Source organism: Nostoc piscinale CENA21, from assembly GCF_001298445.1.
Taxonomy (GTDB): Bacteria; Cyanobacteriota; Cyanobacteriia; order Cyanobacteriales; family Nostocaceae; genus Nostoc_B; species Nostoc_B piscinale_A.
The window spans coordinates 2,996,693-3,054,363 of sequence record NZ_CP012036.1 but is presented as its reverse complement, the minus strand read 5'-3'; the positions used below and the strand labels follow the sequence as shown (position 1 = coordinate 3,054,363).

The window sequence follows — 57,671 nt, the reverse complement described above, 5'->3', positions numbered from 1 at the left end:
TATTGGTGCTGGCAGTGGTTGGATGTCTATATTTGCATTCTCGTTCAATGGAGGTTCATAAGCCCTTGTTCCTGCTGGTATCAATCTCCGTGGACTACCAAGAACCGGAGGAAGAAAGATAATTTTTTCTCTTGCGACTGCGGTATTTACTGATAAAATGCCCGTCATACCAACCGTAGTGGCGAAGATTGTTATCCCGATTTTTTGTAGTTTGAGGGAGATCATCTGCTTAAGTTCTGCTATGGGGAAATATTTCTCAATTATTTAACAACTGTTTTGGGGCTTCTTTTGCGAAAATTAAAGCTTTCTGTGCTAGTTGTTTATCAAACTCTACTCCTGGTGCTGTTAATAATGCTTCCCAATCAGCTTTGACTTTGAAATCATTTGGCCTTGAGGCTCTCAATCTTGCTAAAGTATCAAGAGCATCATGCCAAATTCCAGCTTCTGCATAGAGTTGCACACGCTCTTGCAAAGTAGCTTGTGCTAGTTTTTTCATCAGTGATGGGTTTTCAAAACGTTGTATATTACCTTGGACAACTTTGCTCAAAGCAGGATTCTGGGGATTACAGATAATTGAGAAATTCCATAGATACTTTTGGTTCATAACTAAAGTATTTGGTGGTAAATTAATTCCCACTATTCCTGCTTTAGTATTTGTTTGATATTTTTGCTGGTAAATTATTTGTCCATTGTCATCTTCATTTTGAATCACTAGTTCAAGATAAGCCGCAGTATTTTGCGGAATCAAGAAATATAAGGTGGGATTGCCGACGGTTGTTAATGCTGTATTGTACTTGGGAATTAAGGCTGTGAGTTTTTGGTTGTTGGCTATGCAACTTCCGCCTCTTGTGGCTGCTGGTACTCGGCGATTCGGCTTGCCTAAAGACGTTGGTAGATTTAATCTCAGGCGACTAGCAGACTGGACTGTTCTTTGAGGCTTTTGCTGATTACTTAGTAGAGGTTCTTTTTTTTGGCTGGGCTATGGCAATCTGAGTAGGAGAGAGAACAGTTAACCCAAAAGTAGCTGTGAGAAATATGAGCCAGATTTTTTGCAGCATGGTAACAGGCATCAAAATATACTCCTACTATTGCAGAATTTACATAAATTAAACTATATTCCCCCAAACCATTCATAACCTTCATCAATCCAATATCCTTTTCTGCTGCTGAGAGTACTAGTTAACGTGACGCGAGTTACCCATTTAGATTGTTTGTAACCGAGTTTGATGGGAGAGGCTAGACGTAATGGCGCACCGTTTTCTGGTGATAATGATTGACCATTTTTTTGGTAAGCCAGCAAGGTTTGAGGGTGTAATGTGGACGCTATGTCCCAGCTTTCGTAGTATGTATCAGCAGATTCAAAGTAGGCGTAACGCACTTGAGATTTTGGTTGGGCTAGTTTGATCAAATCACTCAAACGCACGCCACCCCACTGGACGATCGCCGCCCAACCTTCAACGCACACATGACGAATTACCATTGAGGTAAAGGGCAATTTTTGGATATCAGCCATGCTTAATTGCATTGGCTGATTGACTTCGCCATCAATAATTAGGCGAAATTTATCGGTGTCAATTTGAGGAGTACCATTAAAGCTATTGACTAACAGTGCATTTGGTTCAATCGCACTGATGGGAAATTCTGGAACTGGTGTTTGGGGTTTGAGTAATAATTCCCCGACTTTCAGGTTCAGTGGTTCTGTCAATTTACCCACTGACTCTGAGAGTAAACCTGTACCACAACTACTGAGGAGTAAACCCATACTGGACACTCCCGATAGTTGCAACAAGCGGCGGCGCGTCAATAGATGACGCGGTACTTTGAATTCTTCCATACCACCTCTTTTAAGTAAACATTGATTTAATCAGACGATAGCCCCCAACTTTTTGGGATAGCAGAAAATGACCAATGACAAAGATGATAACTATGGGTACGGTAATAAAGTGAATTACTCTTAAGGTCTGCCAATTGCCAAATAATCCAGATAACCAAGGCAGTTGGGCGGGTTTGTACATTGCCAAACCGGAGATAATTGCCAGAATTAATACTGGTACAATCCCGGTATAAATTAACCGATGCCAAGCATAGTTTTTGCGTTTAGGGTTCTGCCCTTTTTGTAAAACTTGCAAGTCACCTTGAGATACAAACCGCTTTTCCCAACGTCGCGTCCAAAATATATAAACGCCATAGACTAATAAATTCAGCGCAAACAACCACATCGCTGCAAAGTGCCAATTGCGTCCCCCGCCTAACCATCCTCCGAGTAAGAATGTCCGGGGAAATGTCCATGCACCTCGTCCACCAAACACAGGGTTAGCATTATAAATTTGCAAGCCACTGCCAATCATCACGATTAAACTGATGATGTTGAGACCATGAAAGATTTTAGCCGCCAACTCTTGTTTCGGCCCTGCCGGAGGTTTGCTACGTTTACCAGCTTTAGAAGCAGCCATAGAAAATCCTAATTTTTGTATTCAAATCTAAAATGTCTCAGGTGTTCTACTGCCTTATTTTTATTGTTGAAAAATTACTCACTAATACTTATATCAGGTTTATTTCGCAACTTTATGCGTTATTGAGACTGGTAATAAAATGATTACAAAACTATTTATCTATTTCCGATGAATATTGATGGTTCAAGGATTAATTTGTCGGCAGATGATTACTTGAAGGCTGCATAACCAAAAGTGGCGTTAAAAGTCCGACACCAAATTACTGCACTGGCAAAATCTGCAATCTTGATATTCTCGGATATATCATAGCGTTGACTACCAGAGGTTTTTTGTAACCGCCCCAAACTGACGTACTCTTTTTCAGTGATGCCGTAAATTTTAGGTTGCTGTTGCCGATGTAAAATGACTAACAAATCTGGGCCACTGTCGGTTTTGAAGTTTTGATCAAATTCTAAAAAGGTTTTACCATTTTCGGTAATGATGCGGGCATTACCCTGAGTGATATGTTCTCCTTTGACAAAATCACCAGATTTGACAACTGTAGTTGGGGTTGCAGTTGTGGGAGTTGCGGTTTCTGTGGCTTGAACGCTTTCCACTCCTGGGGTTGTCGAGTTTTCTGTCGGTTTTGTCCCTACCTGTGCTGCACAACCTACAATCGCCACAGTTGCCAAACTCAAAATTAGTAATTGTCTGTGCATAGCGCCAAAGCCTCCCAATACCCAATACTCATCGAAACATGAGCGCAGTCTGCATTAGTAGCTGCGCTCAATTTTTCGCTGATTGATGTTGCATTTTTTCATGTAGTCATGATTGCAACTTACCATGAAGTTACTATTAACTACACTGAAAGTAGCGGTAAACCCTGAAAATTTAGCAAGTTTTTATAAACTGCCTCAAAAATCTTATTTGCTTGTTAGAGATTTTACAGTGGCAGGCGGGGGAACATGGGAGCTAACCACAGTTGAATCTGCACATCCCAACCTAAGAGAATAGCGATCGCAGATGCGGCTACCAAAACACCACCAATTCTATGTAACATTTCACTGCGCGATCGCAACCCTAGCAAAGATTGACTGGCATAACGTCCAGCATAAGCGATCGCCAATAACGGTAAGGCTGCTCCCACGCCAAAAGCTAATAACAGTGCAAATGTCCCAACAATTTCATGCTTGCTGGCTGCCAAAATTAAAATACTCCCCAGTACAGGCCCAGCACAAGGAGTCCACAATAAACCAAGCTGAGTGCCTAACCAAAACTCTCCTGCCAATCCTACTCCTGTGGTTCTTTTAATTCTGCCCAATTGCAAATAACTCAGGAGCAAATAACTCCATTTGGGAAAGATTGCCAACACACCCAGGAGCAATAAGATAAATATGCCCACATAGCGCAGAGTATTAGCCAACCCAGCTAACCAACTGCTGGCAATTCCTAACACACTCCCAGCTGTGGCAAATCCACCCACTAAACCCGCTACTAAGGCCACAGGCCCATAACGATGGGTAGACAGCGATCGCCCCACTAACACAGGCAAAACCGGTAAAACACAAGGTGACAGTACCGTTAACGCTCCCGCCACAATTGCTAACCCGGCTGATAGGGAAGTGATTGCCATCTCAATCTATCCTAAAAGCTGACGGATCATTTGTTCTGTATCGGAATAAGCACCTTCACCGATGTGGTCGTAACGAATCACCCCTTGGCGATCGGCTAAAAACAAATGCGGCCAGTATTCATTTTTATAAGCATTCCAAGTTTGAAATTCGTTGTCTATTGGCACTGCATAGTTAATTTTGTGCTTTTTCAAAGCTTGTTTGACATTATTGACCACTTTTTCATAAGCAAACTCTGGTGTGTGGACACCGACGACTTTCAAGCCTTTGTCGGCATATTCTTGATGCCAACGGGTGACATAAGGCAAGGTACGCTGACAGTTAATGCAAGCAAATGTCCAAAACTGCACCAACACCACACTACCTTTAAGGTCAGCAGTGGTTAAGGGTGAGGAGTTTAGCCACTGAGAAATGCCTTGGAATTCCGGGAGCTTTTGGGCATTAGAAGGTGAGGCGGCGCTGGTATTTTCAGTCGGAGTAGTATTGGTAGCAGATTGAGTCGCAGTTGGTGTGGAAATAATGCTTTTCCCAGAACATCCAGACGCGATCGCCACTCCACCTGCTCCTATCGCTCCTAAACCAAGATAGGTAAGCAGTCGGCGGCGCTTGATGAAATGTCTATCCATAAAGCAATCCTTGTGGTTATGAAGATATAGTTGAATACTTTTTGGTTTCGGATGATTACGGAGATACCGAAACAACTTTTCGGAGAAATGGGTGCGTAGATAACGCACCCATGAATCAATTACTTTGGTAACTTTTATCTATGTTGACAAAGTTTTTTAACTTTAAAATTCAACGTATAAAAAATTACCAACTTTACATCTATGGTTTTCCAGAACGGTTACAAAAAGTTTTTCAGCAATGCTTGTATGCACAAGTGGCTTCAGGATACAAACTTCTTAATTAAAGATGTAAAAACTGTTGTTTTAGTCAATGTATCCTCAGCGACGCAAACATTAGGGTGTGCTGGTTGGTGCTGGTTTAGCTCCATCTTTCTTCATAGCGTCGCCTTCTTTTTTCATAGCGTCGCCTTCTTTTTTCATAGCGTCGCCTTCTTTCTTCATCGCGTCACCGTCTTTCTTCATAGCGTCGCCTTCTTTCTTCATCGCGTCGCCAGTATTAGAAGCAGGAGCAGCCGAAGGTGAACTACCAGGAGCAGCTTGATCATTAGCACCTGAGCAAGCAACTAAGCTACCCACCAGAGCAAGACTCGCAATCACACCAACAAATTTTAACTTCATCATCTTTTGGAACCCCTTAAAAGTCTTACTAAAGAAATAGACAAGGATCATCCTGTATAATCATACGGATGGAGCCAGATTTTGATAACAAATTAACTTTTTTTTTTAATTACTTTGCAAAAATTAATTTTACTTAACTATCTGACTTCATCTTTTGATTGAGAATTGTCTATTGATTAGTACACTAATATCGTCGGGGATTACGCAAAAAGTCAAGACTTCTAAATATATTTAGTATTTACACCCAAAGTTTTGGCTGTTGAGAATGGGTGTAAGGGTGTCAAAAGAGGTAGGGGAGCAAGGAGCAAGGGGTATGCTCTGAGACGGAGCTTGTACTCTCCTTAGATGAACGGTCTTTTAATTCAGTACTCTTAATTTAATCGGGTTTGTGGGAACTGCTGCACTCATCGTATCGTCACAGCTACCAACAAAAACCCGATTTTTGGGGTCAAGAGAACTTATAAATCAGTTTTGATTTTGATTTTACCAACGGCTCTACCAACTTTCTCCCATGTTCTCGCTGTTTCTACGTCTTGCCAATTAGTTCTTAAATGTTCGGCTTTCTCGTAACAGACCTGCGAAAGTATACTAAGCACACCAGATAAACTCATATTCTCAATCATTATCTCTATGTCGCTTTTGTCGTACATTTTTACAACTCCGAAGCAAAAATTTTTGAAACAGCTTTGATATAAGTCATCATCTACCAAATTTGGTAGTGATAATACCTGGAATTGCACTATCTCGTCATGCGGCAATGGTATGAATTAAAAATTACACGGAAGATAGGCAAGATATACTTCTGATGGATATAAGAAAAAGTGCTGAGTGCTGAGTGCTGAGTGGGGAGTGGGAAGCTAGTATTCTCAGGTGTTTCAAGCATAAATAACCTCTGCTTCGACTGCGTTCAGTAACCAGGGTGTAGGTATCCAAAACCCTTACACCCTTACACCCTTACACCCCTAAACTCTTACACCCAACCTCAACAAACATCACTCCTGACCTTGCAGAAGTTGGTACTGTCGCCATTTTTCTTGTTGACGGACTCGTTTTTCTTCCGTGAGTTGCTCAAAACAGTAGGGACAAGAAATACCCTCTTCATAGTGAGGAGAAGCTTTATCTTTGTCAGAAATTGGATGTCCACAACAAAAGCACAATTCATGGCTACCAATTTCTAAACTATGACTCACAGCTACTCGCTCATCAAAGACAAAGCATTCACCTTTCCATAAGCTTTCGGTGGCGGGAATTTCTTCTAAATATTTTAAAATGCCACCTTTAAGGTGATAAACTTCGCTAAATCCTTGAGCAAGCAGGAAGGATGAAGCTTTTTCGCAGCGAATTCCCCCCGTACAAAACAAAGCTACTTTTTTGTGTTGATTTGGGTCGAGGTGATGCTGGACATATTCTGGGAACTCCCGAAAGGATTGTGTGTGGGGGTTCTCTGCGCCTTGAAAAGTTCCAATTCTGACTTCATACTCGTTGCGCGTATCAATCACTGTCACTTCTGGGTCGGAAATTAATTTATTCCATTCAGCTGGAGTAACGTAAATACCTACTTGTTGATTGGGGTCAACTTCTGGCAAACCTAAAGTCACAATTTCTGACTTTAAGCGTACTTTCATCCGTTCAAAAGGTGGGGCTTGAGCGTAAGATTCTTTGTATTCTAAATCTGCTAAACGGCGATCGCTACTTAGATAGGCAAAAACAGCATCAATTCCTTGACTCGAACCGGCAATTGTGCCGTTGATACCTTCTGCTGCTAACAAAATTGTCCCTTTAATACCTTGTGCTAGACAGAAAGACAGTAAGGGTTCTTGTTTCTCGGCAAAGTCAGGCAAACTGACAAATTTATAAAATGCTGCAACAATTTGGGTATTTTCTTGGTTCATTCCTTTGGAAATGGAACAATTTTTAGGTACAATATTTAAAATAGCCAAATTAGACTACATTTTTAATTGTACGGGGGTTTAGCTCAGTTGGTAGAGCGCCTGCTTTGCAAGCAGGATGTCAGCGGTTCGAGTCCGCTAACCTCCATTTTTAATAATGGGTGTAAGGGTATAAGGGTGTAAGGGTGTGAACACCTACTCTCTACTCCCTACAAAATCCAATATTCCTTGATCACCGTCTAATCTAACTTCTACACCCACAGGTAAAGCCGCATTTTCTTCGCCGTGACCAAAGGGTAAATCTGAGACAATGGGAATCCCTAAATCACCCAAGCGATCGCGCAATACTTCCTCCACACTAAAGCTAGGTACATTGGTGGGAGGTTCGCAGCGGGTGAACCCTCCTAGAACTATCCCACGCACTTGAGATAAAACTCCACTCAACCGCCACTGGGTTAGCATCCGGTCAATTCGATATGGTGCTTCTGTAACATCTTCAAAAGCCAAAATCACACCTGTAAAATCGGGTTGCAATGGTGTACCTAAAAGATGAGTTGCAACTGTCAAATTACCCGGAAGCAAAATTCCCGATACTACTCCTCCACCCCATCCACAGCCTTTAAGTGAGTTTATTTGTTTTCCGGCTACCCAATTTAATAGTCGTTCTTTTGACCAGTCTGGTTCATTGGTAAATGTGGTCAACACAGGCGCGTGAACGCTAGAAATTCCCACATTAAACAAACTCCACAACAAAGCCGTAATATCTGAAAATCCAATTAGCCATTTTGGCGTTGTTGAGTTACTCTGCCAATCCCAACTTTCTAAAATGCGGGTGCTACCAAAACCACCTCTAGCACAGAGAATCCCACGGCAATCAGGGTCAGACCAAGCTGTGGCTAATTGATGACGGCGGATTTCGTCTTTATCTGCTAAATAGCCCCAACTTTGCTGAACATTCGGACTAATTTCTATCCGGTAACCACGCGATCGCCAAATTTCTATACTTTGATTAAAAGCATCAAATTCTCGCAAAGCACCACTAGGCGCTATCACGCGCAATAAATCTCCAGGTTTTAAGGGTGCAGGTACAATTGCTGATTTCATCAATAGATTTTTCAGGATTCAGAATTCAATAATTAATAGAACTCCAACTATATACTTTAGTCTTTGCAATGTACACTCATACCATTTCATAACAAAAACAGAGTCAATCGTTATTATCGACTCTGTTGCAGAGGATATTTTGATCAAACACACTTTAGAGGATTTCTAAGAAGTATTCAATGTTTATCTTTATGCCTTCTAGTTATCCTGCAAAATCAACGATAAATTAACTTTGAGGTGTAGTAGTAGGAGTAGGTGTACTGGTAGGACTAGGTGTGCTAGTAGGGCTAGGAGACGGGCTTTGCTGTGCAATTTCACCATTTGCTTGATTAGCATTTGGAAAATTGGAAAATAAAATCCCGCCAACAGCAGTACTTGCAAGCACCGCTACAACCATAGATGCTATACTCTTCATAACAATTTCCTTTTTGCAGAGATTTATGACACCTATTCTGATCAATCTGAAAAATTCTGCTATCTTGCTGAAGAAGTAAGCAGCAATTGATGGTTTAGTAACATTAGAGAGATGATAAATTCAGATTGATTGTGTATGTCAGAGCGATCGCTCTGCAAAACTAGATAAATTAGCAGAATTTTAAACTTTACATAAAGTAAAGATTTATTATTAAAATTTGGGAAAACTAAATACGGCAATACTGGCTTTTTTCGTACCTGAAATTTGTAACTATAGTTCAGGACGAAGCTGGGAAATATAATCCAAAAAATGCAAAGGATTGATTTTATGCTTGCTATACATAGCATGACAAATACTAATGAGCTTAATCTGCGGTTAGAGTCAACTTTGCAAGAATTACCTATGTGGGAAATTCAGGTTGAATTAGATTGTCCTGGAGATGAGTTAATTAGACTTTTTAGTCAAGAACCTTTACTTCCAGGCATTATTTTGACTAAAAACCAAGGTTTTCGAGGTATGATTTCGCGGCAAAAATTTTTTGAACACATGAGCCGTCCCTATAGTTTTGGATTATTTTCGCGCCGACCCATTGAAAATTTATATAACTTTCTTCAGCCAGATTTATTGATGATTTCTGGAGAAACGACAGTTGTAGAAGCAACTCAGAAAGCATTACAAAGATCCTTACATATTGCCTACGAGCCGATTTTAGTAGCAGCTACATCAGGAAAGTATGGTCTTATTGATTTCCATCAATTACTCTTAGCCTACTCTCAAATTTATGCTTTAACTTTAACTCATCTACAGTTTGCTGAGGAACAATCACAAATTGCTAAAGCTGGTTTTCAAGATTTGCAAAATAACTATACTCGTTTACTGCAAAATGAAAAAATGGCAGCATTAGGGCAATTAGTGGCTGGTATTGCTCACGAAATTAACAATCCTATTAACTTTATTGCAGGCAATCTTGTTCATGCTGTTGGTTACGCTCAAGACTTACTAGAATTAATTTGTTTGTATCAACAAAAATATCCAGATCCAGGCAAAAAAAATTAAACATAAGATTTCAGATATAGACTTAGAGTATGTTACATCTGATTTCCCAAATTTGTTGGCATCAATGAGGTTAGGCTGCGATCGCATTCAGCAAATTGTCCAATCTTTACGCAATTTCTCCCGTCTTGATGAAGCTGAGAAAAAAATAGTTGATATTCATGAAGGTATTGATAGTACGCTCCTAATTTTATCTAGTCGCCTCAAAGAAGAAGTTAATGGTCAAAGAATTAGCATTATCAAAGAATATGGAAAAATTCAGCCAATTGAGTGTTACGCTGGACTACTAAATCAGGTTTTTATGAATATTTTGTCTAATGCTATTGATGCACTACAAGAGGCAATTGTCAAAAATTCAGAGTTAAATCATCATAATTCTGGCTTATTAAACAAACCAGCTATTTGGATTCGTACAGAATTGATTAATGATCACCAAGTAAACATTCGGATAATTGATAATGGAACAGGTATTTCCGAAGAGATACAAAAATATTTGTTCGATCCATTTTTTACGACTAAACCAGTTGGTAAAGGTACAGGTTTGGGATTATCTATTAGTTATCAAATCGTTGTTGAAAAACATGGTGGACGATTACAGTGTTTATCTACTGTAGGTAAAGGAACTGAGTTTATCATTCAAGTCCCTGTAAGACTTTCATCAGATTTTGTCCAGAATATATAGCATTCCTAAATTATTTATGAACAAAAATATCTCTGACTGCTGAAACAAGTGGGTGATATAAAGCTCTCGATGTTGAGAATTACCATAGTATTTCTATTTTTGAAGAATAATTCAGAAGTAGAGGTCTATGGGTGGATTTATGTCTAAGTTATTTCTGATTTTTACCTCCAATATACTTGCCAATCTTAATCAAATCATGGCAGTATAACTCTGCACGTACTCATCACAGTAGTAATATTTGTTCTTTTGAAAGAAATTTTATGAGCAAAAAATTGAAAGTTAGCCTCGTCGTGCTTGCAGCTTTGGGAAATTTGGCTTTGCCATTGATGGCTAGGGCTAGTTTTAACGGTAATCTCACTGTAGAAATTGATGGCTTAAAAAATACAGAGGGGCAAGTTTGCGCCAGTATATTTGCCAGTAGTCAAGGATTTCCGAGCGATCGCGATCGGGTTTTAGAAAGACAATGTACTAAAATCACAGAAAAATCTGTCACCATCACTTTTACAAACTTAAAAGCAGGTAACTACGCCGTTGCTGTCATGCACGATGAAAACAACGACTTCACCGTAAATCGTAGTGATATAGGTTTTCCCCTGGAAGGTTTTGGATTTTCGCAAAACCCGGAAATTCGTAATCGAGCGCCCAAATTTGACGAAGCTGCGGTTCTAGTCGCAGGTGCAAATACAGATATCAAGATTCATCTGAAATATTTATAAGCCTGATTTACCAGAATCTTTTGGAACTTCTTCTGGTAGATTTGGTTGAACCGCCAAGCCACGCATTCGCTTCATCTGAGTTAACGCATACTTCGCGGTTGCTTGTACTTCTGCATCTGGATCTTCGAGTGCGTGGCTTAATATCTGACTCATTTGCGCCATCGTATCGTAGACACGGGTTAAGTCACGGATGGCGTTTTGTCTTACTTGGGGACTGTCATCTTGCAAAGAGACAGCCAAAGCCCGGTTAATTGGTTTGAGAACACGGGTGCTAATTTCGGACAAAGCCGCCAAAATTAAGCTGCGTTGTTGTGAATCAGCATCAATCATTAAGTCTAGTAAAGGTTGAATGGCGCGAGAATCTCCTTGCTGTCCTAAGTCCCAAATTGCCTTGCGCCGCTTGCTTGGGTCGGTACTGTGTAAATCTTTAATTAATTCATCAACAATATTCAGCTTGGCTAAACGAGAAGTTTTTTCTACGGGGATAATTTTTGCTGGTACTACTGATGTAGTTTCTGGTGCAGTGGTTTCTGGACTAAATGTTGGGCTTTCTAACTCTGGTGGCGGTTCGTGAACTGGCTCTTCTGTAGCTGGACTCAAGGCGAGAAGTGAAGAATCTTCTGGTGTTTGGGCTTGCTTGGCCTGACGCAATCTTTTTAAGAAAAACAGCAGTGCGCCAAGACTGCCAAAAATTCCCACTCCTAACAATGACCACCAAACAAAGTCTTTTTTCTTAGACTTGGCTGGAGGTTTAGATTGAGTATCTGGGGTGGGTGATGCCAAAATTGGCGAAGTTGGCAACGGATTTTGTGAGACAATGGCAGCTTTGAGACTCATCTGAGTTGTTTGGTCAGCAACTCCGTCTGTTCTTTTTAAAACCTTGGTTTTTTGAAATTGAGAGACAGCCATTTGGGTACTAGAACCGTAAGTTCCATCTACCGCCCCTTTGTAAAACCCTAAATCTTGCAATTGAGATTGTAATTTTTGTACTTCCAGCCCCTGACTACCCAATTTCAAAACCGCCTGCTTGGTGGGCTGGGGGGAATTTAATTGGGCAATTTTTGGGTATGTAGGGTTAGATGTGGCTGTACTTGGACGGTTGGGGTAAAAACCCAGACTAGTAAACCAGATGAATACCAGGATAGAGGAAGGACATCGCCTCATATTGCAAGCTTTAGCCTGAAGGTGATTTTGAAATTATCCATACCACAATAGCCTCTATTATGTCTAAATGTTAAGTATGGTTAACAGACTTTTGTGATTATTTATTCTTCCCCAATACTTGAGCTATGTACACAAATCAGGGTAAAGTTTCGGCTTCAGATTCTCTAACCTTGAGAGAAACAGAATTGAGTTTTTTTGATGATACTTCTAAAACTTGTGGCTGTTGTGTCGTAGTTGTTTCGGTGACATTGAGAGTTTGCTTCTGTCCGGCTAGGTTATCACGCTGATTAATGAGATAGATGCTGATTAATGTTAGCGCAACTCCTATCCATTGCAACGGACTGAGAATTTCGGAGAGGAAGATATTACCAAACAGTAGGGCAAATACTGGTGTGAGAAACGTCAAGGAACTGAGGCTAGTTAAACTACCACTAGAAGCAAAATAAAAGAATAAACCATAGGCGATCGCACTACCAAATACTGTGGCATATCCCAACGCCAGCCAATCGGGTGCAATGATATTCTGCCATTGCTGAGACTCTGTCACAGCCGAAACTCCCCATAATGGCAAACCCCCAATAATCATGTGCCAGCCAGTAGCACTTACCGGGTCAGCATAACGTGTCACAAATCGAATCAACACTGTCCCAATAGCCATCGACAGTGCTGCTAACAGCATTAACCATTCACCACTAGCAAATAAATCTTGCCAATTACCAATGGTGATATTTCCTTGCGTACCCAGCCAATGAAAAATCAATTCATCCGGTAAGCCAATTAAGCTAATACCTGTGACTCCTAAACCCAGTCCTAACCATCCCCAAAAACCAATGTGTTCTTGAAATAGCCACAGTGATAGTAAAGCCACTGCTAAAGGTTGGGAATCAATCATCACTGATCCTAACCCGGCACTAGTCCGCACCAAACCTTCTGCTAAAAAGCCTTGGAATAAAGTCCCATCGACCAACGCAAATAAAGAAATCCATAACCAGGCTTTCCAACCCTGTGGTTGGGGTCTACCCATCAGTGCGGCTGCAACCAAAATTAACACCCCGGCTGGTAGCAAGCGCACACCCGCCATGAATAGTGGTGTGGTGTGGGGGATAACGCCTTTCATAGCGACCATTGCTGTTCCCCAGAGGAAAAACGGCGCAATTAACAATAGAGGTGCGAAGGGTAGACGAAATGCACTGAGTTTCAGTTGCATGGATTTGCTGAGACCTTTAGTTCAGATGAGCAGAGATTGCTTTAACTAATTCTACCCAATTGTGTCTTTTTGTGAAGGAAATAATACTTAGGGTTGGGGAGTTGGGAGTGTGGGAAGTGTGGGAAATGAGGGGGAGAGAGGGGAAAGATTTCTTCACCATCCACCCACACCCCTGGATTTCTCTCTTGTGAGAAATCCAGTTTACACCCCTACACCCTTAGACCCTTGTACCCTTCCATCCCTACACCCTGATTCTTGGAGAGTCATTTAATTCTTTCTAATAAATGTTCGCCTACGCGCAAAGCATTGGCCATAATTGTGAGCGATGGGTTAACAGCAGCACTAGAAGGAAAAAAGCTGCCATCAACAACATAAAGATTATCAATATCATGGGTACGGCAATTAATATCTAAAACAGAGGTTTGGGGATTTTCGCCAAAACGGCAAGTACCGCATTGATGACCGACAGCATCTAAGCCGAGATTTTGAGTGATGTGTAATGAAAATTGTTGATTGGGTGCAGTTTGGTCAAGTGATTTTAAAGTTGTAATCCAGCGTTGAATTAAGCGATTAAAAGCTATTTGATTATTATTTTGATAGTTAATAAAAATTTTATCATCTTGCACAGATATCCGATTATTTACATCGGGTAAATCTTCATTCATTACCCACCAAGCCAGAGAATGATTCGCTATTTTCTCGGCAACAATATTGGGCATTAATGGCGGCCCATAGGCGATAATTCTATCTTTATGGATGTTACCCAGTGATTGGATGCTGCCCATTGGATAGTGAAAATCATGTTCACCCCAATAAAAATCAGTTATTGCTAGAGTTTTAGGAAAAACTGTAGGGTTTGGTTTTGTGCTTAAGGTCATGACGACTGCACAATTATGTACCATATAATTTCGCCCTACAAGTTTTGAACTATTGGCTAAACCTTGGGGGTGTTTATCGTTAGCAGATTTGAGTAATAATGCGGCGGAATTAATTGCACCTCCAGCCAAAACTACAATATTGCCAGAAAATATTTGTGACTGACCTTGAATTTCTGCTTCTACTTTTGTAACTTCTCTGCCAGATGGACTAGTGTGTAAGCGAACAACTTTGGCTTGCGTAATTAATGTGAGATTATTATAGGCGATCGCTGGACGCATACCATTAACTTCCGCATCACCTTTAGCATGAACCATGCAGGGAAAACCATCACAAGTGTCACAACGAATGCAAGCACTTAAATGACGGTTGACTTCGTTGAGTTTAATGGCGAGAGGTAAATAAAATGGATGTAAACCTTGATTTTTTAGCCCTAAATATAGTTCTTGAACGTAAGGTTCGTGACTAATAGCAGGAAAGGGATAATCATAATTTGTGGGTGGTTCCGTCGGGTCTAAACCACGTTTACCATGTACTTCGTAAAGTTTTTCTGCTTGGTCGTAATAAGGAGAAAAGTCTTGATATTTTAATGGCCATGCAGGTGAAATTCCGCCTTGATGAATTACTTCTTCAAAGTCTTTTGTGCGTAATCTAAACAACGCACCGCCATAGAATTTTGTATTGCCACCTACATAATAATGTGCGGCTGGATTGATGGGTTTATTATCTTGGTCATACCAAATATCGCTAGTACGATAGTAGTTTTTTTGTAATACTTGTTTGGTGTCCCAATTGTTTTTTTTCTCTAGGTAAAAAAAGTCCCTTGTTCTAGCACTAAAATTTTCTTACCGCTAGGAGCTAACTTGTATGCTAAAGTTCCACCACCAGCCCCAGTGCCGATGATGATAACATCATAATGATTATTCGACATTGATATGTAAACCTGTTAATTGGATAAGAATTCAGAAGTTAGAATTCAGGAGTCAGACTAAATTAGTAGTTATACCAATTCTGTATGAAGATGCACTGAATTAAAGAACGAACCACAAAGGGCGCATAGACGCGATAGCGGCTTCCCGAAGGGTAGAACACAAAGAAAGAAGAGATAAAAGATTAAATGCAATCTCACATATAATTGGTATTATCAACTTCGCATTTGCTTTTCAGCACAATTTTTGTTGAGTTTAGTGACACCTATCCATTTAAAAACTAAGTCACCAAATTTAGGAAAAAGCTGGAAATTAGAAAATAAAAGCTTGGAAACTAACCCATCTAAAATGACTTCGGCTTGATTTTGCTTGATGGCGTTTAAAATTGCGATCGCAACTTCTTGTGGTGGAGCAACACGCGCTAAACTAGGCGCAGGTACTCCCAAAGCTGAAAACATCCCAGTTGCAGTATATCCAGGACAAACTACAGACACGCCAATATTGGTATCAGCTAACTCTTGGCGTAAAGCATCAGTCCACATAATCAATCCTGCTTTACTAGCTGAATAAATACTGTTGTATGGCATTCCTTTTTTACCAGAACCAGAGGCAATATTCACAATATGACCACTATTACGAGCTAACATACTTGGTAAAATCAAGCGTGTTAATTCCATACCTGCAATTAAATTCGTGGTCAAAGTAGACTGAATATCTTGGAGAGCATAGTGCTGGAAAGGTCGATATTTTTCAACAGCAGCGTTATTAATTAAAATATCAATTTGACCTGAGACTTGATTAATTTGCTGAATTAATTTTGGCAATTCTGCTACTTGGCTAATATCAAATTCAATGCCAATTCCTCTACCACCCAAAGCTTCTATTTCTGTACAAATTTCATCTAACTTTGCTTGGGAACGAGAAACAGCAATGATTGTCGCTTTCTCCTTTGCTAAAGCACGCGCAATAAATGAACCAATACCGCCAGATGCTCCAGTTAAGAGTACTGTTTTACCTGCTATTGATGTCATAATCAATTCTGATGAATAAGGTGAATTGTTAAAGTTGTTTGTTTCTTTTGAGATGTAGTAGATATTTCACCTTTACAACAATTAGGAAACCTGAAATTAATTTTTGTAAGCTGATAATTCAAAACTCAATTTTGTTTTATAGAACACTTTTTTCGATGATTAATAATGCTGAAATACTAGTTTTCAGGTTTTAAATGTAGCGCAACCCCTGTTGGATTTTGACTTGAAATGACTTTATACAGGAGATTAATTTTTAATTTACTATATTTTAAAAATTGCGATCTCAATCTTTATTTTTTCTTTAGAAAATAATTATGTTTTGAACCCGCGTAGGCGGGTTTAGTTTGTGTAGCCCCAGACTTCAGTCTGAAGGCTATGTGCTGAGGATGTCTAGCCTCTACAACCGATAGCCAACGCTGAAGTAAAAACCATCATCTTGGGCGTTGCTTCCCCGGTCATCTAAGTCTATCAAGGGATATCCGTAATCAAGTTTAATATCAAGCTGTGGTATTGGTTGAAATAATACGCCCAGTCCAATACCTGCAATAAATTTTTGTCGTTGTAAAGTGTTGGGGTTATCATCCACATTCCAGACATAAGCCATATCAAAGAAAGGCGCAACTTGCAGTGTAGAATTACCGGATGCGTCGCGTTGGACTGTTAGGCGGTTTTCGACGGTGAAGCGCACACCATTATCACCAGCCCGGACGTTTTGGCGATAACCGCGTACTGACTGACCACCACCGACTACAAATTGCTGGGCGGGTAACAAAGCATTAGGGGTTAGTTGTAATTCGGCTTGGGCGACTAATATGCTATCTGTACCCAGGCGTTGGACTCGTTGCGCTTGTGCTAACCAGCTAAAAAATTGTCCGTCGGGGATTGGATTGGGATTGCTGGTAGCATCAAATATACCAAGACCGAAACTAAATAGCGATCGCAATGCCCAAGCACCGTTAAGATCCCGCACTACATAATCTTGACCAAATTTAATTACACGGGTGCGACTGTTACCTTCCTCATCTGGCCCAAAACCAAAGGGTGTCGGCCCTGCAAAGGTAAAGGTTTGTCCATTCTGCACCGCAAAACCTAAAGATAAGGCAAATTCTTCACGGGGTGTTCTAATTAATGGTTGTCTAAAACTAATTTCGTAGAGTTGCGATTCTCCACTGATATCAAAAGCCGCAAATGGTTCTTGCACCACATTCGTATCATTGAATGAGGTTCGCAGTTGTAAAGTGCCATCCATCGGGTTTAGAGGTAGGCGATAATTAAAATCAAAAATATTTGCGCCTCCCCTGGTTGTTAAATAATAGGCCGCACTAAATTCATCACCCAGACCAGAAAGGTTGCGATAACTAGCATTCACGCCCAATCTTTCCGAACCAATGCTAGGAGGAGAATAATTATCAACAGTCAAAGCTGCGTTGAAGGGTTGTGCTTCAGTAACACGCACTATCAAAATACTTTGACCAACTCCACTACCCGCCCGTAAACTAGCTTCGACGTTAGAAAATAAAGGGTCAGCCCGGAGTAATCTTAATTGGTCTTCTAATGCAGCAGTCAAAAGCGGCTTACCTGCGCCTAATGCTACACGACTACGCACATATTCAGGATTTAACCGTCTTGTACCTTGAACTTCAATTTTTTCGATTGTCCCTTCAATGACCCGAATTTCTACTACCCCATTATTAACGGTTTGGTCTACCAGAATTGCCCTAGAAGTAATGTAGCCTTGGTCAAGGTACAGTTGCGTGATTGCATCCGCTACTTTACGTAGTTCTTCGACTGTGACTTCACGCCCTTCTACAGGCTGAGTAATTGACTGGAATCTCTCTGGACGGAAAATTGTACTCCCAGTAACATTGATTTTTTCTACTTTAATAGTTTGAGAATTGTCTGGGTGTGGAGTTTCGGGAGTTGGTGTTGGGGTTGGTTGTATGGGGGGTTGTGATTCTGGTGGTAAGGGTTCTGGCGTTGTTCCTGGCTGGGGAAAGCGGTCTTGGTTTGGATCTCCTTGGGGATTTGGTGCTTGTGCTAATGATGGCGAAGCTAAAATGACACAAGCACAACTAAAAATCAGGCTAATAGATAGCCAATGTATGTATTTTTTGAATGCCCCAAAATAAACGGTAGATTTTAAATTTGACATTTTAAATTTTGGTTATAAAAAATCATTCCTATGTAAGATTTATTGTTTCTGGTTTTACTTGATTGTGTATCTTTTTTATTATTTTTTAATGTAATTCTCCTATTAAATTAAATCCTGCCCAATCTTTGGGATTAGGGTACTGCTTCATAGTGGCTAACATCGCCTGTTGTAATGCTTGGGCTTTATTCGGGTTTTGCTTTAACTGGCGATAAAATTCAGTAGTTAACACAGATGTTGGTGTATCTGGTGCTGCCCATTGTGAGACAATCACACTAGGTACGCCAGATGTCATTAGTGCTAGAGATAAACCCAGCACACCGTTGCCTATGCTACCATGTCCTGGTTCGCCAGCACTGATAAAAGCTAACCTCGCGTGTAAACGTTTGCCTTTTGGTTGATTATATAAGTTCAGAATTTCGCTGGCGGTGAGGAGTCCGGTATTTTCTCCAGCTAAAGCAATTCCGCCAGGGATACCTTGTCTTTTGATATCATCTAATACGCCATAAGTTGCTAAATGAATGATTTTGGCTTTGGGTAATAAAGGTAGTATTGCGGCTTTACTTGCTTGACTACCGATGAAAGCTTTGGTTTTAAATAAATCAGCAACAGCTAAAGCTTCTTGTTCGGAATTTATGAGTTGTGGTAAAGGTTGCGGTGCTTGATTAATTGCGTGGGAAATTTTTGGCATGGTAGGATTACCCACAACCACAACTTTACTCCCACCTGTTCTACTTCGTTGCTCTTTGGCTAACTGCAAGATTTGAATTGCTGGTACAGTTGAGATTGGGTGTTTTTCAATTAAATATTTACCAGAAATATCAATTAAAGCGGAGAAAGGTACAAAGTGTAATTCATCTTGGGTAATAAAAATTACTGGGGTCTGAGGATTTTCTGGTAATAAATCAATAATGGGTTTAATTAATAGTTGATGTAATTGTAATAACGGATTAACAAGCTGTTTGGCTTGATTTTCTTGACTATTTATTCCTAAATATTTAGGAATGCTGGCAACTATTTCGGAGATATTTTGGGTTGAAGTAAAGGTATTTTCTGGTGTGGGTTTGACTTTGCGGAATGTAATTTTACCTGTAGGCTGGATTACCCAAATATATAAGCCATCATCAGGGATAATAGAATATTTAACTAAAGTAGCTTTTTTTGATTTTGCAATTTTTTGAATATCAATAATTGTTGGTATAATAATTGACTTGTGGGCAACTTTTAAATTATTATCTTTAGGCTCAGAATCTAACCGCATTCCCATTAATTGTAAGAATGTCATAATACTGCCTTGTTCCGCTATTTTTAAGGCGGCTTCTGGCTGATTTTGGGTAATTAAAATTTGTTGTAGTAAGCGATAGGTATTGTTTTGTTCCGTCGCGTAATCAATTGTGTTACCTAAATCTAACCGTAGAGATGTCCAAGTTTTTATACTTGCTTCTAGTATCGTTTTCGCTTCATCGAATTTGTTGGAATTGAGATAAACAAAAGCTAAGTTATTTAAAGCTGTACCTTGGGTGTAATTATCTTTATTAGCTTTGGCAGAGTTTAATTGTTCTTGATATAATGCGATCGCTTGCTCGTATTCCTTGGCAAAAGTGTAAGCGCGTCCTAGTTGTCGGATGACTTCAGATTTTTGGGTTTTATCGGTAAGTTGTAGCTGTTGTTGATAAAATGCGATCGCAGCTTTAAAATCACCTTGAGTTTGGTAGGTCTCAGCTATCTGTTTAAAAGTCAAACTAACTATGGTATTATTGTTTAATTCCTGGGCTAATTTTAACTGTTGTTGGTAAATTGCGATCGCCTGGGAATATTGCCCTAATTTACGATAAGTTGCAGCGAGGTTTTGTAAGGAATCAATTTGCAGTTGATAGTTATTATTTTCCTTGGCCGTTGTGAATTGTTGGGAATAAAAAGCAATCGCTTGTTTATACTCGGTTACAGCATCATGGTCTAAACCAACATTACCTAAAAAAGCTGCTTCTCTATCGGGATTACCAATATCTTTTTTGAGTGCTGTTGCTTGTTCTTGATATTTTTTAGCTAACTTTTCATCGCCCAGATTAGTATATGTATTGCTGAGGTGTTCAAAAATTTGCACTGTCATTGATTGATTAGCAAAGTCTTGAGTTAACTGTAAACTTTGTTTGTAAAAATTAATCGCAGTTCTATATCTACCGAGAGTAAAGTAAGCGTCAGCAATGCGAAATAGTGCGGTGGCTTCTCCGGTGCGATCGCCTGTTATTTGATATAGTTTGAGTGATTCTTGTAAGGATGCTAAGGCTGATTTAAATTGTCCGTTTGTGAGTTGTCTATTACCAAGGTTTAAGAGTAAGTTGGCGCGATATTGTTGTGCGTCTATTGATTGGTTGGAGTTAGCGGGAAGAGGGAAGAGGAGGAGGAGGGTTATTGTTAATAATAGATGGAGTTTCATGTTTTTTTATCTCACACAGAGACACAGAGGCGCAGAGAGGAAATTGAGAGATTCGTGTTAATCAAATCCTGGGGGGAGTTCTAAGGGTGAGAGTTTATCTGGTTGGGATGGTATGGGGGAGTTAGGATTAGGTGCGGTGTTGTTGGTTGGAGATGGTGAGGTTCCGGGAGATGTACCGGGGGGTTGTGTTGTTGGTGGGTTGGGTGGAGTGGGAATTTCTGGTTTTGCGCCTTCTAATTGTGGTAGTTGTGGTTGATTGGTTGTGGAATTAGGTGGTAAAAAAGTTTCGATGGTGACGGAACGAGTTACTTTTTCACCAGCAGTATTAGTGACTTGTAAAGTGATGGTTTCGCTGCTGGGTTGTTGATTAACAGGGTATGGTATTGTACCGTTACGAGGGATATCTCCGGGTGCGGGAAGAAGTTCGACTTTAATGTTATTGCTACCTTCGACTTTCCAAGATAAGTTGAGGGGTTTGTTTGGTTTTAGTGGATTAATTACTATGGGATATTTGGGTAAGGGGTTGTTACCATCAATTTTAAATTCGAGAATTTTGCTGGGTAGAGGTTGGACTTTTACTAAGTCTGTTTTTTGAGTAATACTTGGTTTATCTGTGTCAGTTTTAGTAAAAACTTGCAGTTCAAATATATAGTCACCTGCGCCGCGATTATTAGCAGGAATGTTGCGACAATTTAGTAGATTTTCTTGTTGGTTACAGAAGGCTTTGATGGTGTCTGGTATACCTTGACTAACATTATAAGTTTGTAGTGGACTGTTAACTAAATTTTCAGGCGATCGCCCAATTACTCGTAATTCTTTTATCTTATCTAAATCGTTAATTTTCCAGTTGAGGCGAATGGTGTCTGGGCTAATTTTGGTAGTGCTAGGTTTAACTTCTTGGTAAACAGATTGTGCTGGAGAAAATTCTAAAACTTGAGGTGGAGGAATGGGGACAATTTTAATCGTATTAGTTTTAATTGTGTCTGCTGGTAAGTCAGGATTATCTTTAGCAAATGCTTGCAGTTGAAAAGTATAATCTCCTGGTTTCCGCGCATCGGTAGGAACGTTAGAACAAGTTAATACTGCACCCATTTCGCAGAATGGTTGTAACTCGTTGGGCAGTTTACCATTAAAGGTATAAACTACAGGTTGCACCGCCGCCGTACCATCAGCAAATAAGCCAGTTAAAGATAAAGTTTGTAATTTTTTAGGGTGGCGAATTTGCCAACTTAAGCGAATAAAATCATTATTTGATGCTTGATAAGTAGAATCAGAGGAGAGAAATTGCAGAATTTTGGGAACGGTGGGGGGACGGAATAACCACAACCAAATCAAAAATGCGATCGCACCAATAATTCCTAAAGCCGTCAGTAATACGAGTAAAAATTGCCACCAAGGACGCGGTTCCCAAATTAAGCTTCCGGGTAAGGCGGGGTTTGGTAAAGGTATTTGTTGCTGATCTACTAATTCAATGCGAAAATTCAGCAATCTTCCCGCGCCGAACATGGGACGATACCACCATTTCACAGGTGTGACTGTCACTTGTGTCGCAGCTTTTTCCCCAGGTAATACACGTAAAACTGTTGGCGAAGTTACGTAAGTACATACCTTATCTTCATCGACAGGAACCGCCTGACAAGTAATTTCTCTGACAGTATTACCCGCATTCGTTAATTTAACTTCAAAAGTTCCACCTTTGCGTCTCACCCGATTTACTACTATCAGCATTTCTGCATTCAGCAGGTAAGACGGTAAAATTTCCCAATAAATCACATCCAACAGCATCAAATCAGGGTTGTTGGCGGAGTATAGGCGGATGCTGGGGTAATAAAGTCCGGCGTTTGCGCCTAGTGGTGGTTGGAACTGAAGTAAGATTTCTCCTTTCTCGCCAGGGTTGAGGTTCAAACCCATATTGGGGATGACAAGTCCGGCTGTTTCCAATCCTTCGGGATAGCGGATACTCACCCACTCTTCGGGTAAATCAAGACAACTGAGGCGAAATCTATCTACCCTATCTGAACGGTTGTGAACATTGACATTCACTTGCAAGATTCCGCCTGGGGGAATTTTGGCAGGCGATCGCGAACTAGTTAAAGGTAGTAAGCTAAAAGTCGGGTCACTAACTCTAACAACCGTTTCAATTGCAGGTAAAACCTGAATTTTTGCCCCATGTCGAATTGGCGTATCTTCAGGATAATGTAACGGCGCATCAACAACAATTGTATAGTTATAAGTGCTAGGAATTGCTGTTACAGGTACTTGAAATTCAAATAACACCTCACCCACAGAATTAGGGCCTAGTGCTAACCTTTGCTTTGGTGCATCACACCATTGAATTAATTGCGGCGATAATTCATCAATAAAAATATCAATTAACGCACTTTCTTGACCTTTATTTGTCACAGTGACATTAATTTCAAATTTTCCCCCAGCTTGAATTGCATAATCACCAGAAGGATTAAAAATAATTGCTAGAGGATTCCCTGGTGCAAGGGTTTGTTGCAGAGTTTGTTGTTGAAGACCACGTTTTGCTGCCAAATTAACGCGATATTTCACCTCACCAGCAGTTAATATTTGCTGCACAAAACCTGATTCAACTAATTCATCTAATAAAGCTAATGTCGCTTGTTGATTTAAATCTAAATGAATTGATACTTGAGTGAGGGTAACGCTATCAGGACGCTTAATCAACCACTGGACAATTTTGCGCTGTTGTGGCGGTAACAGTAACACATCTGCCATACTCAAACCGAGTTGAGAGTTGCTAGTTCTTGAATTTATGGCAGTCATGTTTACCCCCAAAAAAATTAAAAGTAAAAAGGTAAAAGTAAAAAGGATTTTAACTACGTCTATTAGTGTTCATCATTATTGTTTACAACCAAAATTTCTATTCAAATCTCTAATGTCTAACCTGATTTTATGATCGTCATTACCACTAATAATCAAAATTTTATTCTTCACCACTTTCACATCTACACTATTAAATCTTTGTTTTTCTTTACGGATTACTTGACCAACAGGAGATATTCTTTTACCTGCTTGAGTTAATGGCCAAAGCATGACGCGATTATCATCACCACCGCTAGCTAAATAACAACCATCTCGACTCAAAGCTACAGAACGCACAGCTTTACCACCATGACCATCAGACCATTTCTCTAAAATTTGACATTGATTTTTACTGTCTTTTAAACATTGGGTCATATTCCATAATGCAATTTGTCCCATATTATCTGCTGTTGCTAATAAATGTGGTTTGTATTCAGGACTATCCATACTGACGATATAATCATTTTGGCTACCTGGGGGATTATAAGGAATTTTCCATAATTTATCTTGGCTAAAATTCCAGACAGCTAAACTGTTATATCTCCCAGCTATGACTAAATTTTGTTTATCTTGCCCCGCAATAGTGAGAGTATATACAGGAAACTTAACATCTTTATACTTAATCGGTTTAGTCATAGTTTCCTCATCATCTAACAGCGCACTATTGACATCCCATTGCACAACTAAACCACTACCATGACCACTAAATAAAAAGCGGGAGTCTTGACTAAATTCTAAACCTAAAACCCGGTCTGCTTTATTAAAAGAAAAAGTTACCTTGGGTTTTTTTGTCCCACCAAGTACATCCCAAATTTGGATTTCACCATTTTCTAAACCTGCGGCGACTACATCATTATCTACAGGTTTATAGCGCACAATCCGAACAGATTTACCAATATCTTTAGCCATCCTCCCGTCATCTTGATTAACAAAAGGATTAGTAAAACCAGCAATTTTCCATCTAATAATACTTTGGTCTTGAGAACTACTAACGGCGCGATCGCCTGTACCATTAAACTGGACAAATGTTACAGCACGACGATGCCCAAAAAAGGGATTATTAGGATTAAGCCATGATAAAAACCAAAGTAAATATAACAGCAAAATTCCTAAGCCTAGTTGTAACCAAGGATGTAAAATAGGATGAATAATTAATTGTAAATATTGATTTTCATTATTAATATTGACGCGAGTATCTGATACAATAGCTTTGACTTTAAATACCCGTTTTTGCTGCCGTCCTAACCACTGCCGCCGCTTACTAATTAATAATTGTAAATTATTGATTTCTCCAGGATTTACTTCTACAAATTCTGGCTGAACTTCCCAAAAACATTTCCGCTTATTTTCCTCATCTTCTTTGACTTCAATACTTATTTTTTGAGTTATATTGCTGTGATTTTGGCATTCAAGTTGATAGGTAGTAGAATTAACTTTGAATTGTGGTAGCCAAGGACGAGATGCGGGTATTTGTTGCTTTTCAGGAGTGCATTGAAAGTCAATAAACCCGGACGGAGTAACATTAACTATGCCTTCTTTACTACTAGATGGTAATCCATTCGGATAATTCGCTTCAATAGTAAAAGTATAGGCTTGACTCGGTACTTCTTCAGCAATTGGTAACTGACATAAAAATGAGGTTTCTGCTTTATTCCCTGGTGGAACTGGTAATAGTTTCTCATTCCCATTAATAAACCATTGAGGTTTAAGTCCAATCGGCTTTAAAGAAACACTCGCAGGTAACTGACTAGGATTAAAAACTCGCACTGGAATTTCAATTATTCCCTGTGGTTGAGTTGTAAATTCTCGGATAGGTAACTCAACCTGCATCGGTACAGTACCTATACCTGCTTCAACTATCAACCGCAGCAATTGTCTGTCTTCATCCCGCAATTCCAGCGAAAAAATCCGCACTATCAAGTTCATTTTGCCGATAAAACCGGCAACAGGGGTATTAGTAATTGTGACTTCAAATTTTGTACTATCCCCTGGCGGATTTTTCGCACTCACCGCAGGTTTAATACTGTACCAATTAGTCCCCAAACTTTCACTACTACCAGCCGCAATGATTTCGATTTGAAAAGAAGCAAACTGATTACTTTCATTAACTACAGTCACTTCAAAAGAAGCTGGTGAACCCCCAGGTTGAAAGTTCAATACTTGTGTAGAAATTTTAGTATTAACGAGATTAACTGCCATATAAAAAAGTAAAAAGTTAAAAGTAAAAAGGCAAAAGTTAAGAAATTATTCTAATTTGTTGAAAATATTTTTTAAAGCATCAGGTTTAGTTGAGACAGGTGTAGCAGTTTGTTGTCTTAATTGCGTCATTCGCTTACGACTCCAGGCAAAGTTGAGAATATTAATGCCTAACTCTTGAGCAGTGCGAATTGTTTCTCGTGGTAAAGTTAACTTTTCATCTAATCCCCAAGCCAGTGATAAATCACCAATCACTAAAACAATGCCACCTGCAACTAAAATTTGCATCGGCTTTTGATTAAAAACTGGTAAAGCAGCAAATAAAAATGGTTTTGTTCGTAACGGGTGATGTTTATCAAGTCGGCGTAAATCTTCTAAAGGTGTGGCTAAACTTTCAGTAATTTCTAAAATACTTTCTAATCTGTCAACTGCATCGGTAGGCGATTCAACTAATAAAACTCCACCACTATCTAGATAACTTTTAAGATTAGCTAATTCTTGCACGTTGAGAATTAATGGTTCACTCCCGGTGACAAATAGTAAATCATAATTAATTGCTATCGTTGGTTCTAAAAGTGGAAAATTCAAGCGAGGAATTTGCTCATCTCCTTGGAGAGTACAGGTGAGAGTTTCGGTGTATCTCAATAAAGAAGCGAGATTAGCAAAACTATTACCTTCTTTAGTTTCCTGGGTATCAAGATGCGCTACTTTTACCACTGCTGTAGGACGCGATCGCGCAATTTTTCGATAACGAAAATCCAAACTATTCAAACTAGGATAAAATACATCTTGAGGATTTTCTAAAGTTACTAATCCCGGTTGTAATAAAATTCGGCATAACTCCACCTCAAAAGCATCAGGCGGCGTTGTTTTTTCATCAATCCGAAAAGTTTCTGTTTCAAATTCACTGACTTGTTTGCGTTGTAAAGTATCTGGATCTACATAACGCAAAACTAAATAAATTAAACGGGGTTTTTCTTCCGTAATATCAGCCGAAATATGAAAATCTATCTGTTGGGGAACTACAATCGGATTCCCATTCACATCAATGGCAATTCCAGGCTGAATTTGTAACCATCGCCCATCGTTATATTGTGATGGTACATCCTTCGGTGCAGGAATCAAACTCACACCCAAACCTTCAACTATTCCCGGTTCATTTAGCGATTGATAATGAATATTTTGCCTCTGACGGTGATAATCATGCGATCGCTTCCACCGTTCAGCGTTAATCAATAAACCATCTTGAATTTGTAGTCGTTCTAGGGGGTGAATTTCCATAATTGGGAGTTCAGGGGTGTAAGGGTGTAGGGGTTTAGGGGGAGAATATTTTACTTAACACTCAGCACTCAGCACTCAGCACTCAGCACTTTTAACTATCTATATAAAGTTCATAAGTACAAAATGCGGGTTTTTCTTGTTCAATAATGTGTCTTACTAATTGTTCATCTACTTGATTTGGGCGTTGGGGACGGAGGCGAACGATAAAATGATACGGACGACCGCCGCCAATCATTGCATCTTTACCTAGGCGCGTATTACCTAAAACAAAACCTTCGCCGCGAATTTCTTCAATACAAATATGTTTATCAACTTCTCTTGTAATGTGTTCATCTAAAGGTAAATCTGTATAAAGATGTATGTATAAACGCAAACCTCTACGTGTTCCCCGCCAGCGATAAAGTTCAACCGCCGAACGAATTAAATAACGTTGTCTTTCGATAGTCCAACGACGATCAACAGGCCAAGCTACCCAGTGCGCGAGAAAAGGTAACAATGTCTGCGGTGCAGTCATGGGGTCGAGATAAGCCCACAACACATCCAATGCTTGCACCGAGGGTTCAAACGCCTGTTCAAAAATCTTCAAGAAGCGACCAATAAAATCAACTTCTCGATAAACCGCAGGTAAAAACTTGGGATAGAGACTGCGGGGACGAACATACAAATTTAACCCAGCCGTTTCAACTAACTGTCTACCAGTCCCCTCCTCGGTGTAGTTAACGTGAATGCGACTGTGATAATCCAACACCAAAGATTGACCAGTCGCCAACGCGGGAGTTTCAAAAAAATCGGCGGGAAGTTGGAAGTATAACACCACATCCATCCGTGATCGCGGTGCGAGTTCATACCCCTCCATCCCGATGCGACACCACTCAGCCGGGAAATTCCCCTCCACCCGCACATTCAACCGCAACATCCGACTACCCAAGTTTTCTAGCTGCAAAACTATCTCACTCGGTTCTGGCGGATGAACCACCAAATCACAACCCGCGCGAATTGTAGTTTGACTACTAAGTGCTGAGTGCTGAAAATCATCTGCACCCTTACCCACCGCCGATGTTTGAATCGCGTTAGGTAATTGCATCGAAGTTAATTGCAAGTGCAGAATTTGACTACTCATAATTATTTCTTGTTTTTTATTCTTTTCTCTGTGTCCTCTGTGTCTCTGTGGTTCGTAATTTTTCTAACCACAGAGACGCAGAGTTCACAGAGTTTTAAAACGTTAATTATTGGATGAGATTAACAACATGACCAGAACGTAAACGAGTATTTTGCCAGGAACAAATGAGACCTAAAGAACCCGGATCAATCACCGGATTTTGGGGAAGCGATCGCACCCAAGTTGAACCCACATAGCGCAATTCAAACAACTGCACTACCCCCAAATACCGCACCGCCGGAAATTGCTGGAACAAATTGACAATATCCGAAGGATAAACAGGTCGTCCAAACGGCCAGCCTTTCCCATCTTGACCACCAGTAATCGGATTCAAAAATCGATACAACGCAATCCGTAACTTCCCTAAAATCTCTTGCTGGGCGGCGGGGTGGTTATATTCTGGTTCCAGCGCGACTTCTGTCTGCACTGCTACCCCCACATATTCCGGGGCTTGCAATTTAACTTGTATTCCTAATAACCTCCGTTCATCTAAATAAGCAATAATTTGGTCACGCAATTGCGGACTCAGACTAAATAATTCTGGTTCGATACCTTCACCACGATTAATTGCATCTGTATTCGCCGCCGGGACAACTAATAATTTGATAGTTCCAGCTTCTTGTGTAGTTGTCGGTGGTAAACAACGCACCCGCGCCACCGCACCACCGCCAGCTTGTAGGGTCAGCACCTCAAAATCTTCAGGAGTCACAGCGCGATCGCGGGTTCGCAACATCGCCGGAACGCGAATTACCGCATCTTCCAAAGATTCCGCATCGGAACCGTTACGCGCGGGTGTATGGTTAATCAACCTCGCCACATAAGGAACCGCATTTTTCGCTACGGTAATTGTCCCCCGTTGCACATTCCCCTTACGCCCGCCACCAGTGCGGTATGCAACCATCCGAATTACTGAACCACGCGGCGGAACAGCCCCATATTGCCTTTCCAACTCTTGAATATTGGCAAAATTACCCACTCCCCGCCTAAATTCCGTCTGTTGCTGGAGTTGGGCTGGTTCTCGAATCACCGGGCCAAACTGTACCGTCCCGGTGCGCGAATCGATAGTGTAATGCAAATCTTGAGGGAGAGAATTAGCAAAATCGCTGACTTCATACCACCGTTGCGGTATTCCCCCTGGTGGCGAAATGATCAAATATTCATCTTCCCGACGATTCAACACCGGAACACCTTGTAACTGAAAAGTTTGTCCTGGTGTACCGTCGCTTTCCCCTAAAATTTCATTGCGAATCAATTCGCTTTGACTCGCGCCCACAGTCCCGCCAATGGATCTAACAGCTAAACCAATCATCCGGGGCGCACTGCTATATCCTGGTTGATTGGGTTGAGGCGCGGTATAAACGCAACGCAACCAACGTCCTTGATAGGCGGTGAACGTCGTCACAGGCCAGGACTGCGGTAAATGCAGGACGATATCTGCACCTTGCAGGGGATTAATCCCTTGAGTCAGCAATTCGCTGAAACTAAAACCCTTGGTGCTGTCATCCGATTCTTGTAAAAGTACAGCTTCCCATTCCACACCGTTCCAAGCTTCCCAGCGACGCGGCGGAATATCTGGGTTAATCCCCGTGGCGGTGGCTGCTTCTCCTTTTAATTGCAGTGCGAGAACATTCCCTTCACATTGCGATTCCCCATCAATCACTAAATAAAAAGTGTTTCCTGGCTGGGGTTGTTCTTCAAACAGTGCCAACTCTCTACCATACCACTCACCATCAGAGCGCATCGTCCATAAATTAGTAAAGCGATCGCGCAAAATTTCCGGTTTTTGATCAGCAGTGGGACAGGTGAGAAAGTGGCGAATTTGCGGTTTATCAATAATTAAAGGCCGATCTGTAGTGAATGCGATCGCCTCTTCTGTTTCCGTGCGAATTGTTGCTACCTCCACCCCAGCCGGAATCGTATAAGTATCCGGTAAAGCCGCACTGAGATAAAAAGTAATATCCGCCACCGCAGGCGCAGGTGCTTGCAACCTAACACCCAATAACTCTAAAAAAGTAATGTAATTGCGCTTTGGTACTTCATTAAACCGCAGCAACATTTGGTCAGTCAACCAAGCAAATAGCTCAATTAACGTGATACCTGGGTCACTGGGGTTATAATTCGTCCATTCTGGACAATAGCGGGGAATCCGCAGAATACACTCATCAACTAAATCTTTAAAAGTGCGATCGTCTAAATTAGACTTTGGTAACTTCGGTAAAAAATCAAATTCCACAATATTAATAAAAGTGCTGAGTTAAAAGTGCTGATTGCTGAGTGCTGAGTTAAAAGTGCTGAGTGCTGAGTATTTAATACTCCTCCTGCCTTCTGCCTCCTGCCTTTTTATTGCCCATTCAAATAAAACGGAAATACTAAACTCCGCGAATCATGACTATCTTTGGGATGATATTCAATCACAATATCTACACGACCTCGCAGGGGATCGGGGTCAGCACGCACCGCATCTAAAACAATGCGCGGTTCCCACATTTCCAAAGCTTCTTGGACGTGTAGACGTAAAAGTAATAAAGTTTGAGTGTTCATCGGTGCAAAAGTCAACTCAGACAACCGCGAACCAAAATTAGGACGATAGACGCGTTCACCCAATTCGGTACGCAAAATCAGCATCATCGACTCTTCAATATTGCGATCGGCCTTACTTAGTTGCAGACCTCCTTGGACATTCACCCGCAACGGAAACGACCAGCCCGTCCCCAGGTGTTGATTTTGATTGAGTTCTGGCATGGTAGGTACACAGTGATGAGCAGTTTACGCTACTTTATGCCGATCGCTAAAACTAATACCATTCGCCAAAAGTCGAGTTAACCTTCATTTTGGCAGCGTCGTTTGTAATTCTCTATCCTTACCTTCAACTAATTTATTGCCATCACCGAAATTCCATCCGCGTCCGTCTGTCTTGAAAAGTTTGCTCAAGTCGGCAGAGCCGCCCACGCAACTTTTCGCTGCGTTTATCTGCGGTTAATTTTATTCAAGCTTTAAGCACTTGCGACTATGAGACGCATTCAAACAATATCAACTTAATGCCGTAATATTTCTGTTCAGTGTATCACTTTATATATAGTATTTTCTTTAAGTAGATTTGCTGAATATACAAAAATCAATGAATTTACGGTGAACTCTCAGAAATGAGTAACTTATAATCGAGTTGCATCAACTTTATTTAAAATTATAATTTTACAAAAATACAAGCTAATACCTAAAAAATGGCAGTTATTTGACACTAATTATAGGGGTGGCAAATAGCCAAGAATAAATAAAAATATCCATCTATTAGGTATACAAGACTGATGCTTAAGCAAAATCTGAAATAAAATCAGGATGAGAGCAAATGGTTAAAAGCAATTTCAGTAATCTGATTGTAAAAAAGGATGTATTAGCTCTTCTGAATGATTTTGCTAAAGCGATAAATTATCAGTTTACTGTAGAAAATACGGAAGGCGAAATACTCTTCGGGCAAGCAGGAGAAAATTATGCGATCGCCCATCCGATAGAATTTGCTGGTGAGGTGATTGGTTGGGTACGTGGTTCACAACAGGCGGTTGGTGTTGTTTCAATCCTCATCTATGCACTCAAACAAGAATCTGAAAAGAAAAATCTCGCCCATGAACTGCTAGAAAGATATCAAGAAATTGATTTACTCCATGATATTTCGATTCAAGTAACTGCCAGTCTCAACCTGCGGCAAGTTTCTCGATTGCTCATCCAAGAAGCCTCTCAATTAATCCCTTCTACTGGTGGTGCAATTTTATTATTAAATCAAAAAACAAATTTTTTTGAAATTCTCGCAGAAATTGGCAGCAGCAGTTATCTCCAACAACCGATAAAATTAGGCGAAGGCATTATTGGCAATATAGTGCAGATGGGACGAGGGGAAATTGTGAACAATCTTGTTGCTTATCCCAGATATCTTGGAGAAAATAAACAATTCAATTCGTTAATTTGTGTTCCTTTAAATGTGGAAGAACGGGTAGTTGGGGCAATTGTCATTGGTAGCGAAACTGCGGTTAATTATACTAACCGAGACTTAAAACTATTAAGTATATTGGCAATGCAGGCGGGAGTGGCGATCGAAAAAGCCTTGCTCTATGAACAAAGTTGTGAAGCGGCAAAAATCGCCCAAATCCAAGCGCAACAACTCCAAACTACACTGCATGAATTACAACAAACACAAGCACAGTTAATTCAAAGTGAAAAAATGTCAAGTTTAGGACAATTAGTTGCTGGAATTGCCCATGAAATTAATAATCCAGTTAACTTTATTAGTGGGAATATTAGCCACGCTCAACAATATGTTGATGATTTATTGCGTCTAGTACATATTTATCAAGATAACTGTGATTATATTCCAGCAGTTCAAGAACTCAGCGAAGAAATTGACTTAGACTTTGTTGCAGAAGATTTACCAAAACTGATCAGTTCCATGAATTTAGGCATTAAGCGTGTCCGTGAGATTGTGTTATCGTTACGCAACTTTTCTCGCACCGAGCAATCACAAATGACCGCAGCCGATATTCATGAAGGTATTGATAGTACTTTGCTAATCTTGAACAATCGCTTAAAGACAGGCTGTAGCAAATTCGGAATTGAAGTCATCAAAAATTATGATGTCATACCTTTAGTTGAGTGTTATCCCAGCCAACTAAATCAGGTATTTATGAATATTCTAGCTAATGCGATCGATGCCTTAGACGGTCAAGAAAAAGAAGGGATTATTACTATTAGCACCTCATTAGAAAATGGCAAAATATTGACAAATTCTCCATATATAGTCGTTCGGATTCAAGATAATGGCTCAGGAATGACCGAAGAAGTGCGCGATCGCCTTTTTGAACCATTCTTCACCACCAAACCCATTGGTAAAGGTACTGGTTTAGGAATGCCCATTTGTCGCAAAATTATCGAAAAGCATAACGGTAAAATAGAATGCTTCTCTGAATCCGGACAAGGTACAGTTTTCTGCATTCACATTCCTATTACGGCTCGCAAGAATGTCGAAGTCCCAAAAAATATGCTGAGTAAAGGCTCTTTTACCTTTCAGCCACCAATTAACACCGTCGGCGCACCTATACCCACAACTGTAGTCAATGGCACACCAGTTACAGTATTCACTCCAGTTACCTGAGAAGTCACTCGCGCCGCAGGTCTACCACCAATCAAGACCGTAAAAGACCCCATGACAATACTGCCAGTCACCACAGGCCCCGCCACTAAATCGCCAACACAAGCTGCGGGTAAACCTGCAATTAAAACATTCGGCACACCAGGCCCAGTAATCGGATCGCCTGTGACAGTTAAATCAGTTAATCTTGCTGCGGGAAACATAATTTATTAGGGAGTGGGGAGTTGGAAATAGGGAGTTGGAAGGGAGTAAGGGAGTAAGGGTGCAGGGGTGCAGGGGAAGAACCAATGACAAAGGACAAATGACAAATAACAAATGACTAATGACCAATGACCATCAACAATTCAACCGAACTACCCCGCCTAAAATACCGACGGAAGCTGCACCGTTTATACTCACCGCAGCGCCAGCATTGACGCTGACCGAACTACCAGAATTAGCGGAAATTGCACCACCAGCGTTAGCACTCAAAGAACCTCCAGCTTGCACACTGATAGAACTACCAGATTGTATACTCAAAGTTCCAGTCGTTCGCATCGTAATACCACTGGGTGTAAGTTCAATACTTGTACCTCCTACAGTTAAAGTAATTTTTTGCGTTGCCGTTAAAGCAATTTCACCACCATTGACACTAATTTTCTTGGCTGTCCCGGTTGTCCCAGATTTAACTGTAATGTCACCTGTAGAAGTCAAGCTAATCGTTTTACTACTATCATCACAGCGAAATTTGTGACCGCCTGTAGTTTCTAATTCAGCAAATTTATCGCTGTCATTCATCCGCAAATTATGACCGTCTACTGTTTGCAGATATACGCCTTTTTTAGTGCCTTTATCTTCTTCAACAAATTGGAGTTTATGTCCAACGCGGGTTTTAAACGTTCGTAAACGCACTTTTCCACCAACAACGGTATCAGCAACTTTTTCTGGTGGTGCGTCTGTGCCATTCCACACACCACCAATGACGTAAGGACGATGAATATCGCCATGTTCAAAGGCGACTAATACCTCATCATTTACCTCTGGTAAACAGTCAAAACCTCTTCCTGGGCCAGCACCGACACTGACAACTCTTGCCCAATTACTTTCATGTTCTTCAGTTAAGGTCGGAAATTTCACTCTTACACGACCCCAACCTTTCGGGTCGTTGTTATTACTAACCACACCTACTAATAGAGTTTGTCCTGCTTGCAGATGTGTTTGGGATGAGAGAGTTGCTAATAAATCTCCCGATCGCAAACCCCGCACACTAAACTCTGTGACAAATTTTCGCTCGTGGAACAAATGGCGAGTTTCAGTAACGTAGTAACTACCACTGTAACTACCCATATCTGTCAATTTAATTACTTTCCCTGGCCTGATTTTGGGATTTCCTTCACCAACAGCATCAGCCATAACAAATTCGCCACCCAGTTCATTACACAAAGCTTGGGCGATTTTTGCTGCTTCATTCACGCTAAACACAGGCTGGTCTACCACAATCATTTTCGGCTTGATGGTGAACTTTGTGCTAGTTGAACTGCCTTTGCCGTTATCTGTAGAGGTAATCACCTGTTCTGTAGAGGCTGTAGAAACAATTGCTTTTTTGGTAGAGTAATCCCACCCCCGCACTTCCACAGAACTGACTTGTTCGGCACTGCTAACACGAACTCGGAAGTTATGAATATCTTCTAACCATTTGAGTGATAAAGATTCGTTTTGGGCAGGTTGGCGAAAGTTTAATTTACTATCCTGCACATATAATTCAAAGCCGAGACGAGCGGCTCGTTCCCGCAAAAATTCCATATTGGTCTGATTTTCTTGAAACACATAATCATGAACAATAGTGGTAGAGGTAACTGTACCTGCTGCAATACCTGCTTCACCGATAACTTGGTTTACCACATCGCTATCAGTGACATTTTGAAAGGAGCGATTGTAACGTCCTCGATGCAAGCGGTGGGACATATCATAGCCGCGAATGATGATGGGAGCTTGAGAACCACTGGTGAACTCAGTTTCTATGGCGGTAATTTCCCCTTCTAATACGTAACCTTGCTCTGCATCTTCAAAATCTGCGTTTTGCGTCGTGCTAGAAACAAAGCCAATTTTAATTTTCTTACCAATAGCAAATAAACTTTGATGCTTCCAAGTTGCTTCTGTTGTCTGTCCTGGAAAGTAATCATTACGGATTACTAAAGTAAACATTCCTGGTAGATGCAGACTTTCTTCTACTGTGATTTGCAAAATATCATTGAGCAAATCAGCAGAAGCATTAGTGTTATCTATTTGTAATAGTGGCTCAGGTATGTAAAGAACAGGCATACATATTGGCAAGAGGAGGTTGCCAATAGCCTAGAGAAAATATTGTATTACACGCTATTCCCCAAAGGTCGAATTAATGGAGGCAGGAGGCAGATGAGAGGGAAATTTAAACCCAAATGGGCGAGTCAAAAAGGCTTTATTCTTAATTCAAAATTTTCCCTTCTGCTTCCTGCCCAGTTGGTGAGCGAAGTCCAACCACTGCCGTCTACCTCGCCCGAAGGCAGTTAACTCCGGCTACTTCTGCTGTCGCCAGTCCGGTCTACGCTGCTAGATGTCCCCATTCCTGGCTGGGAAATTGATTCATCAACTTCCTCTAGGGTGAGGTTAACTTTGGCACGTACTGGTGTACCGTCTGGTAAAAACAAAGTCAGGCTGTAGTTAAGAGATTGAACAAAACAGCGTAAATATTGCTGGTCGCCCCAGGTAAATATATACACTGGTGGGCGCTTTTCTTGACCTGCGCCAGCTTCAGCAAAGTTAACGGCTTTTTCAAATTTCTTGAGATGGGTGAGGACGCTAGTACCGCTTTCGTAAGTGTCAAATATGATGTTATTAATACTGAGTTTGCATGGTTCGGGGTAAGCAAAACTAACTTTTGGTAAACCTCGCCCTGTACGCGCACCACTACTTTTGGTCAAATTAATCTGCTGCGAGAAGTCTAACTGAGAAGGGTTAAACATAAACTCAATATCTGGCGCAGCTTGTTCTGTGGCGATGAGTTTTGCTTTTACTAAACGACTAGTCATAGTTGGGGAGTGGGGATGGAATTGATAAAGTTAAAAATAAAAAGGCAAAAGTAAAAAGGAACTAATCTTTTACCTTTTGACTTTTGACCTTTATCTTAGTAGCTCCTATTCCCTATTATTTTTGCTGAACTGTCAAAGTATACTTATGCTTGGCATCTGGATTAAATGTACCGACCCAAATCTGATAAATACCTTTTTTCCAGTTGTGATCGCTAATACTAGCATCTTTACTTCTACCAGTATCATCGCCGCAACGAATTGTGTCATTGTCTGGGCCTTTCACTAGCAATGTTGTATCTGTATTACCAGTGTTAACTAATATTGTTAGTTGCTCAAAGTCTTTTTCTAAAACCATTGTGTAATCTGGCTTGGGGTCGGCAAAGCCAATGCAAGCTTTTTTATCACGATCGCGGTTACTAATCGCTGACAAGGAAAAAGAACCACCCGTATAACCCGAAAATTTACCTTGGGCAGTTTCAAACCCTGGTACCAAACTGAACTTACCAAAGTTGGGTGTTTCGGCGATCGCTGGTGCTGCTGTAACAGCAGCTAAGATAGCTAAAACCCAACTGATTCGCTTCTGAAGTCGGGGGCGACGGTCTTTCATAGTAGCCCTCCAACAGGCTTGACTAAATGTAGTTATATATACATATTGTAATTAATTCATTCCTGAAAATTTTGATTTAGCTGTGCCACATTAGGATGTGACACAAAAAGGATTAGTCATTGGCCATTTGTCATTTGTCAATGGTCATTATTTACTTCTCCTTTGGTTTCAGGCTTCAGACTTTTTCTTACTCTTGCAGTTGTAGAAAAATCCCGCCTTTGAGTGCATTGGTTTCGCTACCGTAACTGCTGAGGGTGAGCGATCGCAGGCTGTTAAAAAATGGTTTACCTAAGACTTCTATGAGTTTCAGCACGGGGATTTGCCTTTCTAAAACTCCTTGACTTTTTGCCCAATCTAGATATATGTAACCTTGATTGGGTTGGGGAATCGCTGCGACGCTGTTTTGGAAATTGCGATTGTCTAGTAAGGATTTTTCTTTACCAGCAAGAACTTCATCCATTGTCGCCAAGTCTGAGGCGAAAATTTCGTAATTGTCGAGGGTGGTGTGTATCCCTTGGGCTGTGGCTTCAATGGTGAATGATGGTCTGTCTTTGATTTGTGTTTTTTTAGTGCTTAACTCTGTCCAAGCGGAGATTTGTTGTTTATTTAAACTCAGGGTGTTGCTGCTAAGTCCCTTTGCGGATGCGATCGCATCTAATTTGGCAATTCCTTCGGGTAATTCCTCGGTTTTCTCCACCACAAAAATCCAATCAGGAAGAACTTGGCCTGTACGTGGTAAAAGTGCGATCGCATATTCTCCCTTCACCCAGCTAAAAATATCTTGATTAAAGTTGATACCCCAGGTTTTTTGTACCTCGGTTAATGGTTGTACCAAGCGGGAAATCACATCTGTTTCTGAACCCGAAATAGCTGTTTTGATTTGCATCCAGAATTTCGCTAAATCACTGTCAGCCAAGTTGCTTAAGTTTGCACCAGAAATCGCCAAACCTGCCGATGCTGGGATGTATTTCAACGCCCCGACTGGTTTTGTCAGTGGCGTGGCTGGTGGCGTGAGTTCAGATGCTGTTAAAAAGCTGGTTTCTGCTAATAAACCTTTGGAGTTCAAGCCCAGAGACACAATTTCACTGTCGTAGGTTGGTTCTGATAATGCTAAACCTTGCCATTGAGCAACGATGGGAAAATTCAAGAAAGCCACGGCTAAGGAAGCTTCCGGTAATTGCTGAAGAGCTTTTTGGTATTGGGGTGAACTAGTTAAATTTAGGTCTGGCGCTTGGACATTGTTAATTGCATCCTTGACAACGCTAGGATCATTAGCAAATAACACAAAGCCATCACCAACTACTGCGGCGGCGAGTTGGCTATCGTAAAGCACCTTCACACCTTGATATTCTTCGGTATCTAAGTTAGAGCCAGCTAATACCCGTTTAGAAAATAATAACTCGACAAACTCGCGGCTTTTGTCTTGTTTAGTGGTGGCTAAAGCCATGAGATATCCTGGCTGCTGTCCATTGGCGGAATCACGATCTAAATCTGTGGTGGTGACAGCTAGTGTAATTTCGTTACCCAACCACGGCTGAATATCTTTTTGATAATCTATGCCACTTTTAGCCAATAAACTGGTTTTGATTTTAGAAATTTCCCCTTCTCGTTCTAAAGCTTGCAAACGTTCAGGGTTGGTGAGTAACGACACCATCACCGGAGAAAGCTTCGACACAAAAATAGCTGCACCAGGCTGGGAGGTGGTGGAAGTGACGAGAGTCACAGGAGTTCTGGTGAAAAACCAAAAAACTGCGATCGCAATTAATATCAGTGCGATCGCACCAGCCGCTATAAAACCAAAAAATGAGCTTTGCCGATTCACCATAAAGCTATTAAATACTGACTTTCACAGCCATTTAAGCAGAATTAATGAACAGCGTGTAAGGGTGTTAAGACTTACGCACAAAAGTTACTGTTAAGAATGGGTGTAAGGGTGTAAGGGTTTTGAACACCTACACCCCTATACCCTTTCACACTCCCCTAAACCCTTGGTTTTTCGTCTCACTACGTAAGTAAGAGGTGTGAAAGATATTTAGGTCAATAGAATCTCGTTTTCCCCTGTACCTTACACCCTTAACCCCTTACACCCAGTCTTAACAGACAATCTTGAGACTAAGCCGAAATTATTGAGAATCGATGCTCATGCTAAGGGGAAGATTTTCTGTCAACATAAATGTATAGGATCGTTTACAAAAACTTCATCACAGATAAATCCTTTGGTCAACCTATGATGCAAATTAGTGTAGAGGAATTGGCAGAACGTTTAGCTACTAGCGATGCAAATATCCAGTTAGTAGATGTACGTGAACCCCAAGAATTAGCGATCGCCAGTCTCCCAGGGTTTGTTAACTTACCTTTGAGTGAATATGCCGACTGGAATGAAAAAATTTTTACGATGTTAAATCCAGAAGCCGAAACCCTCGTCCTTTGTCATCACGGTGTGCGTTCTGCTCAGATGTGTCAGTGGTTGATTGCTCAAGGGTTTACCAATGTCAAAAATATTACAGGTGGTATCGCAGCTTATTCCCAACTAGTTGACCCAGCAATCCCACAATATTAGTCAATAGTCATTGGTCATTTGTCCTTTGTCATTGGTTCTTCTCTCCCTTGCACCCTGCCCTCTGCCCCCTGCTTCTTCTTCCAATCCCCACAATCAGCATTTATCCTGACGACATCTAACTTAAATGGTGAGAAAAATAAGTATCTAACAATACAACTTATTTGTAAAATTTGTGGGAAGATACTTAATAATAAAAAAATTTTAATTCTCAAATAGCTTTTTTGCCAAAAAAGATTAATAAGTTCAGAATGAGCAACTCAATTAATGTTGCCATCGGTAACTATAATATAGATAAAAATTTTGCTATCTTAATTAACTAATATTAATCTTTTTTTTCATTAGCTCAAAAAATTTTTTTCAAACTTTTCTTAAATTTGCTTTCAGTAATAGGCACCTTATGGAAGTCCAGTTAACCAATCGACAACAGCACATCCTTTGGGCAACAATACGTCACTACATTGCGACAGCAGAACCTGTTGGATCAAAGGTTTTAGTGGAAGAGTACGACTTAGGCGTTAGCTCGGCCACAATTCGTAATGTGATGGGTGCATTAGAAAAATCTGGGCTACTTTATCAACCACACACCTCAGCCGGAAGAATACCTTCTGACTCCGGTTATCGCATTTATGTTGACCAGTTAATTACACCTTCTCTGCGAGACGCTACACGAACAGAAACCTTAGCCAAGGAAGTAGAACTGTCACTCCAACAACGCCTGCATTGGGAAGATTGGAGTTTGGAAGCCCTAATTCACGGAGCTGCACAGATTTTAGCTACATTAAGTGGCTGTATTAGCTTGATTACTATGCCTCAAACTTCAACAGCCTTAGTGCGACATTTGCAACTGTTACAAATTGAAGCTGGTAGAATCATGCTAATTTTAGTCACAGATGGCTATGAAACCCATTCTAAAGTGATGGATTTACCGCCAGGAAAAGAAAATTTGCAACTAGATGCTGAAGTAATTGATCGTGAGTTGCAGATAGTTTCTAACTTCTTAAATAGCCATTTACGCGGACGGAGTTTATTAGAAATAGCTAACTTAAATTGGAGCGAATTAGATCAAGAATTTCAACTGTATGGCGAATTCTTGAAAAGTTCGGTTGCAGAATTAAGCCGTCGTACTCAAGCACCAACCACAACACAAATTATGGTGCGTGGAGTCACAGAAGTATTGCGTCAGCCAGAATTTTCTCAATTGCAGCAAGTCAAAACAATTATGCAATTGCTGGAAGAAGAACAAGACAAATTATGTCAATTAATCTTTGATGAACCAGAGACAGAAGATGCAAGTAAATCTAGGGTGACAGTGCGAATTGGTGCAGAAAATCCATTAGAGCCGATACGTACTTGCAGCTTAATTTCTTCTACCTACCGTCGAGGTTCTGTACCGATTGGGAGTGTCGGCGTTTTAGGGCCAACGCGCCTAGATTACGAAAGTGCGATCGCAGTAGTAGCCGCCGCCGCCGATTACCTTTCCGAAGCTTTCAGTTAACAGCTTATTTCGCAATCCCACTGACTAAATTTGTATCTTTAGTCACTCTTGATGATTTGACTGAATCTAGGTTTTAATGGAATTTCCTACCTCATACGTTTCCATTTTACAGAAATTCTAGGGTATCATCTCGCAAACTAGGACTTTGTTTAAAGTTAAAGCGGTAGTCAGATATGTTAGGAAAATTTGAAAGCGTGAATACCAAGAATAGTAAGACTTTTCCTCCTGCCTTCTGCTTTATGCTATAAACCTGTTCCTAAACAAGTGAAACGTATTTTGTGAGGAAGACTAAAACTTGCAGATGGGAATTCAGTCAATGATCAAAGTTGTGGGATTGTTGTTAATGGCCGGATTTTGGTTATTCATGCTTTATGATTGTATTCGCAACGAACCAGACAAGCGATTATGGCTGTGGGTTTTAATTATTGTCAACTTTTTTGGTGCGATCGCTTACTGTTTTCAGCGTTGGATACCGCGAGGATATATCCCAGTTAAGAAGCCTTGGAAAAATTTGACAAGTAGCCGTAAACGGCGCAAAGTAAAAGCAACAAGTATCAAAAAAGCTGCTCATTATGTGAATTTCAGTCATCATCTCCCAGATGACGTGGAAAGCGTAGATCAACCAACAGCCTCAAATCCGCAAGATTTCAACAACGCCGATGACAATCTCCAAACTCTTTGGAATGAAGCATTTATTGATATTAAAAATAAAAAATTCACTTCTGCCAAGTCTTATTTAGAAACTATATTAAAAATAGACCCAGATTATAAATATGGTGATGCTTCTTTAATGTATGGCGAAACATTGTTTGCTTTACAAGAATTTGAAGCCGCTAAACAGCATCTAGAAAATCACATTCAAAGTTGGAATCATCCACAAGCTTATATCATCTTGGCGGAAATTCTCTCTCGCCAGGGAGATGTCCAGACTGCATGTAATTATCTGGAAACAATTATTGTTAAAATTCAAGAATCTTCCTACTTTCACTACAAACGTAAACGACTTGTCAGTAAAGCAGCAAAACTATTAAGAACCATAAAGCGTTAAAATAAACTTATTTTTAAGTTTATGTTGCGAAAAGTATCTCTGTTTTCCCTTTGGATGGGATTTGTTGTATATGCTTTCTTTTTAGCACCCCCTGATCAACCCGATACATTCGATTTAATCAAGAAACTCTCTCTTGGACAGTGGCAAGGGATTAATCCTTTAATTATTTCGTTATTCAATATTATGGGAGTTTGGCCTCTCATTTATAGTGCAGTAGTATTTACTGACGGGAGATGTCAAAAAATCCCTGCTTGGCCATTTGCGACTGCATCTTTTGGTGTAGGTGCTTTTGCTTTGTTACCTTATTTATTTCTGCGAGAACCAAATCAAGAGTTTGTTGGTAAAAAAACTATTTTCATCAAGCTGCTAGATTCTCGTGTGACTGGTATTATCCTCACCGTAATTGCAGGTATATTAGTTGCTTATAGTGTGCAAGGTGGAGACTGGCAAGATTTTATCCAACAGTGGCAAACTAACCGCTTTATCCATGTGATGAGTTTAGATTTTTGCCTATTGTGCATATTATTTCCCCTATTACTAGAAGATGATATGGCGCGTCGGGGCTGGAAAAATCATCAAATATTCTGGTTAATAAGTTTGGTTCCGTTATTTGGCCCATTGATTTATTTGTGTTTACGCCCAGCTTTACCTGAAACTGAGACAACAGGTATATCCAAGCAACAAGCAACTGTTAATTAACAATTATATCCTCGACTTCTCACGGAAGTCGGGGATATTAGAGCTTACTATAGAGGTTTCTTCATTTCAGACTTCATACTTTAGATTTCATACTTCAGATTTTTTCTCTTCCTTTAGGGCTTTGCATCCTTTGAAATTGTTGAAAATAATTTAGGTGTTTGTAGGCTAATTAAATTTGATGATGAAAAAACTTATATTATGGCTAATATGGGTTGGATTCATTGCTTATATTGTGTTTTTTGCCCCACCACTACATCTTGAAGAAACCCTAACGCTACTCAAGAATATACTTACTTTCAATTTGAGCGCAGTTAATCCCATTATTGTTGCTTTATTTTCCTTGGTTGGGATTTGGCTATTAATTTACAGTGGTTTGTTGTTTATTGATGGCAGAATGCAACAAATTCCCTTTTGGCCTTTTGTCTTAGCAGCAGTAGGTTCAGGTATTTTGGGGCTTTTGCCATATTTGGCTTTACGTGAACCCAATCAAGAATTTTCTGGACAAAAGGATGCGTTTTTGCGTTTGTTAGATTCGCGCTTGTTTGGGATAATTGTGAGCTTAAGTACTATTGTGATAGTTGCTTATGGCTTGTTAGGTGATTGGTCAGATTTCGTGCAGCAATTTCAAAGCGATCGCTTCATTAATGGTATGAGTTTAGCATTCTGCCTATTCTGTGTTTTATTCCCCACTGTTTTGGGTGATGATATGGCGCGTCGTCGCTGGAATAGTCCCGCAATCTTTTGGACAGTATCACTTATCCCTTTAGTTGGTATATTGGCTTATTTGAGTTTACGTCCATCTTTGCAAACAAATCTTACTCAAGAATTTGCTGTAATAAATAGATAATCTTATTCTAGCCATCGCTGCATATAAAAAATAGATTATGGGCATTACTTTCCTCATAATCTATTTTTTGAAATCAGCCTAATTATTAGCGGGAATTGTAAGCAACCAAGTGCAGTACATCTCGAACTACACTAAAACCATTTAAATCCCATAGTAAATAAGCGAGAAAACCAATCATCGCAAAACGACCATTCCAAAGTTCAGCTTGAGGAGTGAAACCAAGTTCAGCAGCATTACGATCTTTGCCATTATATGCAGTTTCAGTTTTATCGCTAGGATAAAGTTCCATTGTTAAATTTCCTACATAATATAGTCACATTTTTTATATTATTTACCAATTTATAACCTATTATCTGCCTGTAGTTTCAAATCATTAGTAAATCCAAAGAAAGAGTTTATTCATAAAATAACTCTTACAAACCATAAGTATTTTTTTTATCTACAAATACAATCTCACGGATGAGGAAATTTTCTGACTTGATATTCTGCTGATTCAATCATCTGAAAATTATTTCCTAATGCTTGCGCGAATTTTCTATCAATGGCTACTAAATCTGCTTCAGAAATAGCTTGCCATTGTTCTCTTGTTGCCCAACGAATGATGAAAGTTACTTCTGAGGGGTTGTTTGGGTTAATCCAGACTTCTTTGCTGAGGAAGCCTGGATATTTTGCTAATGCTGTTGTCCAAATTTCTGCATCCTTCTGGATAAAAGTTTCGCGCAGATTTGGGTCAACTTGAAATTTTAGCAGTTCTATAACCACACTCATTAATTCCTGATGTTTGCTAATTTGCCAAAATAGAGATGTAGGCTAGAATTAACTCCGCTTCCAGCATAGCTTGATTGCATACACTCAAGAGCAAGGAGGCTGGTTTGAAATAAATAACAGGAAGGACGTATGGATAGCAACAACTGGTTGCAACAGCTAATGATGGTGGGAATTGGTACAACGTCTTTGGTGGCAGAAAAGCTGCGTGAGGTGAGTGATGAATTAGTCAAAGACGGTAAGCTTAACCCTGAGCAAGCTAAGGCAGTAATGGATGATATTGTACAGCAGCTAAAGTCGGAGCAAGGAAACTGGGATGCTCAAATGCAACGACAAATGCGGAATATGATGCAGGATTTAGGGGTGGCGCGTCAGTCTGAGGTAGATGAACTCCGGGGGAGAATTGACCGTTTAGAACGTCAAGTACGGGATTTAGAAAATAAGCTTTGGCGTTAAAATGTGCTTTCTGATTTAAACTAAATGTGTCCTGTTGGTATTGCTTTTACCAAACGACCTCAGTATGGAGGACTAACTTTGAAAGCAATTTTACTCAGCGTGGGTGTCATGCTGGTTTGTGTGGTGGTTCTAGTGTTAGCACAATTAGGTGGTAAACCAGATACTGCCATTGCGGCTAATTTGACCCAAGCGCAATCATCACCCACTACCATTACAAAAAACGATACTCTAATAGCGAACAACTCTATGTCTGATAAAAATGTTGTCACTACTTCCTCTGGGCTGAAATACGTTGAAATCAAAGAGGGAACAGGGGCAACTCCTCAGTCTGGCCAAACAGTTGTAGTTCACTACACTGGCACTTTAGAAGATGGTACTCAGTTTGATAGTTCCCGCGATCGCGGCCGTCCTTTTAGCTTTACTATCGGCGTAGGACAAGTGATCAAAGGCTGGGACGAAGGACTCAGCACCATGAAAGTTGGTGGTCAGCGTGAGTTGATTATCCCTTCAGAGTTAGGCTATGGTTCCCGTGGCGCAGGTGGCGTGATTCCACCCAACGCTACCCTAATTTTTGATGTGGAATTGCTTGATGTTAAATAAAGTCTGAAGTGTGAAGTATGAAGTCTGAAAATTTCATACTTCATACTTCATAGTTAATAATTTGGTCTGGCTAGGTTTTTAAATTTAGTATATTGCGGATCGAATAAGAGTTTTACTGTACCTGTTGGGCCGTTGCGGTGTTTTGCTACTATGACTTCAGCAATGCCGCGATCGGGGGTATCTGGTGAATAATATTCATCGCGGTATAACATAATAACCAAATCGGCATCTTGTTCAATACTGCCGCTTTCTCTCAAATCAGATAACATTGGGCGCTTGTTGGTACGTGCTTCTACACCGCGACTTAACTGTGATAATGCAATTATAGGTACAGATAACTCACGGGCTAAACCTTTGAGACTGCGCGTGATGCGGGATAATTCTTGTACGCGGTTATCACCTGCACCTTCCATTAGTTGCAGGTAATCTATGACAATCAAGCCTAAATCTGCACTTTGTTCGGCTTGCAGTCGTCTGGCTTGAGAACGCATCTCGTTAACTGTCATATTCGGTGTATCGTCAATATAAATTGGGATCTCGGAAAGCATACCAATTGCTCGACTTAACGGTTCCCACTGGGTTTGGCTGATGCGTCCACTCCGCAGATAACCAGATTCAATTCCCGCTTCACTAGCTAATAGTCGCTGTACTAGCTGTTCTTTAGACATTTCTAAACTAAAAACAGCAACTGGTAATTTATATAAAGCAGCAATATTATGAGCTAGGTTGAGACAGAATGCGGTTTTGCCCATTGATGGCCTGCCAGCAACGATAATCAAATCAGAACGCTGAAAACCGCTAGTCATGGCATCTAAATCATAAAAGCCACAAGGAATCCCAGGTAAGGCGACACCTTGATGACGTGTTTCAATATCTTGAAATGTATTGACTAAAGTATCAGAAATATGAACTAATCCTGATTGTGGGCGTTCTTGGGTGACACCAAAAACTTTTTGTTCTGCTTTGTCTAAAACTATAGGTAACTCGGTTTCTGTCTCGTAACCAAGATGGACAATTTCGTTACCAGCTTTAATTAACTGTCGCCGCAGGTATTTTTCCATGACTAAACCTGCTAAAGCGTCGATGTTAACTGCTGAAACTGTCCGGTCTACGAGGGTAGCTAATTTATTTCTACCACCAATCCGCGCTAGTAAATCATTATCGGCTAAGTAGCTGGTAATAGATAGTAAATCTGTGGGTTTACCTTGGGCGTGGAGGCGCAAGGCGGCTTGGTAAATATCTTTATGGGCGCTAATGTAAAATGCTTCAGGAACCAAGCGATCGCTAACTCGCCCAATCGCTTCTGGATCTAATAAAATTCCCCCCAAAATCGCTTCTTCTGCTTCAATATTTTGGGGTGGTAGGCGATCGCTACCATCGCCTTGAAAACTTAATTCTTCCGCCATACGCGATTTTGGATGAGTAATAAGGATGTTTCTACTACTCTTATAGTCCAAAATCTGCGAGAGAACACTCTAGTACGGGGATTGAGAAATGAACAACCACAGATTTAACACTGATAAAACATCTGTGTGTATCTGTGGCAGAACCTCAAAAAATTGTTAGCTTGCAACAACTTCAACGTCTATTTGCGCGGTTACGTCTGAATGCAACTTGATTTCAGCCTTGTAAGTACCTAGCTTGCCAATGTCGGGGATAGTAATACCACGACGATCAACTTCTAGGTTAGCAGCAGCTTGAATTGCATCGGCGACATCTTGAGTGGTGACAGTACCGAAAATGGCTTCGTTTTCACCAACTTGCTTGGCAATTTTCAAACTGCCAACTTTTTCTAAAGCTGCTTTTTGTTCTAAGGCTTGTTGTTTGAGTTCTAATTGCCGTTGACGTTCTTGTTCACGACGGCGTTCTACTTGCTTGAGAATACCAGGAGTCGCGCGGGTTGCCAAACTCTTGGGAATAAGGTAATTTCTAGCATAGCCAGGAGCAACTTCTACTAAGTCACCTAATTTGCCTAACTTGCTGACATCTTGAGTTAAAACTAACTGGACACGTTTCGCCATTGTTTTGTTGTTTTTCCTGTAAAATCTCAATAACTTGGGTTGCAGCCGGATAACCTACATGAGTGTAGCTGTATCCCAAGGGGGTTTGTCTATACCCTAAAGCTTACAGATCCTAGCGAAAGGCGGGGGGCGATCGCAACTGTTTCGCCGATCAAAAATCAAAAATCATCAATGGCAATATTAAATCTTACTTAAAGATTTTGTGAACTTGTTTTTTAATTGTCCGTAATGTTGTCTCCCACTGACTTGGTTTGGTTGGGGCGGGAATTGACGCAGGCGGTATGTCGGGATTTAAATTGCGATAATATTCCCAAATCCCCCAATAAGGACAACCTGGTTGAATGCGAATCCCAGCCCAGTGGAGATATTGCAGGGGTTGATTAACAGCCGGATCAATCAAAATGTTGCCCTGTTGTTGAAATTGTGGACTACCTGCCCAATTTCCTGGTGCTTTTCCTGGGCGACGCACCACATTAAATCGGCGCGAAATCCGTTTGAGCAACATATAGTTGATAATTGGTTGGTCAGAAGTCTTTTCAGAAAAGTCGAAATAATCTGTATGGGCGGCACATTCAGCAAAAGTTTCGTACAAATCTTGTTCGGAAATGAGGTTTTTCTTGGAAGCCCAAAAACCACCATTGAAAATATCTTTGACTTCAGACTCAGTAAATACTTTATCGGTTAATACCTTCTGGCTGAAGACATTTTTAATGCCGCCTGAATGCTGATAATCACAACAAATAAAATCTGTATTTGCTAAGTAATTGAGATTATCAATAATCTTTTCAAAGACCACAATATCTGTATCAATGTACAAAAATTCATCGAACGGGCCGAACCAACAAGCCTGTTTGCGAAATTGATTAGGACGGGCGAAAAATTGACCGCCGAAAGTTTCGTGTAATCTTTTAGAAAGACGGTCAATAAATTCTAAGTCTTCGTATAGCTGCACACCATAATATTGATTCAGTGTAGCGGCTATGTTGTGATAGTTATCATCATAAGGAATCATGACGATTGGTGTATCCGCATCATAAGTACGGATACTGTTGAGGAGTGCGATCGCATGATCTGTCACTTTATCATTGGCAATAATATAAATTCCGCGACTCATCTTATCTACCTTTTTTATCCATGATTTTTTACAAAATTTGCTAACCAATTTAGCAGGTTTAATTTGTGTAAAATTATTTGCCTAGCTTCGGCGATCGCATCTTTAGCAGCATACCAAGCATCAGGAGTAGCAGTTACTTCTTGAATATAAGCAATGCCTTTTTCATCTAAGCTAGGTAATCTTAAAAAACTACCAGATGGTAATAATTTATCCGCCGCAGAGCCACCATAATAAATTGGTAAACACCATGCTAATAAAGCATCCCAAAGCTTTTCACTCACATACCAATTATTATCTGCATAGTTTTCAATTGCTAAATTGTAATAATATGGGGACATACCATACCATTTATTATTCAATTCTCCTAAAGAATTTGACCAGTTAGGTAAGTCGCGTCCGTATAAATCAAATTTGATTTGACTAGACTGCAAAGATTGTAAAAAATCTAAACGCTGGCGATGATTGGCTGTACGATTAATTCCCGAAGTAATCCAACTACAAGTTTTAACTTTTGCTGGAGGCGGCATTTCATCTAAATCCCGAAATGAATTATTGTGATACCAAATAGCTGGCATATATTCAGGAATTGGTGCAAAATCATCTGGGCCAGAAACATAACCGCAGTATTTTTGTGCTATTTTATAATTATTGATATTCTTTTCTACTACCTCATCTAAAGGCGGTTCTCGCATTAGATAAATTATGCGTTCTTTACTAACTCCGCGTAACAAAGAAGTAATATCTACCTGTTTTTTTTTGTGGTTTTCTCCGCATTTTATCTAACAAAGATAGCGGTTTAGTTGGTTCGGGAAAATCAAACTGATACATTAATAAAAAATCAGGCTTACTGGCTAAAGCCTGCATTTGAATATTTTGCCAAACACCAAAAGCATGCGGCGTTTGTTGCCACAGCCAATCGCCTCTGGTTTTTAAAGCGCCATAGCTGCTAATCATCCCAACAGTTTTTATTTCCATCTGATTATTTATGTCCCACTGCTAATCCTAATTTTTTGAGAATTCGTGTACCTAAATTTGGAAGCGCATTGTAAGCTTTTGGTTTAGTTGTAAATTTTGGGCGCTTTTCTGGTTCGTGTAAATAGCGATAATGTAAAAAAACATCTCTGTAAGGGAAATCAATATTTTCTCCATTACAAACTTGATTAAATAACTTAGAAGATAAGCCAATATAGTGAATATAAGTCAAGCGATTGCCTTTATCATACAGGATGTTATCTTTTGCTATAAAATGATTTGAAGTGACACAGCATCCTGTTTTTTTCGTCAGATGGTAGATGTAAAGCTAAGTTACAATTATAAATTCCTGAGCGCATAACCATATAATTAAGAATGGTTTGATCAGGAGCAAAAGGATAAAGAATTTCTGCTTCTCCTTGATGGAGATTTCCTAGCAGTGAATCTCTAGTTTCTAAAGAAAATATGTTCTTTTTGGAAGCATAAAAACCAGAACAAAATATTTCTTTTTTGAGTCTTTCAACCGAAAATATTTCTGTTAATTTTGGCGATTTTTCTTGATATACATGAGATAAATCTGTATATTGAAAATCATATACTACCCAATCGTAGTAATTTAGCTGATCATAAATCTTATCCAGGGGACTCATCAATAAGGTATCAGCATCCATATAAACGAAGCGGTCAAAAGGCCCATCAAAAGCACCGTAACGTCGATGAGTTCCAAATCGATGATATTTTTCTTTGGTAACTTTTAGCCATTCTTGTTGAGCAGTCGGATGAATATCCCAAACATTACGCACAAATTCATCCCATGAATGAATAGATTCTTGATTGTTATAAATCTGCACATGAGGACGACGAGCAATTTCGTGAGTAATTTGCTCTATTTTGTCATCATAAGGATAGATGCAAACGGGCATTGATTGACCATAAATTGCTTCTATACTATTAAGTAAAGCAACTAATTGGTTATAAACTCTATCATTAGCAAGAGTACAAATACCATCCATATCAAAATATCACCAAACCACGTTTAACTGATGGGAATTAATTAAATTGCGGACGAAAAACGTTCATCAACGTAACTGAGAATTTTAGCGGCACGATTTTCCCAAGAAAATTGTTGAACAAATTCAATAGTTTCTAGAAATCCGTCAATTTTTCTGGGATGAGTTTCTAAAACTTTACCTTTAAATTTATTTAATGCTTCAGCATAAACTACCAATTGCGAACGCTGACTTTGCAATAATTTTTGCCGCCATTCTGCTGCTTTTTCCGGCTGTCTCTGCATAAATAAATGATTAAATCCATTATAGATTTTAATCAGTTTTTCTGGTGGTATACCATGTTGAATCATGCTTTCGCGGACTGTATCTGCAACTGTCACAGCAACTTGAAACAAAGGATGATTTACTATTTCTGGTTCAAATTGCTTATCTTCATGGTGATGATGCTCATAAATTGCCGGAATCCCATATTTTATTGCAGCTTTGATAAAATTCCAATTCCAAGCATGAACAATTTTCGTAGTTGCTCGGATATAAAATGGAAAATAATACTTGGTGGCGACAGTGTTAGAGTTAGTGAATTTAGTTTTACAGTAATCAATATGCCAAGGCATTCGTAGCTTTGCTACTTGTAATTTATCTTGAAAATTATAATATTTAATAACATTTTCTGGTGGTTTTTGTGGTTGAAAAGGGTGGAATAAATGAATCGGATTAATTGCTTGCCATCCTTGCTGAGGATAAATCAAAACTGTCGGAAAACCCAAGTTAGCTGCTCCATCGGCAGCTTTAGCAGCCTGCACACTAGAAGCTGTAGGTTCATGCAACTTTTCCAGAAAAAAGAAGTTATAGTTTTTTGGCAAAATGTTTGTTTTCATAATGATTAGATTTGGTTTTCAAGTTTTTCTAAGTGAGCGATAATTTCTTACGTAATGGTCAGTATTTAAGTGAAAATTTATTGGTAAGCAATTGATTTTTATTGATTACATGAAAAAATTTCTGGAGAATTCCAACCTAGTAAACTGTGTAATTTGGAAATCATATTGTTACGAATCAGCTAAAGTATTTAATATTTGAGAGTAGTACCAATGATTACGTTCTCGATATTCATTAAGACTTTCAGGGTATGCTTTACAGTCTTTTAGATAATTCTGCCAATCATCCGTTTTGCAAGAAAATTTATTTTTATAATACAACTCAAAAAAAAGTTTTACTAAATAGTGAAAACTTAATTTTTTGTTGTACCCACTTTTGCACAGGCAAGATTGCAGGAGTATGTTTGAGTGTATAAAACTTACTACTAAATGGAAAACATAAAACTTTTCTTCCCAGTAAAGTCCCCCAATATGCTCCATGATAAGAACTTGTTAATATGGTTTCACCAGAACCCAAAAAATCTAAAATCTCCTCAATATTTTGATTATTATTAGTCATTTTGGGAAAATTCCGAATCTTTATTTGGAATTTTTTATGAGAAAAAACTACAAATTCATGTTTGATTTCTCTCTTTTTGTCGAAAGCTGGGTGCATACAACTAGCACAAGGAACCCAATTATATTTATTGACGAAATCTCGAACGCCAATTAAATCAAAGTTTTCCAGATATTGAGAATAGTCAAAGTTCTGTAATTCTGCAAGTGTATAAGAATTACCGTAGAGTTGCTGACCAATACCCCAAGCGATTAATTTTGTACGTGCTTTAGATTCAACAAGCTTTGAAAATGATTGCAAAAATGGAGAATATAGTAGTCCACCTCCACCTACAATAATGTGTTTATCTCTTGCATCTTCAAGGTTGATGGTTCTGATATCAGCTTGCTCAACAGTATATCCAGGAAAAGTAAAATATTTTGCAGGAACAGAAAATAAATCTCCTACATTTGTTGAATCAATGACATGGTAATTGATAATTGATTTCATACAAGCACTCATTTAAGAACTAAAACTAGCATTAAATTATCTCTAATTTACCTAATTGATATAAAAACCAATATAGCTATAGTGTTAACTCAACTTTGTGATTTAAATAATCGTTGACAACTTCATTAATCTCCGACATGAATTTCTGAGTGGAGAATAAATTTTTTTTGATCGTTTAAAGATTCAATCAGTTTGTTTTGTTTATCTGAATTACTTAAAACTTCAATGATTTTTTCTACAGCCTCTTCTTCTGTATTGAAAAATAATTCTTCATTATTCTGACCAATGATCTCAATTTGCCCACCTTCACTTTTCACAAAGGGAATAGCACCAGCTTTCACCATTTCTGCAATTGATATACCAAAAGGTTCTTTTTTGAAGTGAATTCCATACTTGCACTTAGAAAGAACTTTGACATATTCTTTATAAGGCAAATCTTTATGTACAGTTATCCATGATGAGTTTTCAGACACTAATTTTTTCATTAAATTCGTGTACTGCCATTCATAAATACCCCCTCCTCCACCAGTGATGTGAAGTTTAATATCAAAACCTCGTTCACGAACTAGCCGGAGAATTTTAATTACTTTATGCGGTTCTTTCGCTTTAACAATTCTACCGCTACAAATGAATGCTTCTTCTTTTTCATTCCATGCTAGATTCGGTACATCAATCACAACAGGAGGATACACCACCCTGGCATCAATACCATAGATTTTTTTAGTAATATCTGCAACACAATAAGAATTTACTATAGAAAAATTTTTTAAAATTTGCTCTTCAGAGAAATTGGATATTTTTCGATGGATTTTTTTACCCTCAAGGACTTTAATCCAATGAATATACTGAATACCAACTTGACCCATATCCATTGCATTATATGCAGATAAAACTAAGTCATATTGCTGACTATGCTGTTTAAAAAAGCGGATTAGAAGATGGAAAAAAACCATTCTAATATCTTTGCTATTAGCCATCATGAAGTAGCAAAGTTTAGTGATGGGTGCAGGAAGAAGATTTTTAATTTTAATGTCTTCATTTAATAAACTAGTTCCATACATCGAATTTAATCGATCAAGTTCAATTTTTCCAAGAGTAAATAAAGTTAAATCATATTTATCTTTTAATGCTTGGATCATCCATAGCCCTACTGCTTCAGCACCACCACCCATAAAATATGGGTAGTACACAGCTATTTTTTTTCATAAATTAATACTCTGACAGATAATAGTTAATATTATCCAGTATAAAAATAAGCGTCAAGGTAGCGAACACCTAATAATTCATATATGTGAATCAGTTTCGATTTACAAGAATAAATTAACAACTTTACTTTTTACTTTTTAATCTCGGAAATGATTTATAAAGTAAATTTCAAGTAGTGGCGTGTCAATCCTAAATTAGTGCAAAAATTCGTTCTTGCTTTGTGGGCATCTTGTCCAAACTGAACGAGCTTCTAGCCCATCCTAAAAAATAATTTTAATGCAACATTTTAGTCTAGACAGTCCACTGCTAGAATTTTATTTTTACTTGATCAATAAGCTATGAAGCTTTTTATTTTATAATTTTATTTTTTCTATTAGCTCTACCTTATCTAATAAATAGATAGCCAAATTATAAGATTCAGTAATTAATTTGTTTTGTTCTTCATTATTATCTACTAAACCATCTGTAAGTAAAACTAAATCACTCAGAATATTATTTATTTGGGTTGGAAATTGCTCAAATTTTTGCATCAAATCAATATCATTTTTATCGTTACCATTCTTTTGTGCTAACAATGATGATGAGTATAAATTAATTTGTAATCTGATAGTTTCTTCAAAAATCTCAATGTGAATCATAATTTTTAATGCAGACTTGTATGCTTCATTTAAGAGTTCTTGACGTTCTTGAGCATCATCTATCAGTCCATCCATTAACAATCTTAAACAACCAATCATAGAATTTAGTCGCGTCCTAATCTCGTAGGAGACACGAATAAAAGCTAGATTAGATTGTTTTGAGGTTTCTTCTTGTTCACCAAATTGCATTGAATAGAGACGCGAATAATAACCACCTTGTTGTAAAAGTTCTTCATGGGTTCCTAATTCCACTACGCGTCCTTGATCAAATACAGCAATTTGTTCAGCTTTTTGTACGGTAGAAAGGCGGTGTGCAATAACTAAAGTTGTGCGATCGCGGCTGAGTTCCTCTATAGCACCTTGTACCAAACGTTCAGAAACAGTATCTAATGCACTTGTTGCTTCGTCTAAAATCAAAATTTCAGGATTTTGCAGCAAAGCACGAGCTATAGCTAGGCGTTGGCGCTGTCCACCGGATAACATCACCCCGCGATCGCCTACCATAGTGTCAAATTCTTGGGGTAACTTACAGATAAACTCGTAGGCGTTAGCACGTTTACTCGCTATGAGAATTTCTTCATCGCTGGCATCTGGTTTACCGTAGGCGATATTATTTTTGATTGAGTTATTAAACAGAAAAGTATCTTGACTAACGATACCCATTGCTTTTCGTAAAGATTGTATATCAAATTGACGTAAGTCAACCCCATCGATAGTAATACAACCAGATATAGGGTCATAAAATCTCGGTAATAAATCAGCTAAAGTTGATTTACCTGCACCAGAAGTACCTACCAAAGCTAAAGTTGTACCTTTTGGTAAGTATAAATCTACATCTTTTAATACCAACTTTTCATGTTGGGGATAGGCAAAAGATATCTGATTAAAATGTATGCCTTTCTCTATTTTGGTGTATGTCTCTTTACCATTGAGCATGAAAGGCTTATTGTCACGTCGTAAAAAGTCAGCAACAATATCTACACTAGTAGAATTATTAGCAAAACTACTACGGAGAGTATTTAACTGTGACACAAAAGGTAGTAGTCTAAGCAACACTAATAAATATGTAAGTAGAACTGTTGATAATGAAGCTAGTTGATCTGCAAATAATGCTCTTCCTATAAGTATAATTATTAATAAAGATATCACTCCAGCAACTTCGCTGCTTGGGGCAATGATTTCAGAATTAATTTGAGATTTAAATTCAGCTTTTTCCCGCTCAAGAATTAGTGTATTAATTTTGTTATATGTTCTTTCTTCATTAGCAGTTGCCTTTACTAAACGAATACCGCTTAAAGTTTCGATTAAAGTATTTGTTAATTTTTTTGATATTTCAGATAGTAATTTTCCAAAACTTTTTGATCTCGAAATTGCATACTGATTGATTAATGTAATAAAAGCTAGTAAAGCTGTTGTACAAATCGTCAACTGCCAAGAAATTGATAATAATAAAAATATAAATACTAAAATTGTAATTCCAATAATTAATAATTTAATTAAATTATTCAGCGAATTTGCAGCACGGGGAATTTCTGAATTCAAACTATTCATTAAATCACCAAGTTTAGCCTTGGTATAATAATTAATATCAACATCTAGCAATAGTTTCACACCCGCTTTTCGCATATCCGAGATTAATATGCGAGATACAGAACTGGAGGATAAACTACTAGCATATACAGCAGCATTTTTTTAAAAAAAATTGTGAATATAATTACCACTGCCATTACCAAATTACGATAATTATCCGGGACAGTGTTAAAAGGTAACATTATACCTTTAATAATAGGTGGTGCATTAGTTAAATCTATATCTTGACCTACAATTCTTAGAATTATAGGCACTAGCATTGCTGTGCCTATACCATTAAATAATGCGCCAGAGAATCCCAACATTATTGTTAGGATGATTCTGTAGGGGTAAGGTTTAGTGAATTTTATTAATTGCTTAATATTAGTCATTAATTTATTATTAAAATATTCCAATATTTAGTAAAATATTTTTATACAAAATTATAAAAAATTTGCGATAAAATTTTAACCATAGTATCAAGGCTATAATATTCAATACATCTTTTTCTAGCCATCTTTCCTTTTTCATTAGCATCATCTAAATGCAGAAATATTTCTTGAATTTTTTCAGCTATTTGTTCAGGAGAACTAGATTCAACTAAGTAACCGTTTTCTCCTAAAATTTCGGGAATATCCCCGACTTTAGTCGCCAATATTGGTTTTGCCATTGCCATACCATCTGTCAACTTCAATGGAAATTGAGCTAGAGCAGCTGGCGTATTTCTCTGCGGGACAACTATAACGTGAGCTGCGGCAACAATTTTAGGCATTTGGCTAGAAGGATATTTTGGTAACTTAATAATCCAACGCCCCCATTTTTCCATAAGTTGAGCATCATAATCATCATAGGGACTACCGCCAACAATTACTAGCCTTAAATCAGGCTCATTCAATTTTTCTAATGCTATCAATACATCTTCAACACCTTTGTATGGTCTAGGCGCACCAGGAAACATTAATACTCGATAGTCAGAAAGTCCATAAAGCGCCCTACTTTCTTCAGGATCATAAAGACTGGGATTAAACAGATTCGTATCTTTTCCATTGGGCAAGTAAACACCACCAAATCGCTCTCTTAAAAATTGAGTATGAACTGTAATCACATCGGCTTTATTTGCCATACCTTCAACTGTCTTTAAATAGAGCGGATGATCTGGATATCTTAAAGCACCATCTTTTTTGAGAATATCTCGTAAAAACTGCTTGGCTGAAGGGAGATATTGCCATTTTTCACCTCCATGCCAACTTAATTCCCAATCATCTATATCTAAAATTACTGGTCGATGAGTACTTAATTTTTGCAGCAAAGCTAAACCGAAAGTGGTGGGCTTCGGTCGCATAGCATAAATAATATCACCATCTAGTTTTTTTTAGAAGTTGATATGCTGATTGAATAAATTGTGGATAGTTATAACCAATAACATGACTAACTAAAATTTCCGCTTGAGATATTACTGCTGGCTCGTCACCGAAATTAAATCCGATAATTTCCACTTGATAATCAAGTTTTTGCAGTGCTTGAGCTAATAAAAAA

The 57,671-nt window shown here is 39.3% G+C and carries 46 protein-coding genes, 1 tRNA gene and 6 pseudogenes (2 of these 53 running past the window's edge); 12 read left to right on the top strand and 41 right to left on the bottom strand.

Annotated features, from left to right (window positions below; all coding sequences use genetic code 11):
• Positions 1-225: the start of a DUF928 domain-containing protein gene (locus ACX27_RS13205; protein WP_062293062.1), read on the bottom strand. It extends 822 nt beyond the left edge of the window; the window shows 225 of its 1,047 coding nt (coding positions 1-225); its start codon is at positions 223-225; its stop codon lies off the left edge, out of view.
• A gap of 31 nt (positions 226-256) precedes the next feature.
• Entirely contained in the window at positions 257-802 is a 546-nt protein-coding gene (locus ACX27_RS13200) for a DUF928 domain-containing protein (protein WP_235526664.1), read from the bottom strand.
• Between ACX27_RS13200 and ACX27_RS33765 the strand changes: the two genes are divergently transcribed.
• Complete coding sequence (locus ACX27_RS33765; RefSeq protein WP_235526621.1) at positions 759-935, top strand: hypothetical protein; 177 nt, start codon at positions 759-761, stop codon at positions 933-935. The two genes, ACX27_RS13200 and ACX27_RS33765, sit on opposite strands and share 44 nt — an antisense overlap.
• Positions 936-1,111: 176 nt before the next feature.
• Here ACX27_RS33765 and ACX27_RS13195 read toward each other — a convergent pair whose 3' ends face one another.
• The 8 genes from ACX27_RS13195 to trhO form a co-directional block, all read right to left on the bottom strand.
• Complete coding sequence (locus ACX27_RS13195; RefSeq protein ID WP_062293056.1) at positions 1,112-1,834, bottom strand: molybdopterin-dependent oxidoreductase; 723 nt, start codon at positions 1,832-1,834, stop codon at positions 1,112-1,114.
• Positions 1,835-1,844: 10 nt separating this feature from the next.
• The gene (locus tag ACX27_RS13190; RefSeq protein ID WP_062293053.1) at positions 1,845-2,453 is read right to left on the bottom strand and encodes a cytochrome b/b6 domain-containing protein; all 609 of its coding nucleotides are present in this window, start codon (positions 2,451-2,453) and stop codon (positions 1,845-1,847) included.
• 209 nt (positions 2,454-2,662) lie between these two features.
• Positions 2,663-3,151, bottom strand: coding sequence for a DM13 domain-containing protein (locus ACX27_RS13185; protein WP_062298326.1), 489 nt, complete (start codon positions 3,149-3,151; stop codon positions 2,663-2,665).
• A gap of 224 nt (positions 3,152-3,375) precedes the next feature.
• Positions 3,376-4,065, bottom strand: a complete 690-nt coding sequence (locus ACX27_RS13180) for a cytochrome c biogenesis CcdA family protein (RefSeq protein ID WP_062293050.1) — start codon at positions 4,063-4,065, stop codon at positions 3,376-3,378.
• Between the two features lie 6 nt (positions 4,066-4,071).
• A complete protein-coding gene (locus ACX27_RS13175) occupies positions 4,072-4,689 on the bottom strand; it encodes a thioredoxin family protein (RefSeq protein WP_062293048.1) in 618 nt (205 codons plus the stop codon).
• A gap of 333 nt (positions 4,690-5,022) precedes the next feature.
• Positions 5,023-5,310, bottom strand: a complete 288-nt coding sequence (locus tag ACX27_RS13170) for a hypothetical protein (protein WP_200929941.1) — start codon at positions 5,308-5,310, stop codon at positions 5,023-5,025.
• 455 nt (positions 5,311-5,765) lie between these two features.
• Complete coding sequence (locus ACX27_RS13165; protein WP_062293044.1) at positions 5,766-5,957, bottom strand: hypothetical protein; 192 nt, start codon at positions 5,955-5,957, stop codon at positions 5,766-5,768.
• Positions 5,958-6,299: 342 nt separating this feature from the next.
• The gene (gene trhO, locus ACX27_RS13160; RefSeq protein ID WP_062298322.1) at positions 6,300-7,199 is read right to left on the bottom strand and encodes an oxygen-dependent tRNA uridine(34) hydroxylase TrhO; all 900 of its coding nucleotides are present in this window, start codon (positions 7,197-7,199) and stop codon (positions 6,300-6,302) included.
• A gap of 72 nt (positions 7,200-7,271) precedes the next feature.
• Between trhO and ACX27_RS13155 the strand changes: the two genes are divergently transcribed.
• Positions 7,272-7,344, top strand: a tRNA-Ala gene (locus tag ACX27_RS13155).
• 47 nt (positions 7,345-7,391) lie between these two features.
• Here the strand turns inward: ACX27_RS13155 and ACX27_RS13150 are convergent.
• On the bottom strand, positions 7,392-8,300 hold the full coding sequence (locus ACX27_RS13150; protein WP_062293040.1) for a S66 peptidase family protein: 909 nt from the start codon (positions 8,298-8,300) through the stop codon (positions 7,392-7,394).
• 226 nt (positions 8,301-8,526) lie between these two features.
• Positions 8,527-8,715 (bottom strand): hypothetical protein, encoded by a 189-nt coding sequence (locus tag ACX27_RS31695; protein WP_144427451.1) that lies wholly within the window; start codon positions 8,713-8,715, stop codon positions 8,527-8,529.
• A gap of 327 nt (positions 8,716-9,042) precedes the next feature.
• Here ACX27_RS31695 and ACX27_RS13145 point away from each other — a divergent pair.
• Both ACX27_RS13145 and ACX27_RS13140 read left to right on the top strand, forming a co-directional pair.
• Positions 9,043-10,450: pseudogene (locus ACX27_RS13145) on the top strand (sensor histidine kinase).
• Between the two features lie 260 nt (positions 10,451-10,710).
• Positions 10,711-11,166 carry a DUF2141 domain-containing protein gene (locus tag ACX27_RS13140; protein ID WP_062293037.1) on the top strand — a complete coding sequence of 152 codons (456 nt, stop codon included), beginning with the start codon at positions 10,711-10,713 and terminating at the stop codon, positions 11,164-11,166.
• Here ACX27_RS13140 and ACX27_RS13135 read toward each other — a convergent pair.
• From ACX27_RS13135 to ACX27_RS13080, 12 genes and pseudogenes are all read right to left on the bottom strand, one after another.
• The gene (locus tag ACX27_RS13135) at positions 11,161-12,330 is read right to left on the bottom strand and encodes a HEAT repeat domain-containing protein (protein ID WP_062293034.1); all 1,170 of its coding nucleotides are present in this window, start codon (positions 12,328-12,330) and stop codon (positions 11,161-11,163) included. The two genes, ACX27_RS13140 and ACX27_RS13135, sit on opposite strands and share 6 nt — an antisense overlap.
• A gap of 136 nt (positions 12,331-12,466) precedes the next feature.
• Positions 12,467-13,537, bottom strand: a complete 1,071-nt coding sequence (locus ACX27_RS13130) for a DMT family transporter (RefSeq protein ID WP_062293031.1) — start codon at positions 13,535-13,537, stop codon at positions 12,467-12,469.
• A gap of 263 nt (positions 13,538-13,800) precedes the next feature.
• Positions 13,801-15,344, bottom strand: a pseudogene (locus tag ACX27_RS13125) (GMC oxidoreductase).
• Between the two features lie 213 nt (positions 15,345-15,557).
• Positions 15,558-16,373 carry an SDR family NAD(P)-dependent oxidoreductase gene (locus tag ACX27_RS13120; protein WP_062293028.1) on the bottom strand — a complete coding sequence of 272 codons (816 nt, stop codon included), beginning with the start codon at positions 16,371-16,373 and terminating at the stop codon, positions 15,558-15,560.
• A gap of 397 nt (positions 16,374-16,770) precedes the next feature.
• Positions 16,771-18,525: a ShlB/FhaC/HecB family hemolysin secretion/activation protein gene (locus tag ACX27_RS13115; RefSeq protein ID WP_062293025.1), complete on the bottom strand. Its 1,755-nt coding sequence runs from the start codon at positions 18,523-18,525 to the stop codon at positions 16,771-16,773.
• An 85-nt stretch (positions 18,526-18,610) separates the two neighbouring features.
• Positions 18,611-20,959, bottom strand: a complete 2,349-nt coding sequence (locus ACX27_RS13110) for a CHAT domain-containing protein (RefSeq protein ID WP_062293022.1) — start codon at positions 20,957-20,959, stop codon at positions 18,611-18,613.
• 57 nt (positions 20,960-21,016) lie between these two features.
• On the bottom strand, positions 21,017-23,749 hold the full coding sequence (locus ACX27_RS13105) for a COG1470 family protein (protein WP_062293020.1): 2,733 nt from the start codon (positions 23,747-23,749) through the stop codon (positions 21,017-21,019).
• 75 nt (positions 23,750-23,824) lie between these two features.
• Entirely contained in the window at positions 23,825-25,987 is a 2,163-nt protein-coding gene (locus ACX27_RS13100; RefSeq protein ID WP_062293017.1) for a WD40 repeat domain-containing protein, read from the bottom strand.
• Between the two features lie 45 nt (positions 25,988-26,032).
• Complete coding sequence (locus ACX27_RS13095) at positions 26,033-27,265, bottom strand: DUF4159 domain-containing protein (protein WP_062293014.1); 1,233 nt, start codon at positions 27,263-27,265, stop codon at positions 26,033-26,035.
• Between the two features lie 91 nt (positions 27,266-27,356).
• Positions 27,357-28,385, bottom strand: coding sequence for a phage tail protein (locus tag ACX27_RS13090; protein WP_062293011.1), 1,029 nt, complete (start codon positions 28,383-28,385; stop codon positions 27,357-27,359).
• A gap of 106 nt (positions 28,386-28,491) precedes the next feature.
• A complete protein-coding gene (locus ACX27_RS13085; RefSeq protein ID WP_062293008.1) occupies positions 28,492-30,657 on the bottom strand; it encodes a putative baseplate assembly protein in 2,166 nt (721 codons plus the stop codon).
• Positions 30,658-30,764: 107 nt separating this feature from the next.
• Complete coding sequence (locus tag ACX27_RS13080) at positions 30,765-31,166, bottom strand: GPW/gp25 family protein (RefSeq protein WP_062293006.1); 402 nt, start codon at positions 31,164-31,166, stop codon at positions 30,765-30,767.
• Between the two features lie 604 nt (positions 31,167-31,770).
• Here ACX27_RS13080 and ACX27_RS13075 point away from each other — a divergent pair.
• On the top strand, positions 31,771-33,564 hold the full coding sequence (locus ACX27_RS13075; protein WP_062293004.1) for a GAF domain-containing sensor histidine kinase: 1,794 nt from the start codon (positions 31,771-31,773) through the stop codon (positions 33,562-33,564).
• On the opposite strand, the gene ACX27_RS30895 is transcribed toward ACX27_RS13075, so the two are convergent.
• The 5 genes from ACX27_RS30895 to ACX27_RS13055 all read right to left on the bottom strand — a co-directional run bounded on the left by ACX27_RS30895 (position 33,477) and on the right by ACX27_RS13055 (position 39,040).
• Positions 33,477-33,764 (bottom strand): PAAR domain-containing protein, encoded by a 288-nt coding sequence (locus ACX27_RS30895; RefSeq protein WP_083468733.1) that lies wholly within the window; start codon positions 33,762-33,764, stop codon positions 33,477-33,479. The genes ACX27_RS13075 and ACX27_RS30895 overlap by 88 nt on opposite strands.
• A 133-nt stretch (positions 33,765-33,897) precedes the next feature.
• Complete coding sequence (locus ACX27_RS13070) at positions 33,898-35,862, bottom strand: VgrG-related protein (protein ID WP_062293001.1); 1,965 nt, start codon at positions 35,860-35,862, stop codon at positions 33,898-33,900.
• Between the two features lie 224 nt (positions 35,863-36,086).
• On the bottom strand, positions 36,087-36,608 hold the full coding sequence (locus ACX27_RS13065) for a CIS tube protein (RefSeq protein ID WP_062292998.1): 522 nt from the start codon (positions 36,606-36,608) through the stop codon (positions 36,087-36,089).
• Between the two features lie 115 nt (positions 36,609-36,723).
• Positions 36,724-37,215 (bottom strand): hypothetical protein, encoded by a 492-nt coding sequence (locus ACX27_RS13060; protein ID WP_062292995.1) that lies wholly within the window; start codon positions 37,213-37,215, stop codon positions 36,724-36,726.
• A gap of 187 nt (positions 37,216-37,402) precedes the next feature.
• A complete protein-coding gene (locus ACX27_RS13055) occupies positions 37,403-39,040 on the bottom strand; it encodes a DUF3352 domain-containing protein (RefSeq protein ID WP_062292993.1) in 1,638 nt (545 codons plus the stop codon).
• 375 nt (positions 39,041-39,415) lie between these two features.
• On the opposite strand from ACX27_RS13055, the gene ACX27_RS13050 reads away from it, so the two are divergent.
• The 5 genes from ACX27_RS13050 (at position 39,416) to ACX27_RS13025 (ending at position 43,864) form a co-directional block, all read left to right on the top strand.
• Entirely contained in the window at positions 39,416-39,775 is a 360-nt protein-coding gene (locus tag ACX27_RS13050) for a rhodanese-like domain-containing protein (RefSeq protein WP_062298321.1), read from the top strand.
• A 397-nt stretch (positions 39,776-40,172) separates the two neighbouring features.
• Entirely contained in the window at positions 40,173-41,270 is a 1,098-nt protein-coding gene (gene hrcA, locus ACX27_RS13040) for a heat-inducible transcriptional repressor HrcA (RefSeq protein ID WP_062292988.1), read from the top strand.
• 301 nt (positions 41,271-41,571) lie between these two features.
• The gene (locus ACX27_RS13035; protein ID WP_235526620.1) at positions 41,572-42,318 is read left to right on the top strand and encodes a tetratricopeptide repeat protein; all 747 of its coding nucleotides are present in this window, start codon (positions 41,572-41,574) and stop codon (positions 42,316-42,318) included.
• A gap of 21 nt (positions 42,319-42,339) precedes the next feature.
• The gene (locus ACX27_RS13030) at positions 42,340-43,017 is read left to right on the top strand and encodes a DUF2834 domain-containing protein (protein ID WP_062292982.1); all 678 of its coding nucleotides are present in this window, start codon (positions 42,340-42,342) and stop codon (positions 43,015-43,017) included.
• Positions 43,018-43,195: 178 nt separating this feature from the next.
• Entirely contained in the window at positions 43,196-43,864 is a 669-nt protein-coding gene (locus tag ACX27_RS13025) for a hypothetical protein (RefSeq protein ID WP_062292980.1), read from the top strand.
• Positions 43,865-43,949: 85 nt separating this feature from the next.
• Here the strand turns inward: ACX27_RS13025 and ACX27_RS13020 are convergent, their stop codons facing one another.
• The gene (locus ACX27_RS13020; RefSeq protein ID WP_062292977.1) at positions 43,950-44,153 is read right to left on the bottom strand and encodes a chlorophyll a/b-binding protein; all 204 of its coding nucleotides are present in this window, start codon (positions 44,151-44,153) and stop codon (positions 43,950-43,952) included.
• Positions 44,154-44,317: 164 nt separating this feature from the next.
• Positions 44,318-44,626: a TIGR03792 family protein gene (locus ACX27_RS13015; RefSeq protein ID WP_062298319.1), complete on the bottom strand. Its 309-nt coding sequence runs from the start codon at positions 44,624-44,626 to the stop codon at positions 44,318-44,320.
• A 135-nt stretch (positions 44,627-44,761) separates the two neighbouring features.
• Between ACX27_RS13015 and ACX27_RS13010 the strand changes: the two genes are divergently transcribed.
• Both ACX27_RS13010 and ACX27_RS13005 read left to right on the top strand, forming a co-directional pair.
• On the top strand, positions 44,762-45,085 hold the full coding sequence (locus tag ACX27_RS13010; RefSeq protein ID WP_062292974.1) for a phasin family protein: 324 nt from the start codon (positions 44,762-44,764) through the stop codon (positions 45,083-45,085).
• 78 nt (positions 45,086-45,163) lie between these two features.
• Entirely contained in the window at positions 45,164-45,685 is a 522-nt protein-coding gene (locus ACX27_RS13005) for an FKBP-type peptidyl-prolyl cis-trans isomerase (protein WP_062298317.1), read from the top strand.
• A gap of 53 nt (positions 45,686-45,738) precedes the next feature.
• On the opposite strand, the gene dnaB is transcribed toward ACX27_RS13005, so the two are convergent.
• The 10 genes and pseudogenes from dnaB to ACX27_RS12955 form a co-directional block, all read right to left on the bottom strand.
• Positions 45,739-47,091, bottom strand: a complete 1,353-nt coding sequence (gene dnaB, locus ACX27_RS13000; RefSeq protein ID WP_062292971.1) for a replicative DNA helicase — start codon at positions 47,089-47,091, stop codon at positions 45,739-45,741.
• Positions 47,092-47,247: 156 nt separating this feature from the next.
• Positions 47,248-47,706 carry a 50S ribosomal protein L9 gene (gene rplI, locus ACX27_RS12995; RefSeq protein WP_062292968.1) on the bottom strand — a complete coding sequence of 153 codons (459 nt, stop codon included), beginning with the start codon at positions 47,704-47,706 and terminating at the stop codon, positions 47,248-47,250.
• A 187-nt stretch (positions 47,707-47,893) separates the two neighbouring features.
• Positions 47,894-48,820 (bottom strand): Npun_R2821/Npun_R2822 family protein, encoded by a 927-nt coding sequence (locus ACX27_RS12990; RefSeq protein WP_062292965.1) that lies wholly within the window; start codon positions 48,818-48,820, stop codon positions 47,894-47,896.
• A gap of 14 nt (positions 48,821-48,834) precedes the next feature.
• A pseudogene (locus ACX27_RS12985) lies at positions 48,835-49,795 on the bottom strand (glycosyltransferase family 10 domain-containing protein).
• A gap of 4 nt (positions 49,796-49,799) precedes the next feature.
• Positions 49,800-50,805, bottom strand: a pseudogene (locus ACX27_RS12980) (Npun_R2821/Npun_R2822 family protein).
• Between the two features lie 41 nt (positions 50,806-50,846).
• Positions 50,847-51,680, bottom strand: coding sequence for a glycosyltransferase family protein (locus tag ACX27_RS12975; RefSeq protein WP_062292962.1), 834 nt, complete (start codon positions 51,678-51,680; stop codon positions 50,847-50,849).
• Between the two features lie 319 nt (positions 51,681-51,999).
• The gene (locus ACX27_RS12970; RefSeq protein ID WP_235526619.1) at positions 52,000-52,722 is read right to left on the bottom strand and encodes a polysaccharide pyruvyl transferase family protein; all 723 of its coding nucleotides are present in this window, start codon (positions 52,720-52,722) and stop codon (positions 52,000-52,002) included.
• Positions 52,723-52,847: 125 nt separating this feature from the next.
• A complete protein-coding gene (locus ACX27_RS12965; protein ID WP_235526618.1) occupies positions 52,848-53,894 on the bottom strand; it encodes a glycosyltransferase in 1,047 nt (348 codons plus the stop codon).
• Positions 53,895-54,281: 387 nt separating this feature from the next.
• Positions 54,282-56,527 (bottom strand): annotated as a pseudogene (locus ACX27_RS12960) (ABC transporter ATP-binding protein).
• A gap of 41 nt (positions 56,528-56,568) precedes the next feature.
• Positions 56,569-57,671, bottom strand: a pseudogene (locus ACX27_RS12955) (glycosyltransferase family 4 protein); it runs 104 nt beyond the window's last position.

What these genes read in the sequence shown, in the direction of transcription:
- ACX27_RS13195 (WP_062293056.1), bottom strand. Translation starts at nt 1,834, where the DNA reads ATGGAAGAATTCAAAGTACCGCGTCATCTATTGACGCGCCGCCGCTTG.
- ACX27_RS13190 (WP_062293053.1), bottom strand. Translation starts at nt 2,453, where the DNA reads ATGGCTGCTTCTAAAGCTGGTAAACGTAGCAAACCTCCGGCAGGGCCG.
- ACX27_RS13185 (WP_062298326.1), bottom strand. Translation starts at nt 3,151, where the DNA reads ATGCACAGACAATTACTAATTTTGAGTTTGGCAACTGTGGCGATTGTA.
- ACX27_RS13180 (WP_062293050.1), bottom strand. Translation starts at nt 4,065, where the DNA reads ATGGCAATCACTTCCCTATCAGCCGGGTTAGCAATTGTGGCGGGAGCG.
- ACX27_RS13175 (WP_062293048.1), bottom strand. Translation starts at nt 4,689, where the DNA reads ATGGATAGACATTTCATCAAGCGCCGCCGACTGCTTACCTATCTTGGT.
- ACX27_RS13170 (WP_200929941.1), bottom strand. Translation starts at nt 5,310, where the DNA reads ATGATGAAGTTAAAATTTGTTGGTGTGATTGCGAGTCTTGCTCTGGTG.
- ACX27_RS13165 (WP_062293044.1), bottom strand. Translation starts at nt 5,957, where the DNA reads ATGTACGACAAAAGCGACATAGAGATAATGATTGAGAATATGAGTTTA.
- trhO (WP_062298322.1), bottom strand. Translation starts at nt 7,199, where the DNA reads ATGAACCAAGAAAATACCCAAATTGTTGCAGCATTTTATAAATTTGTC.
- ACX27_RS13150 (WP_062293040.1), bottom strand. Translation starts at nt 8,300, where the DNA reads ATGAAATCAGCAATTGTACCTGCACCCTTAAAACCTGGAGATTTATTG.
- ACX27_RS31695 (WP_144427451.1), bottom strand. Translation starts at nt 8,715, where the DNA reads ATGAAGAGTATAGCATCTATGGTTGTAGCGGTGCTTGCAAGTACTGCT.
- ACX27_RS13140 (WP_062293037.1), top strand. Translation starts at nt 10,711, where the DNA reads ATGAGCAAAAAATTGAAAGTTAGCCTCGTCGTGCTTGCAGCTTTGGGA.
- ACX27_RS13135 (WP_062293034.1), bottom strand. Translation starts at nt 12,330, where the DNA reads ATGAGGCGATGTCCTTCCTCTATCCTGGTATTCATCTGGTTTACTAGT.
- ACX27_RS13130 (WP_062293031.1), bottom strand. Translation starts at nt 13,537, where the DNA reads ATGCAACTGAAACTCAGTGCATTTCGTCTACCCTTCGCACCTCTATTG.
- ACX27_RS13120 (WP_062293028.1), bottom strand. Translation starts at nt 16,373, where the DNA reads ATGACATCAATAGCAGGTAAAACAGTACTCTTAACTGGAGCATCTGGC.
- ACX27_RS13115 (WP_062293025.1), bottom strand. Translation starts at nt 18,525, where the DNA reads ATGTCAAATTTAAAATCTACCGTTTATTTTGGGGCATTCAAAAAATAC.
- ACX27_RS13110 (WP_062293022.1), bottom strand. Translation starts at nt 20,959, where the DNA reads ATGAAACTCCATCTATTATTAACAATAACCCTCCTCCTCCTCTTCCCT.
- ACX27_RS13105 (WP_062293020.1), bottom strand. Translation starts at nt 23,749, where the DNA reads ATGACTGCCATAAATTCAAGAACTAGCAACTCTCAACTCGGTTTGAGT.
- ACX27_RS13100 (WP_062293017.1), bottom strand. Translation starts at nt 25,987, where the DNA reads ATGGCAGTTAATCTCGTTAATACTAAAATTTCTACACAAGTATTGAAC.
- ACX27_RS13095 (WP_062293014.1), bottom strand. Translation starts at nt 27,265, where the DNA reads ATGGAAATTCACCCCCTAGAACGACTACAAATTCAAGATGGTTTATTG.
- ACX27_RS13090 (WP_062293011.1), bottom strand. Translation starts at nt 28,385, where the DNA reads ATGAGTAGTCAAATTCTGCACTTGCAATTAACTTCGATGCAATTACCT.
- ACX27_RS13080 (WP_062293006.1), bottom strand. Translation starts at nt 31,166, where the DNA reads ATGCCAGAACTCAATCAAAATCAACACCTGGGGACGGGCTGGTCGTTT.
- ACX27_RS13075 (WP_062293004.1), top strand. Translation starts at nt 31,771, where the DNA reads ATGGTTAAAAGCAATTTCAGTAATCTGATTGTAAAAAAGGATGTATTA.
- ACX27_RS30895 (WP_083468733.1), bottom strand. Translation starts at nt 33,764, where the DNA reads ATGTTTCCCGCAGCAAGATTAACTGATTTAACTGTCACAGGCGATCCG.
- ACX27_RS13070 (WP_062293001.1), bottom strand. Translation starts at nt 35,862, where the DNA reads ATGCCTGTTCTTTACATACCTGAGCCACTATTACAAATAGATAACACT.
- ACX27_RS13065 (WP_062292998.1), bottom strand. Translation starts at nt 36,608, where the DNA reads ATGACTAGTCGTTTAGTAAAAGCAAAACTCATCGCCACAGAACAAGCT.
- ACX27_RS13060 (WP_062292995.1), bottom strand. Translation starts at nt 37,215, where the DNA reads ATGAAAGACCGTCGCCCCCGACTTCAGAAGCGAATCAGTTGGGTTTTA.
- ACX27_RS13055 (WP_062292993.1), bottom strand. Translation starts at nt 39,040, where the DNA reads ATGGTGAATCGGCAAAGCTCATTTTTTGGTTTTATAGCGGCTGGTGCG.
- hrcA (WP_062292988.1), top strand. Translation starts at nt 40,173, where the DNA reads ATGGAAGTCCAGTTAACCAATCGACAACAGCACATCCTTTGGGCAACA.
- ACX27_RS13035 (WP_235526620.1), top strand. Translation starts at nt 41,572, where the DNA reads ATGGGAATTCAGTCAATGATCAAAGTTGTGGGATTGTTGTTAATGGCC.
- ACX27_RS13030 (WP_062292982.1), top strand. Translation starts at nt 42,340, where the DNA reads ATGTTGCGAAAAGTATCTCTGTTTTCCCTTTGGATGGGATTTGTTGTA.
- ACX27_RS13025 (WP_062292980.1), top strand. Translation starts at nt 43,196, where the DNA reads ATGATGAAAAAACTTATATTATGGCTAATATGGGTTGGATTCATTGCT.
- ACX27_RS13020 (WP_062292977.1), bottom strand. Translation starts at nt 44,153, where the DNA reads ATGGAACTTTATCCTAGCGATAAAACTGAAACTGCATATAATGGCAAA.
- ACX27_RS13010 (WP_062292974.1), top strand. Translation starts at nt 44,762, where the DNA reads ATGGATAGCAACAACTGGTTGCAACAGCTAATGATGGTGGGAATTGGT.
- dnaB (WP_062292971.1), bottom strand. Translation starts at nt 47,091, where the DNA reads ATGGCGGAAGAATTAAGTTTTCAAGGCGATGGTAGCGATCGCCTACCA.
- rplI (WP_062292968.1), bottom strand. Translation starts at nt 47,706, where the DNA reads ATGGCGAAACGTGTCCAGTTAGTTTTAACTCAAGATGTCAGCAAGTTA.
- ACX27_RS12990 (WP_062292965.1), bottom strand. Translation starts at nt 48,820, where the DNA reads ATGAGTCGCGGAATTTATATTATTGCCAATGATAAAGTGACAGATCAT.
- ACX27_RS12975 (WP_062292962.1), bottom strand. Translation starts at nt 51,680, where the DNA reads ATGAAAACAAACATTTTGCCAAAAAACTATAACTTCTTTTTTCTGGAA.
- ACX27_RS12970 (WP_235526619.1), bottom strand. Translation starts at nt 52,722, where the DNA reads ATGAAATCAATTATCAATTACCATGTCATTGATTCAACAAATGTAGGA.
- ACX27_RS12965 (WP_235526618.1), bottom strand. Translation starts at nt 53,894, where the DNA reads ATGGGTGGTGGTGCTGAAGCAGTAGGGCTATGGATGATCCAAGCATTA.